The organism is Mesorhizobium sp. M0802 (assembly GCF_040320115.1).
In the GTDB taxonomy this organism is placed as follows: Bacteria; Pseudomonadota; Alphaproteobacteria; order Rhizobiales; family Rhizobiaceae; genus Mesorhizobium.
In genome coordinates this window covers 112706-167814 of the sequence record NZ_JAMYOY010000016.1, presented here as the reverse complement: position 1 = coordinate 167814, position 55109 = coordinate 112706, and the positions used below count along the sequence as shown (strand labels likewise).

The window sequence follows — 55109 nt, the reverse complement described above, 5'->3', positions numbered from 1 at the left end:
CGCCCTGACATTGGCCGGCAGGCCGATATCGGTGCGGATCGTCAGGCCGAGGCCGGCGGCGACCGCCGCCCAGATGCCGCCAAGGCTGGGGCTGGAGAAGGCCATTCGCCATGGCAGGCCGGCGCGGTCGAGTGTTTCCGTCGTCACCGTGCGCAGCAGGCATGGCGCTTCCAGCGCCACCAGCGGCAGCGCCTCGCCCTCGCGCAGGCTGGTCTCGATCAGCTTGGCCGGCCCGATCCAGCGCAACTGCGCATCGCCGACATTCCGGCTGTAGGGCAGCGCCTGGCCGCTGTCCCAGGCCAGCGCAATGTCGAGATTGCCTGATGTGATCCGCTCGGCAAGTTCATAGCTGCGCCCGATCCGCGCCTCGATCTTGACCTTGGGGTGCGCGCGGGCGAAGCGTCCGAGCACCTCCGGCAGCACCGCCTCGCCGAAATCCTCCTGCAGGCCGAGCCTGACCCAGCCTTCCAGCTCGACATCGTGGATGGCCGAGGCCGCCTCGTCGTTCAACTCGAGCAGCCGCCTGGCATAGCCGAGCATGGTTTCGCCGGCTTCGGTCAACGCCAGTCCGCGGCCCGACTTGCGGAAGATCGGCGTCGCCGCCTGGTCCTCCAGCTTCTTCAGTTGCGCGCTCACCGCCGAGGTCGAGCGTCCAAGCCGGTCGGCTGCCTTGGCGAAGCTGCCGAGTTCCATGCCGGTGACGAAGCTTCGGAGGACATCGAGGTCGAAGGCTACGCGGCGCATCACAACGATCCTGTTTTTCGGGAACAATTGTCAAAAACTTCCCGATATCCGGGATGAAGTTATAGCGGTAAAGACGAGGCGTCAAGGTCCCGAAAGGGCATCAACAGGAGTCCCGCCATGTCGATTGCCGACGCAAATTGTGAGCCAGGCCGGGTTGGCCGAGCCGCCGCCGTCACGTCGAAGGCTGAACGATTTCGCGCCAATCATCGCTGGAAGGTGCTTGGCATCGGCGTTGCCGCCAATGCCAGTTTCTCCGCAACCTTCGCCGGCATACCGGCGGCGGCGGTGTTTCTGCGGTCGGGCTATCACTTGAGCAATGGCAATCTCGGCCTGGTCGTCGGCCTTCTCGGACTGGGCGTCGCCTTGAGCGAACTGCCCTGGGGCCTGCTCACCGACCGCTGGGGAGATCGCGGCGTGCTGTTGACCGGCCTTGGTGCGACCGCGGCGTGGCTCGCCTTGATGGCGTTGTTCACTCGTGCCCCCAGTGACCTATGTGCCTGGCGTCGCAATGCTGGCCGCGTGCCTTCTGGTCGCCGGCCTGCTCGGCGGCAGCGTCAACGGTTCCAGCGGCCGCGCCATCATGGCCTGGTTCCACGAAGGCGAACGTGGCTTTGCCATGAGCATCAGGCAGACCGCGGTGCCGCTCGGCGGCGGGCTCGGCGCGCTGGTCCTGCCGTCCCTGGCATCGGTGCACGGTTTCGCGGCGGTCTTCGGGCTGCTGGCCGCCATGAACGCCGTCTCTGCGCTGTTTGCCTGGCGGTGGCTGCACCAGCCGCCGGAACTGGACAATGCCGGCAGCATGGCCATGGCAAAGTCGGGCGGTCCGGCGCCGCTGCGCAATGTCGACGTCTGGCGCATCGCCACCGCCATCGGCCTGCTCTGCTTTCCGCAAGTGGCGGTGCTCACCTTCGCCTCCGTCTTCCTGCACGATTTCGCCGGCATGGCCACGCTCACGATCAGCGCCAGCCTTGCCGCGGTGCAGACCGGCGCGATGGTGATGCGCGTCTGGAGCGGCCGCTACACCGACCGCCACGGCAACCGCCGCTCATTCCTGCGGCTCTGCGGCGTGACGAGCGCGTTTGGCTTCGCGGCCGTCGGCCTGCTGGTCCTGGCGGCAGGAGCCACGCCAGACGCCCATGCCGCGTTGATCCCGGCGATCGCCGTGCTGCTGGTCCTTGCCGGCATTTCGGTCTCCGCCTGGCATGGCGTCGCCTACACCGAACTCGCCACGCTTGCCGGCGCCAGCCGCGCCGGAACCGCGCTCGGTCTTGCCAACAGCTTCGTCTTCATCGCCTTCTTCGTGGTGCCGACCGCCATTCCGGCTTTGCTGCTTGTCTGGTCGTGGCCTGGCGTCTGGCTGGTGGGCGCGCTCTGCGCCATGATTGCATGGCCAATTTTCCTGCGGCCGAACTGACGGGTTGCCGGCCGGCAAGCGGCGTCCCATTTCGGGCCGCTTCGGAAAAACACGATCGACCGCGTTAACCCCGCATCAAGGTTAATGCTTCACTTTGGCTCTCCAGTGGCTCAGTGGCGTTTCTGGAGAGTTCCCCGTGCATCGACGTGTCCTGAAGCGGCTGGCCGCCGCCGCCGGTGAGAAAAAACGTTCCTTCGTATCGCCATTGGTCGTCGGGCTCGGCATCTGGATCGGCTTTCCAACCGTCGTCGCCTACCAGGACATGGGCAGCTTGATTTCCGGCCTCGAAGCCTCGGGCACCCGCTGGAACTCTTATGTCGAGCGCTCCGTCGCCGGCTCGGTTCATGCCGCCGAAATGCCTTTCATCGATTCCGTCACCACCGGTTCGCTCTCGGGCTCGGGCGTGCGCCTGCCCGGCGTCGGCAAGGTCTCGTTTCGCGGCAAGGGCAATGTCGCCGGCATCACGCCCGACGAGGACCGCATCATGCGCGCCGACAAGAAGGGCCGCATCATCCAGGTCTCGCCGGTGGCGCCGCCGAAGAACTTCAATGCCGGCTCGATCTTCCAGCGCACCTCCTCGCTGCTGCGGCCGAGCATGGACAGCGGCCTGAAGCTCGCCTTCGCCAAGCCCGGCATCAAGGGCAAGGAAATCCAGATCGCCCAGGCCTTCCACACCAATGTGGACAAGAAGCCCGATCCCGGGGCGCCGGCCATGCTTGCCGCCCTCGTCAACAATGACAGACCGGACGTGCTGGCCACCGCCTATGCCCAGGCCGAACCCGATTACGCCAAGGCCTCGCCCTTCGAAGCGCTGCTGCAGGACGAGGAGCCGAGCAGCGGGCGCTTCATTCCGCCGATGGCCAAGGGCGATCATTCGTGGATCCAGAACCCGCTGCCGGCCAGCGTCTTCTCCACGAAGGAGCAGGCCTGCCTCGCCAACGGCATCTATTTCGAGGCGCGGGGAGAATCCGTGCGCGGCCAGGCCGCCGTCGCGCAGGTCATTCTCAACCGCGTCCGCAATCCGGCCTATCCGAACTCGATTTGCGGCGTCGTCTACCAGAACGACAACTGGCTGAACCGCTGCCAGTTCTCCTTCGCCTGCGACGGCCGCAAGAAGCGCATCGAGAGCCCCGCCCACTACAAGACCGCGCAGGACGTCGCGATGGCGGTCACCGCCGGCAAGATCTTCATTCCCGAAGTCGGCTCATCGACCCATTACTACGCCAACTATGTCCATCCGGGCTGGGCGCGCACGATGCAGAAGATGACCAAGATCGGCCTGCATATCTTCTACCGCACCTATGGCGGCGGCTGGAGCTGAGTCCTTCGGCTTGCCTGTCCCAAACGGACCGCAAAAGGTCCCGGAAGCCGAAATCGGACAGCGGTCGCCGGACGGATTCGGGGCATGTGCCGACCCGATAGTGCCGGGCACGATGTCGCACCTCGCCAAGTGATTGATTTCAATAGAAAAAATACATGGCTTTGAAGTCCCGCCCGTGGCTTGACGGGCGCAAACCCTCTAACTATGTTGCCGGCGACTTTAGAAGCGGACGGACGGTGACGGTCTGACCGGGCAGGGGGGTTACGATGGCCGACAAGAACGGGCCAGACGGAACCGGAGAAACCGGCCGCGGCAGCAAGCACGTGGCCGACATCCGCGACGAAGATCTCGAACGCCGCCGGCGTGAGCTTGGAGCATCGCTTGCGACAAGACGGCCGGATCAGCTCGAGGGGAATGACGGCGCGAAGGCGACGGCCGGATATGGCCAGGCGCTCAAGCTGTCCAGCGAGTTCATCGCCGGGATAGTGGTGGGTGTGGGCCTTGGCTGGTTTCTGGATCGCGTGGCGGGAACCTCGCCATGGGGTCTGGTCGTCGGCTTGTTGCTGGGCTTTGGCGCCGGCGTGCTCAATGTCCTGCGTTCGTCAGGTGTTGTGGCGGAATTCGGAAAAAGCGAGAAGTCGCGCGATCCGAAAGAATGAAATGGCGCGCCGCCAATGGCGCACAAGGACACTTAAGGCCGCTCGCGGTTTTGACGGGGATGTAAATGGCTGCTGACAAGGTCGATCCGATCCACCAGTTCCATATCGTCAAGCTGATTCCGATCAATATCGGCGGCTATGACCTGTCCTTCACCAATTCGGCTCTGTTCATGGTCGCGACCGTGGCCATTGCATCGGCGTTTCTTTACCTCTCGACCGCAAGCCGCAGCCTTGTTCCCGGCCGCCTGCAGTCGGTTTCGGAAATGGCCTACGAGTTCGTCGCGAACATGTTGCGCGATGCAGCCGGAACCCAAGGTATGAAGTTCTTTCCCTTGGTGTTCTCGCTGTTCATGTTCGTGCTTGTTGCCAACCTGCTTGGCCTTTTTCCTTATTTCTTCACCATCACCAGCCACATCATCGTCACCTTCGGCCTGGCCGCGCTGGTGATCGGAACCGTCATCGTCTATGGCTTCATGAAGCACGGTCTGGGCTTCCTCAAGCTTTTCGTGCCGAAGGGCGTGCCCATCCTGATGATGGTGCTTGTCGTTCCGATCGAGGTGATTTCCTTTGTCTCGCGTCCGGTCAGCCTATCGGTTCGTCTGTTCGCCAATATGCTCGCCGGCCACATTACCCTGAAGGTGTTTTCCGGGTTTGTGGTCAGCCTGAGTGCGCTCGGCGCGCTCGGCATTGCGGGATCGATCCTGCCGCTGGCGATGGCTGTGGCGCTGACCGCGCTGGAGTTGCTCGTGGCGCTCTTGCAGGCATATGTGTTCGCCGTGCTCACCTGCATGTACCTGAATGATGCGCTGCATCCTTCGCACTAGATAGAATTTCCGGCATCTTTCGCCGGATGGAATTGCAACGAATTACAGATCCAAAGGAGTTTAAAATGGACGCAGAAGCAGCAAAGTACATCGGCGCCGGTATCGCTTGCCTGGGCATGGGCGGCGCGGGCATTGGCCTCGGCAACATCTTCGGCAGCTACCTGGCGGGCGCCCTGCGCAATCCGTCGGCCGCCGATGGCCAGTTCGGCCGCCTGATTTTCGGCTTCGCCGTGACCGAAGCTCTGGGCATTTTCTCGCTTCTCATCGCGCTTCTCGCCCTGTTCGGCTGAGCCCCTGTTCGGCCAATTATCGGTCGGACGAGCATTGGGAAGAATTGGCTGGCCGCATTCCTGCGGCCATGCCTGATATCAGGGGATAGTCCATGTTCGTGACATCTGCGTTTGCGCAAGAGTCCGCACCCGCCGCTGAAGGCGCCCATACCGGTACGGAAGGCGGCACGCATTCCGGCGCCGGCGTGCCTGCCGAGGCGCACGGCACGTTCCCGCCATTCGATCCGGCGACGTTTCCGTCCCAGCTTCTGTGGCTGGCGATCACGTTCGGGCTGTTCTATCTGTTCCTGAAGAAGGTGGTGATGCCGCGCCTTGGCGGCATCATCGACGTCCGCAGCGATCGCATCACGCAGGACCTCGACCAGGCCGCCAGGCTGAAGGGCGAGGCCGACGCCGCCGTTGCCGCTTACGAGCAGGAACTTGCGGAAGCCAAGGCCAAGGCCAACGCGATAGGCCAGCAGGCCAACGACGCTGCCAAGGCTGAAGCCGAGGCTGCCCGCAAGAAGGTCGAGGCCGCCCTCGACAAGAAGCTCGGCGAGGCCGAGGCCAGCATTGCTTCCATCAAGGCCAACGCCATGAAGGAAGTCGGCACGATTGCCGAGGACACCGCTTCAGCCATCGTCGATGCGCTTGTCGGCGGCAAGACGAGCAAGGCCGAGATCTCGGCTGCGGTCAAATCCGTGGCCCGGTGAGGAGCACATCATGGACGCCACATCTCTCGCAACGCTTTGGGCAACAGTTGCCCTCGTCATTTTCCTCGGCGTTGCCGTTTACATCAAGGTGCCAGGCCTGATCGCCAAGTCGCTCGACGCCCGTGCGACCAAGATCAGCGACGAGCTTGCGGAAGCCCGCCGGTTGCGCGAAGAGGCCCAGCAACTGCTCGGCCAATACCAGAAGAAGCGCAAGGAAGCCGAGCAGGAGGCCGCAGCCATCGTCGCTGCCGCCAAGCGCGAGGCCGACATGCTTGCCGCCGAGGCGCACAAGAAGACCGAAGACTATGTCACCCGTCGCACTGCGCTTGCCGAGCAGAAGATCGGCCAGGCAGAGCGCGAAGCCGTCGCCGAAGTGCGCGCCAGCGCCGTCGACATCGCCGTCGAGGCGGCCCGCACGCTGCTCGCCGGCAAGATCGACGCCAAGGCCGGCGCGGATCTTTTCAAGTCCGCGCTGCAGGACGTGAAGGCCAGGCTGAACTGAGCGGGGTTAACTCGCTGACATCAAGCCGCCCGGGCAACCTGGCGGCTTTTTTGTTGAGCGGCGACGGAGATTGGCGAAGGCGGTGGTGCGCCTGATCTCCCCCCTCGAGGGGGAGATGTCGCCAAAGGCGACAGAGGGGGTCGGTTCGACCAGGCGCGACGCTCTTTCTGCGACCAAGAAGGGCTAGCGCTTCACGCGCGGTGACCCCCTCTGGCCTGCCGGCCATCTCCCCCTCAAGGGGGGAGATTTAGCTGTCCAACCCGACAAACCCTTCTTCCTCAACCACCTCAACCCCACCCAGCCTGAACGGCGCGAATGACGCCCGGTGCAGCCTTGCCACCGGCCCATGCGCTTCGATCGCGGTGCGGTGCCGCACGGTGGCGTAGCCCATATGGACCTCGAACCCGTAGCGCTCGTGATGGCTGCCGCAGCCGCACATCATGCGGTCGCGCATCACCTTGGCGACGATCGAGGCGGCGGCGATCGATTGCGAGCGCTGGTCGCCCTTGATCAGCGCGCGGCCTTCGCAGAGGAGACCCGGCGGCACATCGCGGCCATCGGCCAGCGCCAGCTTTGCCTGGATCGGCAGGCCGGCAAGGGCGCGGCGCATGGCTTCCAGGCTGGCCTTGAGGATATTGCTGCCGTCAATGCCTTCGGCGCTGACCGAGGCCATCGACACGCCGAGCGCTGACCCCAGGATTTTCAGGAACAGCGCCTCGCGCTGCAAATGGTTGAGCCGTTTGGAATCGTCTAGCCCGTCGGGAATGTTGGCGGGATCGAGGATCACCGCCGCCGCCACCACCGGCCCCGCCAGCGGACCGCGGCCGGCCTCGTCCATGCCTGCCACCGGCCAAAGGCCTTCAGCCATCGCCTTCGTCTCGAAGGAGAAGTCGGGCTTTTCGACGATTTCGAAAAGAAGCGGAGAATCGGAACGCGCGCGAGCCATGTTGCGGCGAGGTTCGCATCGGCTCCGATTCTCCGCAAGTCCCTCCAGGGTCGAGTGGGGCAAGACCGGGAGGGCACCGTCTGCAGGCCGGGGGACAGGCCGGACGGGATTCTTGGGTCGCCTGCCAACCACGAGGGCAGGGCAGGCGCTACTTTCAGAGCAGCATCAGCTGCTCGGTCGCCTTGGCGGCGGCTACAAACTGGTCGGTTCGGAGCGTGCGCCGCTCGGCGTTGAGGCCGAGCCGCTTGGCCGTGATCTCGAAGCGCCGGCCGATCTGCCAGGCATAGGGGCCGGCGCCTTTCATCCGCTTGCCCCATTCCGAATCATAGTCCTTGCCGTCGCGCATCGAACGGATCAGCGACATCACGTGCCGGTAGCGGTCGGGATAATGGCGCAGCAGCCAGTCCTTGAAGATCGGCGCCACCTCGAGCGGCAGGCGCAGGATCACATAGCCGGCCTCGCGGGCGCCTGCGGCGCGTGCCGAATCGAGGATACGCTCCATCTCCTGGTCGGTCAGGCCGGGGATGATCGGCGCCACCATGACAGAGGCCGGGATGCCGGCATCGGAAAGCTGCCGGATCGCCTCGAGGCGCTTGGTCGGCGTCGACGCGCGTGGCTCCATGGTGCGCGCCAGCATGCGGTCCATCGTCGTCACCGACAGCGCCACCTTGGCCAGCCCGCGTTCGGCCATGCGCGACAAGATGTCGATGTCGCGCGTCACCAGATGGGATTTGGTGACGATGCCGACCGGATGGCCGCGCGCCTCCAGCACTTCGAGGATCTCGCGCATAATCCGGTATTGTTTCTCGATCGGCTGGTAGGGATCGGTGTTGGTGCCGATGGCGATGGTGCGCGGCTGATAGCCATCCTTCGACAGTTCCTTGTCGAGCAGCCGCGCCGCATCCGGCTTGGCAAACAGCTTCGCTTCGAAATCCAGCCCCGGCGACAGGCCCATGAAGGAATGCGTCGGCCGGGCGAAACAATAGACGCAGCCATGCTCGCAGCCGCGATAGGGGTTGATCGAGCGGTCGAAGGAAATGTCGGGCGATTCGTTGCGGGTGATGATGGTGCGCGGCTTCTCGACCTGCACTTCGGTCTTGAACGGCGGCAATTCCTCCAGCGAATTCCAGCCGTCGTCGAACACATGCCGGCTGACCGGCTCGAACCGGCCGGACGGGTTGATGCCCGCGGAACGGCCGCGGTTGCGATCCGGACGGACGCGCATGCCGCTCTGTTCGATCATCGCATTGGCCATCTCGGCTCGCCCTGCTCCGAAAGCAGCAATGTCCGCACGCACGATATGTTCCATTTTGGCCCTTTCCCAAGGACTGTCGGCTGGCTGTCGAATCGCTCTGTTCATGAAAATAATCCTATTTCGCTGATGAGAACAAAGCAAGAACTTTTTCGTTGGGCCATGCAAAACTGGCGCTGCGCCGGGCTTTCCGCTATTCGGCTAAAAATGCTCAGCGTTCTCATCGAAACCCGGGATGACGAAGAAGGCCTTGCCCGCACGCTCGCCTCGTTGATCGGCGGCGCGGTCGAGGGCGTGGTGCGCGATGTCATCGTCTGCGACACCGGCTCGACCGACCAGACGCATCGGGTTGCCGATCATGCCGGCTGCCACTTCGTGGCCGGCGGCATTGCCGCGGGAATCAGGCAGGCGAAGGGTGACTGGCTGCTGTTTCTGGAACCCGGCGCAAGGCTGGCGGAGGGCTGGATCGACGACGTTGTCGCTCACACGGCGCGCCAAACCATGCCGGCGCGCTTTTGCCGTGCGCGCGGCAGCCGCACGCCGTTCCTGTCACGGGTGTTTTCGGGCAACCGGGCGCTGGCCGAAGGGCTGGTCATCAGCAAGCGCCAGGCCGCTGCCCTGTCGAAGAACGCGCACAGCGCCGAAGCCCTTGCGCGCGGTCTCGCCACCAGGCGGCTCGACGCCGAAATTTGGCTGGCGCCGAAGAAGTGATGTTTCTCCCTTTTCCCGTTCCCAGGGAGAAGGGTGCCCGAAGGGCGGATGAGGGGCAGCGTCGGCGTCTCATCCGCATTGGCACGGTCGCAGCACCATCCCTCTTTTTCGCCGCAAAAAGCTATTGTGCATTGCACAAAAGCTGACGCGGGATTAGCATTCCGTTGATGCGGGATATCGGGGTTTGGGTAGTGCCGGAGCGGTAAGCAAGCGCCGCGTCGTCGTTGCTGCCGTTCATATCTGAGGACCCCGATGAACCTTTCGTCCCCTGACAAATCCGGCGCCCCCAGCCTGGAAGCCATTGCCCGCAACGGCAGCCTGCTCCGCCGCGTTGCGGTGCGTATTCCGACCTATCTCTCCGACCTGCGCGAAAATCCCGCATGGCTGCCGATGTTCGTGCTTGCCCGCACCATGCCGGCGCGCAAGCTGCACTGGCTTGGCGCCAAAGCCGCGCGCCCCGCGCAGAGTGCCGGAGCTACGATGTTCAGGGGCGTCGACCTCAAGTCGATCCTCGCGGCGCTGCGCACCGATGGCCTGTTCTCCGGACTGGTCCTTCCGCAGGCAATCCACGAAGAGATCGCCAGCTTTGCTCAGAGCACGCCGTGCTTCGGCAATTTCGACCGCCGGCTCGAATTCATGCCCGGAGAACACGCAGAAGCCGAGAAGCGGTTCGGCCGCTCTTTGCTCAGCGGACACTATTTCGAGCGCATCCTCGGCTGCAAGGCGGCACTCGCCATCCAGAACGACCCGCTGCTGCTCGACATCGCCCAGCACTATCTGGGCGGGCAGGCGAAGCTGATCACCACGCGTGTCTGGTGGAGCTTTCCGACAGGCGAGGCTTCCGACGCCGACAAGAACCTTGCCTCGCTAGGCAAATATCATTTCGATCTCGACGACTGGCGGATGCTGAAATTCTTCTTCTATCTCAAGCCCTGCGATGCCGGCACCGGCCCGCACGTCTATGTCAAAGGCAGCCACAACAGGCGCAGCCTCAAGCACCAGTTGACGCTGCTGGTCGGCCATCCGGCGCAAGACGTGCTCAAGGTCTATGGCGACGACAGCCCGGTCACGCTGACCGGCGAGGCCGGCCTCGGCTTCGTCGAGGACCCGTTCGGCTTCCACATGGGCACCGTGCCGTCCACCACGCCACGGCTGATGATGGAGGTCGGCTTCGGCGTCTCGCCGCCCTCGCGCCGCCGCTTCCACGGCGAACCGGTCATCCGCTGAGGCCGGAGCGGATCTCGACCGGCATCCAGCGCGCTTGCCGCCGGGCAATGCGACCCTCTTTTTTCTCGGCAGCATAGTCCATCGGGACCGGCTCGCGGTTGAACCGCGGCCGGTCATCCAGCGCATTGACGATGACGATCGCTCTCGGGTCGCCGTCTGTGGTCACAGCAGCGACATAGACGCCGCAGTCGCGGCAGATGAGATAGTCGGCGGTGCGCAATCCGAACCGGTATCGGTGCAGCCGCGCCTCGTCCTCGACCGATACGATCAATCGGCCCTGCGGATCGGCGGCGGCGCGCGAACCATGCTTGACGCAGAACGCGCACTGGCAGGCGCGGATCTCCATCTCGGCCGGCTCAATTCCGGTTTCGAAGGTCAGGTGGATGTTGCCGCAATGGCAGCCGCCGCGATACGCAGTCATGGCATCTTTCCGCCTCAAGGACCTAGTGGCAGATTACCCGCCTGGCGGCCTTCAGGAAATGATCCTTTCGCAGGCGCAACGGCCATTCTGCCTGACGAGGCAGCGCTTGGCCGGAACTTTGCCTTGGTTTACGAGGCGGCCTTGCCGCGCCGCAAATGCTCGTCCAGGCGCGGCATGATCTCGACGAAGTTGCAGGGCATGTGGCGGTAGTCGAACTGCGGCTTCAGGATGCCGTCCCAGGCGTCCTTGCAGGCGCCGGGCGAGCCCGGCAGCACGAAGACGAAGGTGGCGTTGACGACGCCGCCCGTCGCCCGGCTCTGCACTGTCGAGGTGCCGATCTTGTCGTAGGAAATGCGGTGGAACACTTCGGAAAAGCCGTCCATGCGCTTCTCGAAGATCGGCTCCAGCGCCTCCGGCGTCACGTCGCGGCCGGTGAAGCCGGTGCCGCCGGTGGTGATGACGACGTCGATCTCCTTGTCGCGCGACCAGCCCAGCACTTTGTCGCGGATTTTCTCCCGGTCGTCAGTGACGATGTCGCGCGCGGCCAGGACATGGCCGGCCTCGACGATGCGATCGGCCAGCGTCCGCCCTGATTTGTCGTCGGCAAGGCTGCGCGTATCGGACACCGTCAGCACCGCGATGCGCACCGGGATGAACGGGCGGCTCTCGTCAATTTTGGCCATCGGCCCCCTCCGAAGCGATGCTTCGTGTCGCGGCGACAAACCACTCCGGTTCGCGGCTGCGAATCTCGGCGGCGGCGCGCTTGGCGACATTGCCGGTCTCGAACAGCCCGAAGCATGTGGCGCCGGAGCCCGACATGCGCGAAAATCCCGATCCGGCCCGGTTCAGCAGGGAAACCGCTCGGCCGATGGGCGGCTGGATCGCCTGCGCCGCCGATTCGAGATCGTTGCGGGTGATCTCCAGCCAGTTGCGGACGCTGTGGAAGTCAAATGCACGCGGCAGCGGCGGCAATCCCTCATTGTCGCGTTTCTCAAGTGCGTTGAACACATCAGGCGTCGAGACGGCGACGCCGGGATTGACCAGCACCAAAGCGAGCGCCGGAAAATCCGGCACCAGCGACAGCTCGTCGCCGACGCCACGCGCAACCAGCGGTTTTGCCGCAAGACACATCGGCACGTCGGCGCCGAGCGTGAGACCGATCCGCGCCAGTTCGGCCTCGCCGATGTCGAGACCCCAGGTCCGGACAAGACCCTGCAATACCGCCGCCGCGTCGCTCGAGCCGCCGCCGACACCGGATGCGACCGGCAGGTTCTTTTCCAGCCGGATGGCAACCGGCGGCGTGCTCTGCTGGCCGGCCTGCCTGCGCAGCGCCTCGCGCGCCTTCACCACCAGATTGCTGTCGTCGATCGGCACGGAAGTCGCGTAACGGCCCGATACGGAGAACCGGTCGGCGTCGGCAGGCTCGATCTCGACCCTGTCGCCGAAGCGGGTGAAAACGACCAGGCTCTCGAGCAGATGGTAGCCGTCGGCGCGCTTGCCGGTGACGTGCAGCGCCAGATTTATCTTGGCGGGCGCAAGCCACGTCCGGGCTGCGGCATCCAAACTGTCGGCTGCTGACGGGATGATGCTCAGTCCTTGGCCAGGCGGTATTCGCCGGTCTTGGGATCCTGGACCAGCGTGCCGTTGGTGCCGTTGGCTGCCTGCTTTTCGGTGCGCCGCACCTTGGCGGTCACACGTTCGGCCTCGCGGACGAAGGTGCGGTAGCCGAAATAAGCGGCTGCGCCGACAACTGCGAAGAAAATGATCTGTGGCATTTCAAAGCTCCTCCCTCGCAAGACGGCAAGGCAGACTGTCAAGCCCTTATGCTAGACGCTTTCCCCGCTTTTTCAAAGCCCGAAGCGCGCCCACAATGCGCGCTCTTCCGCCGCATCGATCACGCCGCTTGCGGCGGCGGCGGCAATATCGGGCGCTGAAAAGTTCGAGCCGAACAGGCCGATGCGGCCAAACAGGCCACGCGGCGCGGTGACCAGCCTGAGCTGGGTTTTCGCGCCGAAGCGGGTTTTCAGTACCGTGCGCATGTCGCTCAACGCATCGACGAGGCCAAGCTCCAGCCCTTTCTTGCCGGTCCAGAACAGGCCGGTGAACAGGTCCGGATCGTCCTTCAGCTTGGTGCCACGGCGTTCCCTGACCAGGTCGATGAAGGTCTCGTGCACTTCCAGCTGCAGCGCCTTCAGGCGCTCGACGTCTTCCCTCTTCTCCGGCTTGAACGGGTCGAGCACCGCCTTGTTCTGGCCGGCGGTGTGGACACGGCGCTCGACACCGATCTTCTTCATCAACTCGGGAAAGCCGAACGAGGCCGAGACGACGCCGATCGAACCGACGATGGAGGACGGATCGGCAAAGATCTCGTCGCCTGCGACCGCGATCATGTAGCCGCCCGAGGCCGCCACATCCTCGACGAAGACCAGCACCTTCTTGTTCTTCTCGACCGCGAGGTCACGGATGCGCTTGAAGATCAGCCGCGACTGCACCGGCGAGCCGCCAGGCGAATTGATCGAAATGGCGACGGCGGGCGCATCGAACAGGAACGCCTTTTCGATGAGGGCGGCGGTGGACGCCAAGGACAGGCTCGGCCGGAACGGGCCGCCGCCGGCCATGATGGTGCCATGCAGCCTGATGACGGGAATGGTGACGACGCTAGATCGCCAGGATTTCGGCAGCAGGCGGTTGAAAAGGCGGTTCACGAGGTGGCTGTCTCCAAATGGCTTCAACGCATGTAGGGATTTGCCGGTCAACGGCAATGCTGCAATCCATCTCAGCCAACTGTGTGCCGGTTTTGCGGCAACGACACTGACGGGCCTAAATCAATCGCCAAACAGCGACGCCAGTCCGTTGTTGATCATCTCGGTTCGTTCCGACGGGCCGTCGCCCGTTTGCCCATGCAGCATCAAAGGCGGGCGGATCGACAGCTTGCCGCGCGCGCCGAGCGCTGCCCTGACGACAATGCGGATTGCGGCTGCTTCCGGGCGCGGATGCACGGCCAGCATCTCGGCGTCGCCGAAGCGGCCCGACAGCGCATGGAGGAGGTCGCCAAGCTGTTCCGGCCGCGCAATGACGGCCAGGCCCCCGCGCGGCTTGGCGACGGCAGCCGCACTCCGGATCCAGCTTTCGAACAGCCCGTCGTCCATGACATGCGCCTGCCGCCGCAGCGGATCTGGCGTGGCGCGGTCTTGCGCCGCGTTGAAGGGCGGGTTCATGATGACGAAATCGAAGGAATTGTCGGCGAGGCCGGCTTGCGTCCGCGCCCGGCCCGACAGCGTGACGTCGGCGGTCAGCACCGAGGCGCGATTGCCGAGATGCGCATTGCCGGGATGGGCGAGCGTGGTTGTGGCGAAGCCTGCCATCTCGGCCGACCGTTCGACGAGCACGACCTGCGCCTCTGGGCAGCGCGACAGCACGGCGAGACCCGCCGCACCGGCGCCGGCGCCGAAATCAGCGAGGCGTCCAGAAAAGCCGGATGAAACTGCTGCCGCCAGCATCATGGCATCCATCCCGGCGCGATGCCCTGTCCTGGGCTGGACAAGCCAGAAGCGGCCGCGATGGAAGGCATCGACCGTATGGGCCGGCGTATCGGTGGTAAGCGCGCTCGCTTCAGCCATTATGTCTGGCGGATTTCGTTCTCGATGCCGGCGTCTTTCAAGATGCGCCGCGCCTGATCGGCCTGGTCGGCATCGACCATCACGCGCTTCTGGAAAAGACCGATCGACCCTTCGAGAATGCTCATGTTCTGGTCGGCGACGAAGCAGGCAATCCCGGCATCGCGCATCAGCGATTCGACGAAGGAGATGATCACGGCATCGTTGGTGCGCACGAGTTCTATCATCGGACGAAGTTCGCAGGTTGCAGCGTTGATGTAAACGCCGGAGCATGGCGCCGAAAAGTGTGGAGCGGTTTTCGGGCAACGGCATGCGGTCGCTAAGGTTGACACGCCGTCACCGCATCCGCGCCAATTCGCCTCTTGCCGTGCCCGTATGTGCCGCCCTAGAGTCCCAGGCGGGACCAGGGTGCCGTCGCACGCGTGATCAAAGACGGGAGTGTTTGTTGGTGGGTGTCGTTCTCAACATCGAAAACGGGAAGCGGGAACCCGCCTCCATCAAGGATCTCATCGACCTGACAGCAGCCGATATGGGGCGCGTCAACAAACTGATCCTGTCCAAGGCCGGCTCCGACGTCGAGATGATCCCGGAGGTCGCCAATCATCTGATCTCGTCGGGCGGCAAAAGGCTGCGTCCCATGCTGACGCTCGCGGCGGCCCAGATGTTCGGCTATTCCGGCGAGGGCCACGTCAAGCTCGCCACCGCGGTCGAGTTCATGCACACCGCCACGCTGCTCCATGACGACGTCGTCGACGAGAGCGGCATGCGGCGCGGCAAAAAGACTGCCCGCATGATCTGGGGCAACCAGGCGAGCGTGCTGGTCGGCGATTTCCTGCTCGGCCAGGCTTTTCGCATGATGGTCGATGTCGGTTCGCTGGAAGCGCTCGACATCCTGTCCAGCGCCGCCTCGATCATCGCCGAGGGCGAGGTGATGCAGCTGGCGGCAGCCAAGAACCTGGATACCACCGAGGACGAGCATTTCGCCGTCATCAAGGCCAAGACCGCGGCGCTGTTCTCGGCTGCCGCCGAGGTCGGTCCGGTCATCGCATCGGCGACGCGCAACGATCGCGCCGCATTGCGCTCCTACGGCATGAATCTCGGCCTTGCCTTCCAGCTCATCGACGATGCGCTGGATTATGGCGGCTCCAGCCAGGAGCTGGGCAAGAATGTCGGCGACGATTTCCGCGAAGGCAAGGTTACGCTGCCGGTCATCCTCGCCTACCGGCGCGGCACCAAGGCCGAGCGCACCTTCTGGAAGCGCGCCATCGAGGACAATGTCACCGACGATGCCGGCCTGGAAAAGGCGATCGGCCTGATGACCCGCCATGGCGCCATTGCCGACACCATCGGCCGCGCCCGCCATTTCGGCGAGATCGCCCGCGACGCGCTGGCGCCGCTGGAAGCGACGCCGCAGAAATCGGCGCTGATCGACGTCATCGACTTCTGCATCAGCCGGGTGAACTGACCCGCGCCTGGCGCCAAAGCAAGTTTGCATGCAAAATCGGGCAATCACCGCTCGACAATCGGCAGCAGTGCAAATTATCTATAAAACATGGCAAAGACCGCAGACGACACCATCGCCGTGCGCATCAGCAAGGTGCTGGCGGATCGCATCATATCGGGCGCGATCGAACCGGGCGCCCGGCTGCGGCAGGATCACATCGCCGAGGAATTCCAGACCAGCCATGTCCCGGTGCGCGAAGCCTTCCGGCGCCTGGAGGCGCAAGGGCTGGCGGCCAGTGAGCCCAGGCGGGGCGTGCGCGTCGCCGCTTTCGATCTCGGCGAGGTAAGGGAAGTCGCCGAAATGCGGGCAGCCCTCGAAGTGCTGGCGCTGCGCCATGCCGCGCCGCATCTGACGGCTTCCATTCTCGACCGTGCCGAGGAAGCCACCAAGGCCGGCGACAAATCCCGCGATGTCCGCTCTTGGGAAGAAGCCAACCGCACCTTCCACCGGCTGATCCTGGCGCCCTGCGGCATGCCGCGGCTCATCGCCACCATCGACGATTTGCACGCCGCAAGCGCCCGCTTCCTGTTCGCCGCATGGCGCTCGGAATGGGAAATCCGCACCGACCAGGATCATCGCGCGATCCTGAGCGCGCTGCGGCAGGGCAATACCGAATCGGCCGCCGCCACGCTTGGCCGGCACGTGCAGTGGATCGGCCAGAAACCGGTCAAGACCGCGTCGGGCAAGATGCGCGAAGCGTTTGCCATCGTCGGGTAGGGACGAAGGGACAAGTCGTCGGATTCCGCGCGTAGCGATCCTTCACACCCCCCTCTGTCCTGCCGGACATCTCCCCCGCAAGGGGGGAGATCAACAGCTTTGCCGTTGCGTTAGTCCTGCAACGTCGGCCATTGGCGAAAGCAAAGGTGACATCCGATCTCCCCACTTGCGGGGGAGATGGCCGGCAGGCCAGAGGGGGGTGCTGTCCCGCCAGCCTTTCCAAATGTCCTTTATTCGACACGCAAGCCCAAGCCTTTTTAGGGGTGAGGGTTGCCATTCCCGCGCAAATATGGATTCGATAATAGATCGAACAACAAAATTATCTATAATTTCAAACCAGCTAGGAAGCACCATGACCTACATCGCCTTTTCGCCGTCCAAGCCGTCCTTCAGCCCGTTGCGCCTGCAAACCCGCTCGCATAGCTGGCAGGCCGCGGCCGTCGCCCTCGGTACGCTGTTTCTGGCGCTGTTGTCCCAGATCGAGGTGCCGATGGTGCCGGTGCCGGTCACCATGCAGACCTTCGCCGTGACGCTGGTCGGCGCACTTTATGGCTGGCGGCTTGGCGCCATGACCATCATCGCCTGGCTCGCCGAGGGCGCCGTGGGCTTTCCTGTCCTGTCCGGAGGGGCAGCGGGCGCGTCGTATTTCGTCGGGGCAACGGGCGGTTATCTCTTCGCCTTCCCGGTCGTCGGCGCGCTGGTCGGCTGGCTGGCCGAACGCGGCTGGAACGGCAACCGCGTGCTGCTCGCCTTCGCCGGCATGGTCCTCGGCAACCTCGCCTGCCTGGTTCTCGGCACGGCCTGGCTCGCCGTCATGATCGGCCTCGAACAGGCCATCACCTTCGGCTTCTTGCCCTTCCTCGTCGGCGGCCTGCTGAAATCGGCGCTCGGCGCCGCGACGCTCAAGCTGTTTTCCGGTAAGGCGGACCCGGCAGGAGCATGATCCCGAAAAGTGGAGTCCGGCTTTCGGAAGAGATCATGCTCAAACAAAAAGATGGAGCCCCATCCCGATATCTTCGGGATGGAACAGGCTCCGCAACCGCGTCCTAAGACCGATGACCGTCAGGCTGCGCTCCCACCATCTGCTTTGCCTGCTGACCTATGTCGGCAAGGGCTACAGCGCAGCCTTCGTCGCCAACTATGACGTGATCGCGAAACGTCTGGGCCGGGGCGAGGATATTCTGATCGTCTCCGGCCCCGACGACATCTGTCGGCCGCTGCTCGGCGAGGCCGAGCCCCACTGCTTGCGCGAAAGCGCCGCAGGCCGGGACGAGCTGGCAGCACGCGATGTCGGCAAGCTGCTGGCCCGGCCCATCGAGGCGGGCGTCCGTCTCAGCCTCGACGCGGCAACGCTTGCCGCCTTGCGCGCGGCCTTTTCAGCCGGCGTGACGCGTGAGGCCTGCCAGGGTTGCGAGTGGGCCGGCCTGTGCAGCACGATAGCGGCAGGCGGATATCGCGATGTCAGGCTGTAGCTCCCAACCCCGATCTGCTATTGTCGGAACCGACAGTGTCTGCGTCGCCATGGTTTGTTAATCGGGTGACCCGATTGTGAATTCGGCCCGGATTGAAGCCTGACCCCAAAAAGGCCATGCTTTGTCAGGAAACATCGAGTCTATGGCTTCTCCGCGCCGACGCGGGATGGCGCTTGGCTGAAAGGGATACGATGCGGCAAGGACGTGCGCGCTGGCTCGCGGGGCTGGCAATTGTGGCAGGAATGGCGATTTCTCCGCTGCCTGCCTACGCCAAGGAATCGACCGGCCCGGTCAAGATCACCTCCTTCTCGGGCGCCTATCTCGCCGCCCGCATCGCCGAAGGCGACAACGACCTCGACAATGCCATCGCTTATTACAAGCAGGCGCTCGCCTTCAATCCCGGCGACACCTCGCTGCAGCAAAGCCTGATGCTGTCGCTGATCGCGCAAGGCCGCTTCGAGGAATCGCTGGTCTATGCCGACAAGCTCAAGGCAGTTCCCGACGTCGAGCGCTTCTCGCGTCTGGCTCTGGCGGTCGATTCCTTCCACAAGAAGGATTTCACCAAGGCGCAGTACTGGCTCAAGCTGTCGCTCGAATCCGATCTCGACCGGCTGATTTCCGGCGTCATGTCCGGCTGGGCACAAGAGGGCGCCGGCGACCCCACCGGGGCGATGGCCTCGATCGACAAACTGCAGGGGCCTGACTGGTTCGGCCTGTTCAAGTCCTTCCACCGCGCGCTGATCGCCGATGCCGCAGGCCTGTCGGACAAGGCCGACGCGCTTTATGACGCGACCCTGACCGACGTCACGGCCGGCGGTGCCGCGCCCGAGACATGGATGCGCAACGCCCAGGCCTACGCGTCTTTCCTGGCGCGCAAGGGAAACAAGAACAAGGCGCTCTACGTGCTCGACAAGGCCGAGGCGTTCGCGCCCGGCAAGCTCGACATCCAGGCGCTTCGCGACAGGATCAGCAAGGGCGACAAGATCGAGCCCTTCGTCGCCAGTCCCTCCGAAGGCGCCGCTGAAATCCTGCTCGACCTCGCCATCGCGCTCAATCGCGGCGGCGGCGAGCCGTTCGTGCGCCTCTATCTGCAATATGCGCTCGCGCTCAAGCCCGACAGCGACGCCGCTTTGGTGCAGCTTGCCGCCGTTGCGGAGCAGCTGAAGGACGGCGAAGGCGCCATTGCGCTCTATAGCCGCATTCCAGCCTCCTCGCCGCTGAAGGAGCTTTCCGACCTGCAGCTCGGCCTCAACCTTGCCGATCTCAACCGTCACGACGAGGCTATCGCCCATCTCAAGGCATTCGTCGAAGCTCACCCCGATGACATGCGCGCCTATCTGGCGCTGGGCGGGGTCTATGCCTCGAAGGAGGATTTCCGCTCCGCCGCCACTCTCTACGACAAGGCGGTCGCGGTGCTGAAGACGCCGACCAATGCCAACTGGAACATCTACTATCAGCGCGGCATCGCCTATGAGCGGCTGAAGGAATGGCCCAAGGCCGAACCGAACTTCCTCAAGGCGCTGGAACTGTTCCCCGACCAGCCGCAGGTGCTGAACTATCTCGGCTATTCCTGGGTCGACATGAACATGAACCTCAAGGAAGGCCTGGCGATGATCCAGAAGGCCGTCGACCTCAGGCCGAGCGACGGCTACATCGTCGATTCGCTGGGCTGGGCCTATTTCCGCATGGGCCGGTTCGACGACGCCGTGCGCGAAATGGAGCGCGCCGTGTCGCTCAAGCCGGAAGATCCGGTGCTCAACGACCATCTCGGCGATGCCTATTGGCGCGTCGGCCGCAAGCTCGAAGCCACATTCCAGTGGAACCAGGCGCGCGACCTGAAGCCGGATCCCGATGTGCTTGCCATTTTGCAGCAGAAGCTGATGAAGGGCCTGCCGCCGATCGAATCCAACACGGCGCAGGAAACCCCGAAAGTCAAGCCGGCCACCCCGCCAGCGCCGAAGGGGTGATCGGGCCATACTTCTGATGAAACGGGGCTCGCTGAGCCCCGTTTTTGTTTCGGCTTGGCGTCTTAGAGCAATTCCAGGAAAAGTGTGCGCGGTTTTCCGCTCGGAATTGCGACAGAAACAAAGAGATAGAGACGCCCTATCGCGATCGTCATCCTATGGCGGAGCAAGGAGCGAAGCGACGCGGCGCAGACCCAGCGTTGGCGCTCATTCTAGAACAGCTTTCGGTAGACGACGAACCCCGAGAGATCGCCGATCTTGTCGTAGAGCTTCATCGCCGTGTGGTTGGTTTCGTGTGTCAGCCAGTAGACGCGGCTGGAGCCTGCGGTTTGCGCCCTGGTATAGACGTCTTCGATCAGTGCCCGGCCGACGCCCTTGCCGCGCGACGCCTCATTGGTGAAGAGATCCTGCAGATAGCAGTTCGGCGAAATCGCCGTCGTGGTGCGGTGGTAGAGATAGTGGACAAGGCCGAGAAGCTTGCCTTCGCTCTCGGCGACCAGCGCATGCATCGGCTCATAGGCATCGAAGAAGCGCGACCATGTCATTGCAGTGATGTCACCGGGCAGGGCGGTCTCGCCCGAGCGGCCGTAAAACGCATTGTAGCCGTCCCACAGCGGCAGCCATTGCTCGTAATCCTCTCGGGTGACGGGGCGTACGGTGAGCTGGCCTTGCATGGCTGAACCTCTGTCGTTGAAGCTGGGCGAGCAAACGGCAACCGGCACCGTCCGGCAATGGGCCAGTCCGAAGCAAAGCGTTCAACCTCTCATCAAGGCGGCGATAGGCGCTGCCTTGACGCTAGCCGGCCCGGCAACTAGGGAATGGCATCATTTCAGCGCTTTCCGAGGCCGCCGTGACGTCAGACAGTCCAGCCCATATACATCCCAGCCGCTCGTTCCAGGGGCTGATCCTGACCCTGCACAATTACTGGGCCGCCTATGGCTGCGTCATCCTGCAGCCTTACGACATGGAAGTCGGCGCCGGCACCTTCCATCCGGCCACCACGCTGCGCGCGCTCGGGCCCAAGGGCTGGAACGCCGCCTACGTCCAGCCCTCGCGCCGGCCGAAAGACGGCCGCTATGGCGAAAACCCCAACCGGCTGCAGCATTATTACCAGTACCAGGTGATCCTGAAGCCCAATCCGCCGAACCTGCAGGAGCTCTATCTCGGCTCGCTCAAGGCGATCGGCGTCGATCCGCTGCTGCACGACATCCGCTTCGTCGAGGACGACTGGGCAAGCCCGACGCTGGGCGCCTGGGGGCTTGGCTGGGAGTGCTGGTGCGACGGCATGGAAGTCTCGCAGTTCACCTATTTCCAGCAGGTCTGCGGCATCGAATGCGCGCCGGTGGCGGGAGAACTGACCTACGGCCTGGAGCGGCTGGCCATGTATGTGCAGCGCGTCGACAATGTCTACGACCTCAACTTCAACGGGCGCGAAGGTGCTGAAAAAGTCACCTATGGCGAGGTCTTCCTCCAGGCCGAGCAGGAATATTCCAGGCACAATTTCGAATATGCCAACACCGCCATGCTGCTCAGGCATTTCGAGGACGCCGAAGCCGAATGCAAGGCGCTGCTCGCGGCCGGCGCCCCGGCTTCGAACGACAATCTGCCGATGCACCGCATGGTCTTCCCGGCCTATGACCAGTGCATCAAGGCCAGCCACGTCTTCAACCTGCTCGATGCGCGCGGCGTGATTTCGGTGACTGAGCGGCAGAGCTACATCCTGCGGGTGCGCAATCTGGCGAAAGCCTGCGGCGAGGCATTTTTGCAGACCCGGGCCGGCGGGCTCGCCGCCTGAGGCTCACTTCATCATTTCGAGGGAAATGTTGATTGGGGCCAACATCGGGCCAGTCGACCCCGCCATGGTCCGCATAGCCTGCCGTACGCCCGGCATCGAGAAGGCGCCATGCACCTGCGCGGCGAAACAGGCGCTAAGCGCGATGATCTGGAGAAGTCTCGATGCCGTTTTCATGGTCGTTCAGCCAATAGGTCCCTGCCTGAGCGTTGGTCGCTTCAGCGCTGCGTTTGGTTCATGGAAATCTTTGATCCAAGGACGGGCGGGCTGGTTGCGGCCCGACAGGGGCGGTCAAATTTCTGGAAACAGCGGTCAGCCGAGTTGCTATGCCCTCTTACCTCCCCCTAGATGGGGGAGGTCGCCGCGAAGCGGCGGGTGGGGGTGACAGCGCGACGTTCCATGCCAAAACTCGATCGATTCAAGCTGCAGTCTGCGCAAAGGCTTCGCGCGGCGATGACCGACGAGGAACGCATCCTGTGGCGGCATCTGTGGCGCATTCCAGTAGAAGGCACTCATTTTCGCAGGCAGGCGTCGGTAGGCGTTTACTTCCCTGATTTCATCTCCCACCGGCTGAAGCTGATCATTGAGGTGGACGGTGTCCATCACAGCTTCGATGGCCAACAGCACCATGACGAACGTCGAACGAAATGGTTTGAGAGCCAGGGTTATCGAGTCATCCGCTTCTGGAACCATGAAATCAAAAACGAACTGGATTCCGTGCTCGATACGATCTATGCGGCGGTGGAAGAACGAAAATCACACCTGCGTTTGCGCGATGGTGCCGAAGGTATCGGCGGCTGAGAGGTCGCCACCCCACCCCGGCGCTGCGCGCCGACCCTCCCCATCGAGGGGAGGGTGGGAGCCTAACTATGCCTGATCTGCTTCTAGAACTCCGCTCGGAAGAGATTCCGGCCCAGCCGCGCAACCGCAGCGCCGGAGGCGCGAGGACGCGCAAGCAGGAAGAAGGCATGCGGGTGGAGAAACTCTGATGCCTGATCTTTTGCTAGAACTTCGCTCCGAGGAAATCCCCGCCCGGCCGCGCAACCGCAGCGCCGGAGGCGCGAGGACGCGCAATCAGGGAGAAGGCATGCGGGTGGAGAAACTCTGATGCCGGATTTGTTGCTGGAACTCCGCTCCGAGGAAATCCCCGCCCGTATGCAGCGCAAGGCGGCGGGCGATCTCAGGAAGATGCTGACCGACGGTCTGGTCGAGGCGGGTCTGACCTATGACGCCGCGCGCGAATACTGGACGCCGCGGCGCCTGGCGCTCGATGTCAGGGGCCTGACCGCGCGCTCGAAGGATATCCACGAGGAGATCAAGGGGCCGTCGACGACGGCGCCGGAACAGGCGGTGCAGGGCTTTCTGCGCAAGGCAGGTCTTGCCTCGGCTGCCGAGGCGCATGTCCATTCCGATCCGAAGAAGGGCGATTTCTACGTCGCCCATATTTCGAAGCCGGGCAGGGCGGCGGAAGAAATCATCGCCGAACTGGTGCCGGCCATCATTCGCGGCTTCCCCTGGCCGACATCGATGCGATGGGGGCCGGCTTCGGCGAAGCCCGGTTCGCTGCGCTGGGTGCGGCCGCTGCAGACGATTCTGTGCACCTTCGGGCCGGAGACCGAGGAGCCGGTGGTGGTCGATTTCGAGATCGATGGCATCCGCTCGGGCAATATCACCTACGGCCATCGTTTCATGGCGCCGGGTGAAATCACCGTGCGTCGCTTCGACGATTACGTGACCAAGCTGGAAGCAGCCAAGGTCGTGCTCGACGGCGACCGGCGCAAGGAGATCATCCTTGCCGACGCCCGCAACCTCGCCTTCGCCAACGGGCTCGATCTGGTCGAGGACGAAGGGCTGCTGGAGGAAGTGTCGGGCCTGGTCGAATGGCCGGTGGTGCTGATGGGCGAATTCGAGCAGGCCTTTCTTGCCATTCCGCCCGAGGTGGTGCGGCTGACCATTCGCGCCAATCAGAAATGCTTTGTCACCCGTCCGCAAGGCGACGGCGAAAACCTTTCCAACCGCTTCATCCTCACCGCCAACATCGAGGCGAAGGATGGCGGCAAGGAGATCGCGCACGGCAACGGCAAGGTGGTGCGCGCGCGCCTGTCGGATGCGCTGTACTTCTGGCGGACCGACCAGGGCGATCTGCCCGATCTGGGAGAGCTCGAGGCATCGGCAAAAAAGTTCGGGCTCGATCTGAAAAAGCCGCTTGACCAGCGCATGGCCCGCCTCGACCATCTCAACGTCACCTTCCACGCCAAGCTCGGCACGCAAGGCGAGCGGGTAGAGCGGATCAAGCGGCTGGCGCAAGAGATCGCGCCGACAGTGGCGCAGTCCATCTCCCCCCTCGAGGGGGAGATGGCCGGCAGGCCAGAGGGGGTCGCTCCGGCCGCCGCGACGCCGTCCGGTCTCTCGAAGAAAGAGGGAGTTGGCGCTCCACGCGAGACGACCCCCTCTGTCGCCTTCGGCGACATCTCCCCCTCAAGGGGGGAGATTGCCGCGCTCGCCGGGCGTTCGTCGGTGCTCGCCAAGGCCGATCTCATCACCGAAGTGGTCGGAGAATTCCCCGAACTGCAAGGCGCCATGGGCCGCAAATACGCGCTGCTGCAGGGCGAGCATCCGTCCGTGGCCGCGGCGATCGAGGAACATTACAAGCCGCAAGGGCCGTCGGATAGCGTGCCGACCGATCCGGTGTCGATTGCCGTCGCACTCGCCGACAAAATCGATACGCTGGTCGGGTTCTGGGCGATCGATGAAAAGCCGACGGGGTCTAAGGACCCTTACGCGCTGAGAAGGGCCGCACTGGGTGTAGTCAGGATATTGGTCGAGAATGGCATCAAGCTGGCAATGTTGAGTTTGCTAAGAGCTGCTCATACCGCCCAATACGACCGGCTGCACAGCCGCAAGCTAGTGGTAACGGAGATAGATCCGACGGACTTTGAATTGCCAGAGGACCATCCGGACACCCTTTGGGGGCAGTATGATTTTTCGGACGAAGGTCGGGAGATTTACCTAACAGACGGCTGTAACTATGCACGTTTTGAAAGCGGTCAGATCGCGGAGGTGTATACGTTTCGAGGCTCGTTAGAAGTTCTCTCCGACCTCATCGCCTTCTTCCACGACCGCCTGAAAGTCTATCTCCGCGACCAGGGCGCCCGCCACGATCTCATCGATGCGGTCATCACGCCGCACTCGGATGACCTCCTGCAGATCGTGCGCCGCGTCGAAGCGCTCGGCTACTTCCTCGACACCGAGGACGGCAAGAACCTGCTCGCCGGCACCAAGCGCGCGGCCAACATTCTGGCTGCCGAGGAGAAGAAGAAAACGCGTGTCGCCGCGACTGTTGAGCCGGCGCTGTTTCGCGAGGAGGCCGAGAAATCGCTGTTTGCGGCGGTGAATCAGGCGGAGAGAGAAGCCGGCGAAGCGATTCAAAACGAAGACTTTTCCGCCGCCATGCTGGCGCTTAGCGTGTTGCGTGAACCGGTTGATTCATTCTTTGAACGCGTTCTCGTGAATGATGAGGACCAGGCCGTGCGCGCCAACCGCCTGGCGCTGCTGGCTCGCATCCGCACGGCCACCGATCAGGTCGCGGATTTTTCCAGAATAGCTGGCTAAGGGACGGACAAGCCCGAACACGGGCGGCGTTCACACGCCGCCCGTCTTGTTTTCAGTCCTCCCGAGGCTGACCCCGTCAGTCCTCCAAAATGCTGACATGCACGCTGTCTGAATAGACGTCGACCTGGATCAGCGGCTCGCCATTGACGATGGCGTTCCGTGTCGAGGAGCTCATCGCGCCACCGCGCTTCAGCATGCGTTCCAGATACGTGCGATCATCGTTGCTGCGGAACCAGTCATCGCCCTGGTCGTCGGCATCGCGCCGGTGGAACTTGTGCCAGTTGGCACGGTCCTGCCGCACCATCTGTGCTGCGCTGCTCAGCTCATAGCCGTCGCTGGCATGGTGGTCGCGATCGGAAATGCGCGCGACGTAGGACCCTAGCTCGTCACCGGCCTGCGCGCCGCCGACACCTATAGGTGACGCCAGCAACAGGCCGGCAATAGTCAAAGATTTCGTCATGTTCATGATAACCCCTCGCTCTCCTAGAACCCGGCGCGCTCATGCCAAACCCGATTGGCGAAATTGGGGCCGCCGCCGCCAAGCCGATCGTGCGCCGGGGCGTCGATCGGCGTCAAGCGGAATGGATCGGCCGACTGTCTTGGCCGACTGTCTTGGCTGAATGGCCTACTCGGCTTTGCCGACGCCCTCGATCGGCTGCTGCGGTGTTGCTGCCGGCTGCGGCGCTGCCGGTTGCGACTCGGGCTTGCCGTTCGATGCCGTTGCAGTTCCGGCTGGTGCGGTCTCTGCCGTCGTCTCCGCTGCCGGCGCTGAAGTGCTCGCACTGGCCGGAGCCGGCGCGGCGAAGGCACCGCCGACGACGCCGCCGCGAATGATCATCGGATCCTGCCTGGGCTTTTCGGGGATCGCCGCGACCTTTTCATAAGTCACATCGGGCTGGGCATCGCCGAGCGCGACGATCGATGGCGACGAAGCGATCCTGACCGGTTCGGATCCGCCAACCTTGATGACCGATGGCGTCGAGGTCGAGACGCCGAGAAAGACGATTGACGAGGCGTGCGCCCCACCGGTCATCGCCGCCAGGGTGAAACCAAGCGCTCCAAGCACACGCATCGACATCGAAACCGTCCCCTTGCCCGACAAGCCGCCAGCCCTAACCGCAAATAGCCTTAACCCCAGTGGATTGATGCCGGCTTGCAGGGAAACGTAGCATTTTAGGCATTGATAATTCGCCAACGCCGGCTTGCCCGAAAACCACTGCCGTATTAGAGCAATTCCAGGAAAAGTGAGTAGCGGCTTTCCGTCCGGAATTGCGCAAAAACAAATACTTAGAGCGTTTCAGCGAACCGCTGAACCGCTCTAATGCATGTCGCTCAAAAGTGGCCCCGGTTTTGAGAGAACGACATGCATCAAAACAAAGACCTAAAGCGCGTCGCATGAATCCGGTTCAGCGCGACGCGCTTTAGGTCCGGTGCCTGTGAGGTGAAGCGAGTGGCTGAGATACTATCCGTCGGCGAAGCGATGGAGCAGGCGTTGGCGCTGCTCGAGGGCGGCGACGTCGTCGCTATCCCGACGGAGACCGTCTATGGACTGGCCAGCGACGCGACCAATGGCGTCGGCGTCGCCCGCATCTTCGAAGCCAAGGGCCGGCCGCGCTTCAACCCGCTGATCGCCCATGTCGCCGATCTCGCGATGGCCGAGCGCATTGCGATCTTCGACCCGCTTTCGAAGCGGCTGGCCGAGGCGTTCTGGCCGGGGCCGCTGACGCTGGTGCTGCCGCTCCGACCCGGCAACGGCATCCATCCGCTGGTCACCGCCGGGCTCGATACGATCGCGCTGCGCATGCCGAGGGGCTTCGGCGGCGAGCTGATCGCCAGGCTCGGCCGGCCGCTGGCCGCGCCCAGCGCGAACTCTTCGGGCAAGATAAGCGCGACGACAGCGCAAGCCGTGGCGGCCGATCTCGGCGCCAAAATCCGGCTGGTGGTCGATGGCGGCGCCACCCCGGTCGGGCTGGAATCGACCATCGTCAAGGTCGAAGGCAACAGCGTGCGGCTGCTGAGGCCAGGCGGCATCGCTGCCGCCGATATCGAGGCCGTCACCGGCATCAAGCTGCAGCGCGGCGCGACAGCCGGCATCGAGGCGCCCGGCATGCTGGCGTCGCATTATGCGCCGCGCGCATCGGTGCGGCTCGATGCACAGAGTGTGGCTGAAGGCGAGGCCTTGCTGGCCTTTGGTGGCGACCGCGCCGAAGGCTGGCAAGCGGCGGCCGCCTTGCGCAACCTGTCCGCGTCAGGCGATTTGCGCGAAGCCGCAAGCAATCTGTTCGCGTATTTGCAGGAACTCGACCGCAGCGGTGCGGCGACGATCGCCGTCGAGCCGATCCCGTTAGATGGGCTCGGCGAGGCGATCAACGATCGGCTGTTTCGTGCCGCTGCCCCCCGTGACAAGCTCGATTGAGCGCCATAGTTTGCGCCCATGAACGACGCACCCTTCGACCTCGATCCCGCTCTCATCGCCCGCTTCGCGGCAATCGTCGGCGACAAATATGCGCTGCGCGACCAGGCCGATATTGCGCCGTATCTGACCGAGCGGCGCGGCCTATGGCACGGCAGGACCGCCTTGGTGCTGCGTCCCGGCAGCGTCGACGAGATCTGCCGGATCATGCGCCTGGCGAGCGAGACGGGAACGCCGGTCGTGCCGCAAAGCGGCAACACCGGGCTGGTCGGCGCCCAGGTGCCGGATGCCTCCGGCCGCGAGATCGTGCTTTCTTTGTCGCGGCTGAACCGCATTCGCGAGATCGACGTCTTCTCGAACACGGTGACCGTCGAAGCCGGCGTCATCCTGCAGACGCTGCAGGAAGCCGCCGACGCCGCCGACCGGCTGTTTCCGCTGTCGCTTGCCGCGCAGGGCTCCTGCCAAATCGGCGGCAACCTCTCGTCCAATGCCGGCGGCACCGGCGTGCTCGCCTATGGCAATGCGCGCGAACTCTGCCTCGGCGTCGAAGTGGTGCTGCCGACCGGCGAAGTCTTCGACGATCTGCGCAAACTGAAGAAGGACAACACCGGTTACGATCTGAAGAACCTGTTCGTCGGCGCCGAAGGCACGCTCGGCATCATCACCGCGGCGGTGCTGAAACTGTTTCCCAAGCCCAAGGGGCGCGAAGTGGCCTTTGCCGGCCTGTCGTCGCCGGAAGCAGCGCTTTCGCTGTTCAGCCTGGCGATGGACCGGGCAGGGGCGGCACTCACCGCCTTCGAGCTGATCGGCCAGCGTCCTTATGATTTCACGCTGCGCCATGCGCAGGGCGTCACGCGGCCGCTGGCGCAGGTTTGGCCATGGTATGTGTTGATGCAGGTGTCGTCGGGCCGTTCGGCCGAGGACGCCAGGGGGCTGATCGAAGAAGTGCTGTCGGCAGGCCTCCAGCAAGGCATCGTCGGCGACGCGGTGATCGCGGCCAGCCTGGCGCAGGGCGACGCGTTCTGGAACTTCCGCGAGGTGCTGCCGGATTCGCAAAAGCCCGAAGGCGCTTCGATCAAGCATGATATTTCGGTACCGGTGGCATCCATCCCGGCGTTTATCGAAAAGGCGGCCGGTGCAGTGGCTTCGGTCAGTCCGCAGGCGCGCGTGGTCTGCTTCGGCCATATGGGCGACGGCAATCTCCACTACAACATCTCCCGGCCGGAGGGCGGTGACGACGAAGCGTTTCTCGGCCTCTACCACGCCATGAACCATGCCGTGCACGATGTCGTGCGCTCCTTCCACGGCTCGATCTCGGCCGAGCACGGCATCGGCCAGTTGAAGCGCGACGAGCTGATCGCCACCGCGCCGCCAATGGCGATCGAGCTGATGCGCCGGGTGAAGGCCGTCTTCGATCCGGCCGGCATCATGAATCCCGGTAAGGTTATCTGATCCTTTCAACATTTTGTGGCTGGTCTCATTCCGATAACCATCGCCTGAGATCAGCAAAATTTAACTGACTTTCTTAAGCCGGGCGGCAGAAGCTCGCGCTAATGTTTCACACAACGAGGCCGGGAAAACCGGCCCGGAGAGACCCGCAAAACGGCTCTCAGGAGAAACACAGGAAGGCAGCAGATGAACAGTGTATTGAAGCCCGTCTGGGCCGGGCGCAACATGCGCCTCGACCCATTCCGCCTGCCGCAAGTGGTGAGCTATGCCACGCGCGACGACTATGGCGACGTTACCTTCACCATCGACCAGCGCGGCGCCGTCATCCGCCGCACGCTCGAGATGAGCGGCGTGCCGGCGATCATCGCGCTGCCCGCCAACGCGTTTCGCGGCGTCGCCGCCCGCGCGATGGAGGATGCGCAAGGCAATGTCACGGTAACCCTCGAACTCCTGCACAACGACCCGATGCTGTCGGTGCCGCTGCTGGTGGCCGACGATCTCGACGACGTCGCCGCCGACTGGCGCGCCTGGGCCGATGCTTACCGGCTGCAGATGCTGCTGATCGAATCCGACGGCATTGCCCGCACGCTTGAGGAATCGCTCGGCGCCGCCATCAAGGCGCTGCCGGCCAAGGATCGCCGCAAGGGCCGGGTCTCGACCACGCGCCGCCCGCGCTTCCTCGCCCGCCGCAGGGCCGGCAATCTCGGGCTGAGACTGGTGATCGACGGCCAGGAGATTATTTCGAGAGAGTAGCTTGACCGGCGATTGGCGAAACCGCCGACGACAGCCTTCTTCTCCCCGTCACTATACGGGGGTTGAGGAGCGGTCCGCGTAGCGGACGAAAAGCCAATTGCTTGGCTTTTCGAGTGACGAACGCCCGGCAGGGCGATGAGGGGCGGCGCTGACCGAGGCATTTCTCGCAATATCGCCGCTGTGCATCTCACCTCAACTGCAAAGATGGGCGCTGCCCTCATCCGGCTGCCGCCACCTTCTCCCCGTGTAGTGACGGGGAGAAGGTGATTAAACCAGCGGCTTTAGCGCTACCCACAGCGCACCGCCGATCAGGCCGATGAAGATCAACCAGCCGACCTGGTTGTTGGATTTGAACAGCCGCAGGCACTGATCGGGATCGTCGATATCCAGAACCGCTATCTGCCGCGCCATATGGGCGCCGGCGGCGATCAGCCCGGCCAGCGCCACCACAGGCGCCTGCGCCGAGGCGAAGGCGATGGCGAAGCAGACCAGCGTGCCGCCATAAAGCCCGACCAGCCAGGTCTTGGTGTTGTCGCCGAACAGCCGCGCCGTCGAGCGCACGCCGACAATGGCGTCGTCTTCCTTGTCCTGATGCGCGTAGATAGTGTCGTAGCCGATCACCCACAGGATTGAGCCGATATAGAGCATGACGGCCGGGCCATCGAGATCGCCGAACTCCACCGCCCAGCCCATCAGCGCACCCCAGGAGAAGGCGAGCCCGAGCACCAATTGCGGCCAGTTGGTGAAGCGCTTCATGAAGGGATAGACGGCAACGATGACCAGCGAGACGATGCCGAGCGGAATGGCGAAGTCGTTGAACTGCAACAGCACGACCAGGCCCAGCAACGCCTGGATGACCAGGAATATCCAGGCCTGGCGGCGCGTCACCTTGCCGGCCGGCAATGGCCGCGAGCGCGTGCGCTCGACCTTGTTGTCGATGTCCTGGTCGACAATGTCGTTATAGGTGCAGCCGGCGCCACGCATGGCGACGGCGCCGACAAAGAACAGGAACAGGAACCACGGCGACGGCAGCAATGTGAGCAACGGGTCTGCCGGGCGGGGATAGGCGCTGGCCGCAAGCGCTGCCGACCACCAGCAGGGCCACAGCAGCAATTGCCAGCCGATCGGCCGGTCCCAGCGCGCAAGCTGCGCGTAAGGCCACAGCCAGCGCGGCAATATCTTGTAGACCCAATGGCCGCTCGGCGCGTCGGCGACGCGGCCCTGTGCGGCTTTCGACTGGATGGTTTCCATCGTGCTGGAGTGGCAGCAGCGGCGTGCGCCGTCAAGCGGCCGCATTGTCGCTCAGGCGGTGAAAACATCGTGGCTGGCAAACCATGCCTTCGCCACCTCCGTGAAGGCCAGCGCCGCCTTCGACAGCCTTTGCCTTGTGTCATGGGTGAGGATGATGCGCTGCATCGGCAGCGGATCGGACAGCGGCTTGCAGACCAGCGGCAGCCCGTCATAACTCCTGTCGCCATAGGGCCTGGTGTAGCTCACTGCGACGCCGAAGCCGTTGGCGACCATGCTGCGCTGCAGTTCGAACGAACTCGCCGTCGATTGCGAGACCGGCGACAGGCCGCGGCTGAGGAACAGGTCCAGCATATGCTGCCAGCTATGCGGCTGGTCGGTGGTGATCAAGGGATGGGTCGCCAGCTCCGCCAGGCTGACGCTCGCCTGGCTGGCCAGTGCGTGGCCTTGCGGCAGAAGCGCGTGTGGCCGCAGCTCATGCAGCAGGATGCGGGCGAAGTGCGAGGGCAGGCCGAGATCGTAGGTCAGGCCGAGATCGATTGCCGCATCGCCGAGCCGCCGGCCCAGCGTCTCGAAGGTCTCGTCGCGGACCACCACGGTGACCGCCGGGCAGCGTTGCGAAAAAGCGCGGATCAGCGCCGGCGCGAAATAGGGCGCCAGATCCTCGAAACAGCCGAGCACAAGTTCGCCCCCGACATCGGCGTCGCGCGTCCCGAGCCCAACCAGTTCGTCCGCTTCGGCCAGCACCTGCTTTGCCTTCGCCACCGCGCTGCGGCCGAACGAGGTCAGCGCGATGCCGCTGCCGCGCTGGCGCACGAACAGTTTCTGGCCGAGCGTCGCTTCGACATTGTCGATCGCCACCGAGATCGACGGCTGTGAGACGTTCAGCATCCGCGCGGCCGCGGTGACGCTGCCATGCCGTGCGACGGCGACGAGGTAACGCAGCTGGGTGAGGGTCAGATTCATAGTCTAAAACTATAAGAGAGATGAGAAGTTATTATTTTACGCGATGTGCGGCGGCTGCGATAGTCGGTCATCGAAACAGGGAAGACATGAGATGGCCGCCAGACATATTGATGCCGCAGCGATTGCCGACTACCAGCGCGACGGCGCGGTCTGCATACGCGGCGCCTTCAAGGACTGGGTCGGCACCATCGCCGCCGGCATCGAGCGCAACATGCAAAACCGCAGCGCCACGGCTTCGGACATCGCCAACGGCAAGGGCAGCTTCTTCGACGATTACTGCAATTGGGAGCGCATTCCCGAATTCGTCGACGTGGTGCGCAATTCCCCGGCCGCGGAACTCGCGGCAGCGGCGATGCAGTCGCGCAGCGCCCAGTTCTTCCACGACCATGTGCTGGTCAAGGAACCGGGCACGCAAAAGCCGACGCCTTGGCACCAGGACATCCCGTATTACTTCGTCGATGGCACCCAGACCGTCAGCTTCTGGATTCCGATCGATCCGGTCAAGGAAGCGACGCTGCGGCTGATCGCCGGCTCGCACAAATGGGACAAGATGATCCTGCCGGTGCGCTGGCTAGATGACAGCAATTTCTATGCCGGCGAGGGCGACTACCTCCCCGTGCCGGATCCAGACAAGGACCCGTCGCTGAAGGTGCTCGAATGGGAGATGGAACCGGGGGACGCCATCCTGTTCGACTTCCGCACCGCGCATGGTGCGCGCGGCAATCCGACCGCGGCGCGGCGCCGGGCGCTGTCGCTGCGCTGGGTCGGCGACGATGCGCGCTATGTCGAGCGCCCCGGCCGTACCTCGCCGCCCTATCCCGGCCATGACATGAAGCCCGGCCAGAAACTGCGCGAGGACTGGTTTCCAGTGGTCTTCCAGAGCTGAGCCGCGAGAGCCGCGCTTCTGCTTCGGCTCGCCGATGCGTGCGACGTTGCCGTGCGCAACCGGCAAGCAGCGGACCAAAAGTCTTGACCCGCGCTGCGCAGCGCAATAGCGCAGTCCCTGTCGTGAAATGACAAGGGACATCGGCATGCGCGTTTTGTTGATCGGCTCCGGCGGCCGCGAACATGCCTTGGCCTGGAAGATCGCGGCCTCGCCGCTTTTGACCAAGCTCTATGCCGCGCCCGGCAATCCGGGCATCGCCCACGAGGCCGAACTGGTCAAGCTCGACATCGCCGACCATGCCGCTGTTGCCAGCTTCTGCCAGGACAACGCGATCGATCTCGTCGTCGTCGGGCCGGAAGGGCCGCTGGTCGCCGGCATTGCCGACGACCTGCGCGGCGAGGGCATCCGCGTCTTCGGCCCGTCGAAGCGGGCAGCGCGGCTCGAAGGCTCGAAAGGTTTTACCAAGGACCTTTGCGCCAAATACGGCATCCCGACCGCCGCCTATGGCCGCTTCACCGAACTGGCTGCGGCCAAGGCTTACGTCGAAAAGGTGGGAGCGCCGATCGTCATCAAGGCCGACGGGCTCGCTGCCGGCAAGGGCGTCACCATCGCCATGACGCTGGACGAGGCGCGCGCCGCCCTCGATGCTTGTTTCGACGGCGCATTCGGTGACGCCGGTGCCGAGGTCGTGGTCGAGGAATTCATGACCGGCGAGGAGGCAAGCTTCTTCTGCCTGTGCGACGGCACGACCGCACTGCCCTTCGGCACCGCGCAGGACCACAAGCGCGTCGGCGATGGCGATACCGGCCCCAATACCGGCGGCATGGGCGCCTATTCGCCGGCGCCGGTGATGAGCCCCGAAATGGTAGAGCGCACCATGCGCGAGATCGTCGAGCCGACCATGCGCGGCATGGCCGAGCTTGGCGCGCCGTTCGCCGGTATTCTGTTTGCCGGGCTGATGATTACCGACAAGGGGCCGAAGCTGATCGAATACAATACCCGCTTCGGCGATCCCGAGTGCCAGGTGCTGATGATGCGGCTGAAGGACGATCTGCTGGTGCTGCTCAACGCCGCCGTCGACGGCCAGTTGGCGCACAGTTCGATCCGCTGGCGCGACGATGCCGCGCTGACCGTGGTGATGGCGGCACAGGGCTATCCCGGGACGCCGGAAAAAGGCTCGGTCATCCGCGGGCTGGAAGAGGCGGCCGGCGATGGTGTTGAGATTTTCCACGCCGGCACCGCCATCAATGGCGGCGCGCTGGTCGCCAATGGCGGCCGCGTGCTCAACGTCACCGCGTCAGGCAAGACGGTCGGCGAAGCGCAGAGCCGCGCCTACGCCGCGCTCGACCGCATCGACTGGCCGCAAGGCTTCTGCCGCCGCGACATAGGCTGGCAGGCGGTGGCGCGGGAGAAAGCCAGCGCCACCTGAGCCTCAGCGCTCGCGAACCAGTTCCGTCGAAGCGGTGCTGACCGGGTCGGCGGCCTGCGAGAAGGCGGCCTCGAGCAGAGCCTCCGAACGATACGCAGTCCGCTTCCAGGCGACATACTCGGCAATGCCGAAGCGCGCGCGGCGCGGCACCGTCTTGACCACCGGCATGCGGAAGGCAGCGCGGAATGTCTGCCAGCGCGCGCCGAGCACCGCCACCATCTCCTCGACCGTCGGTGGCGTCGCCACATCGGCATAGGTGATGGTGACTTTTCCGGCGAGCCCCGCTGCGCGCGAGACTGGCACCGGTATCGAGGCGAGGTAGTCGGGCGGCACGTCGATCAGGCCGCCGAAGGGCCATTGCTGGCGCAGTGCCGCCGCGTCCATCGGCGCGACGTTGACGTCGATATCGTTGGGCGTGCCGGCGACCCGGTAGGGGCAGCGCAGGCGTCCGCAATTGGCCTGCGCCGAGAACTGCCACAGCGCATAGCCCTGCCAGTTGCCCATCGGAAAATGCACGTCGATGTCGGGCTTGTAGCGCGCATACCAGAGCGGCAGCCGCGACAGCAGACGGTATTGGTAGCGGTTGCCGGCGATGTACTGGGCGGTCTTGCCGTTGGTGTAGAGGATCGGGAAACGGCCGAGCCGCCGGTGCACCTGGCGCACGAATTCCTCGGCATCCTCGAGCGACATCCATTGCGAGGGGTCGTTGCCTTCGAGATCGAGGGCGAGCAGATCGTCCGCCGCCGGTTCGGCGAAGTCGATGAAGCTGTTGGCCTGCTCGAGCGGATTGCCGGGCCGGGCAAGATGATAGGCGCCCCATTTCAGCCCGAGCGCCTTGGCCACCACCTTGCGCGTCTGGAACAGCTCGCGCGTCACCGCAAAGCGTTTCCACAGCGTCTTGCAGAGTTTGACGGCGATCTCGTCGCCATAGCAGAAATAGGGCGGCGGCAGCCCGTCGGAGGCCTTGTTGATGAAGCCGACAATGCGCTTGTCGGTGGCAAGCTGCGCCCACTCGATGGAATTGTATTCATAGGCGTCGACTACCAGCGCGCGGTCGCCATCCCGCCAAGGCTCGGAAAAGTCCGAGGCTGTAGCCGCTGACGTCAGCGCCATCATCGCCGCGAGAGCGATCGCTGAGCGGCGAAGGAGATGCGCCGGCGTTTTCAAACAGGGGATCCCCGCTGACCAAACACCGATGGTGGACCGGTATGGTTAAGGAAGTGCTTTCGGGCAGGAGTCCTGTCGCTCTCGCGATTTCGTCATTCTATGGCGAAGCAAGGAGCGAAGCGACGCGGCGCGGACCATAGTATGCATTCCGCGACTTCGAAGCGTTGCCACGGCGCGGAATTCTGCACCGTTGCGCCCCTAGCGCGAGGTCGCGACATGGTACTCGGCATCCGCTACGCTCCCGCTCCACCTGTGGACGACGAAGTTCGATGAAAATCCGCGTGACAAAGTTTGACGTTTACGTAAAAAGAAGGTCGGAGGCCGCCCAGAGGCGGATGGTTGCATCGGCCCGGGTCCTAGGATCGAGCGGTCGGAGCAGCGGAGGAGAAAGCGGCATGTACAAGGCCCCGGTCGACGACATTTCGTTCACGCTCAAGCATGTCGCCGGGCTCAAACCGGCGCTCGACAGCGGCGCGTTCGGCGACCTCGGCGAAGACCTTGTCGACGCCATCCTGTCCGAGGCCTGCCGCTTCGCCAGCGAGGAAGTGGCGCCGCTCTACAAGATCGGCGACGAGCACGGCGCGGTGCTGAAGGATGCAGCCGTGACCACGCCGCCCGGCTGGAGGGCGCTTTACCGCAGCTGGATCGACGGTGGCTGGAACGCGCTGTCCGGACCGGAAGAATTCGGTGGCCAGGGCCTGCCGACCATGCTCGGCGTTGCCGCGCTCGAAATGTGGAACTCCGCCGCCATGGCCTTCGGCATCGGCCCGACGCTGACCATGGGCGCGGTCGAGGCGCTCGACAAGCATGCTTCCCAGGCGCTCAAAGCAAGGTATCTGGCGAAGCTCGTTTCCGGCGATTGGATGGGGACGATGAACCTGACCGAGCCGCAGGCCGGTTCCGATCTCGCCGCTCTGCGCACCCGCGCCGAGCCTGCCGGCGACGGCACCTACCGCATCTTCGGCCAGAAGATCTTCATCACCTATGGCGAGCATGATTTCACCGACAACATCATCCATCTGGTGCTGGCGCGGCTGCCCGACGCACCGGCCGGCACGCGCGGCATCTCGCTGTTTTTGGTGCCGAAATTCCTGGTCAATGATGACGGCTCGCTCGGTGCCCGCAACGACGTCTTCTGTTCGGGCCTCGAGCACAAGCTCGGCATCCATGCCTCGCCAACCTGCACCATGATCTATGGCGACGGTTTTCAAGACGCGACCCCCGGCGCCATCGGCTGGCTGATCGGCGAGGAAAACAAGGGGCTCGCCTGCATGTTCACCATGATGAACAACGCGAGGCTTTGCGTCGGCATGCAGGGCGTGGCGGTGGCGGAAGCCGCGACACAGAAGGCGATCGCCTATGCCAATGAGCGCCGCCAGGGCAAGGCATCCGACTTTTCAGGCGCCGGGATGGCGCCGATCGTCCATCACCCCGACGTGCAGCGCAATCTCTTGACCATGAAGGCTTTGACCCAGATCGCCCGCGCCATCTCGTATTCCTGCGCCTATGCCATCGACTTCGCGCGTGTGTCGACAGGCGAGGAGGCCGCGCATTGGCGCGATCGCGCCAATCTGCTGACGCCGCTGGCCAAGGCCTTTTCCACCGATATCGGCGTCGACGTTGCGTCGCTGGGTGTCCAGGTCCACGGCGGCATGGGCTTCATCGAGGAGACGGGCGCGGCCGCGCTCTATCGCGACGCCCGCATTGCGCCGATCTATGAAGGCACCAACGGCATCCAGGCGATCGACCTTGTAGCCCGCAAATTGCCGCTTGGCGGCGGCGAGCATGTGCACGGCTATATCGCCGAACTGAAGGCCATCGCCGACGAGGTGCGGACCTCGAACCTGCAGGGCTTCGGCCGCACCGCCGAAGCGCTTGACCAGGCGTTCGACGATCTCACCGAGGCGACGCGCTTCCTGCAGAAGCTGCTGGCCGACGGCCGTCTGGACGAAGCGCAAGCCGGTGCGACCCCCTATCTCAGGCTGATCTCGCTTGCTGCCGGCGGCGCTTATCTGGCGCGTGGCGGACTTGCCCAGCAGAGCCGCATCGCCCTTTGCCGCTTTTTCGCCGAAAACCTGCTCGGCGAAGTCAGCGCCTTGAAGGAACGCGTAATCGATGGCGCCGAGAGCCTCGCTACCGCCGGCAAGGCGCTGATAACGGCCTGAATACCAGAGCGCTCACCAGGGAAGAATGACCGTGACAGACCATATTCTCGTCGAGCGCCAGGGCGCCATCCAGATCATCCGCATGAACCGTCCCGACAAGAAGAACGCACTGACGCGCGCCATGTACGCGACAATGTCCAAGGCGCTGGCCGAGGGCGATGCCGACCCGGCGGTTCGCGTCCATGTCTTCCTCGGTGTTTCTGGCGCCTTCTCTTCCGGCAACGATCTCGCCGATTTCCTGGTCATCGCCACCGGCGGTGAGGGCGGCAACGAGGTCTGGGACTTCCTGATGGCGCTGGCCAAAACGGAGAAGCCGATGGTCTCCGGCGTCGACGGCATTGCGGTCGGTATCGGCACCACGCTCAATTTGCATTGCGACCTGACTTTCGCCACGCCGCGCACGGTGTTCCGCACACCCTTCGTCGACCTCGGCCTGGTGCCGGAGGCGGGCTCCAGCCTGCTGGCGCCGCTCATCCTCGGCAGGCAGGGCGCCTTCGCCCTGCTTGGGCTCGGCGAAGGTTTTTCCGCCGAGCGCGCCAAGGCCGCCGGCCTGATCTATGAGGTGGTCGAGGAGGACGGGCTAGAAGCCGCGGTACTCGCAGCGGCCGGCGAGATCGCCGCCAAGCCGCCGCAGGCGCTGAAGATCGCGCGTGACCTGATGCGCGCCCCGCGCCACGAGCTTGTCGCCCGCATCAAGGTGGAGAGCGAGCATTTCTCCGAGCGGCTGAAGTCCGACGAAGCGCGCGCCGCGTTGACGGCCTTCATGACGCGCAAGAAGGCCTGAACCTCTCCTCAGGGGTAAAGCCGTGTCTTGTCCCAGCCGCCCTCGGCGTTGCGCGAAAAGACCAGCCGATCGTGCAGCCGGAATGGCCTGTCGTGCCAGAACTCGATCGCCTGCGGCACGATGCGGAAGCCCGACCAGTGCTTTGGCCGCGGGATTTCGCCGATAGGGTAGCGCGCCGTGTATTCGGCCACCGCCTTCTCCAGGGCAAAGCGGCTTTCCAGCGGCCGCGACTGTTTCGAAGCCCATGCGCCGATCCGGCTGCCGCGCGGCCGCGTCGCGTAATAGGCATCGGCTTCAGCGTCGCTGACGATTTCCACCGGTCCGCGTATGCGCACCTGGCGGCGCAGCGATTTCCAGTGGAAGCACATCGCCGCCTTCATGTTGCCAAGAATCTCGCGGCCCTTGGCGCTCTCGAAATTCGTGTAGAAGACAAAGCCGCTTTCATCGAACCCCTTGAGCAGCACCATCCGCACATCCGGCATGCCATCGGCATCGACGGTTGCAAGTGCGACGCCGTTGGCGTCATTGATTTCGCTTTTCTTGGCGTCCTCCAGCCACTCGGCAAAGAGCCGGAACGGCTCGGCGGCTTCGGTAAAGTCACTACTTGTTAACTCAGTGTCACTCATAGTTTTTCTCAAATTGTCTCGAGCTTCAGGAGGTTGCCGATTGTCGCGTATCGCGCAAGCTTTTGACAGCGGGCAATGGAGCGTTATCGCTTCGGCCAGTTCGAAAGCCGTGATCGTGATTATCGCCCTGCCGCTTGCCGCCTGCGGCGCCGGCGGCTTCAGCCTGGAAAAGGCCGAGGTCGACCGTTCCATCGTCACCTCAAGCGCGCCGGCGAGGGTGACATCGACGGACGCCGACAGCGCTTCCGACCAGACCACGATCGGCAATGCGGTGTCTTCGGCCGACATCGAGGAGCTTCGCGGCCAGGCCGTGCCCTGGGCGAATGCCGACACCGGCTCGCGGGGCTCCATCACTGAACTCGCCGAAGTGCAGGACAACGGCCAGGCCTGCCGCAGCTTTACCGCCTCGCGCGAAAGCTTCGACGGCATCGCTTTGTTCAAGGGGCAATTGTGCATCGCCGCGGCCGGCGGCTGGCACATGCAGGACTTCAAACCGCTCTGATTTTCGAGGTTTGCGGGCATCGCAATTTCAACCCTCGATAAGCCTGCGCGCCACTGGAATTTCTTCCTATGGGAGCGCATATAAGGGCCAACGTGGATTTAACTCATTTTCCAGGGCAGGACGCATGCGCGACCCCTATGAGGTGCTGGGCGTTGCCAAGAACGCATCGGCCAAGGACATAAAATCGGCCTACCGCAAGCTCGCGAAGAAGTATCATCCGGACCAGAATCCGAATGATCCCAAGGCCAAGGACCGGTTTGCCGCCGCCAACCAGGCCTATGAGGTCGTCGGCGACGAGAAGAACCGTGCGGCCTTCGACCGCGGCGAGATCGACGCCGACGGCAAGCCGAAATTCCAGGGCTTCGAGGGCGCAGCCGGCGGCGGTGATCCGTTCGGTGGCTTCCGCCGCCAGCAGGGCGCCGGCGGCTCGCGCTTCGAATTCCGATCCGGGCGTCCGGGCGGCGATCCGTTCGACGGCAACAGCGATATCTTCAGCCAGATTTTCGGCGACGCCTTTTCAGGCGCGCGTGGCGCCGGAACAGGCGACCGCCGCCAGCAGGCGGCCGCCGCCGATCTCAACGTCACGCTCGACGTCACCATCGAGGAGATAGCGACCGCCGAAAAGGTGACGGCGATGTTCCCCGACGGCCGCAAGATTGCGGTCAAGCTGCCGGTCTATGTCGAGGACGGACAGACCATCCGGCTGAAGGGCCAGGGCGAGCAGGGGCCGGGACAGCCGGGCGATGCGCTGGTCAAGATCCGTATCCGCAGGCACCCGCGCTACCGCATCGAGGGCCGTGACCTGCATGCCGATCTGGAGGTAGCGTTGGCCGTCGCGGTGCTGGGCGCCAAGGTGCCGGTCGACACGCCGACCGGCAGGCTGGCGGTCAACATTCCGGCTTGGTCGAGCTCCGATAAGGTGCTGCGCCTGAAGGGCAGGGGCTTGCCGGAAAAGGCGGGTGGCCATGGCGATCTCTACGCCCATGTCCGCATCATGCTGCCGGAAGGCGGCGACAGCGAACTCGAAGCGCTGATGCGCAGCCGCAAAGGCTGACGCGGCCCGACTTGGCTGGCTAGCTGCCGGGCGCTGCTTCCTCCATCCGCCGGATGGTTTCGCCGAAGCGGCGCAACGCCTGCCGCACCGGGACATGCGGGCTCTCGATCTCAAGCAGGATCATCGTCTCGCTGCCGAGGAATGCGGCGCTGACCAGGCTGGTTACTTCGGCGGCGGAGAATGGCCCGAGGCCGCCGAACCGACGCTCCGCCTCTTGCGCCAGTCCGTCCAGCAGTTCGAACCAGCCGCGCAGGTCGCGGCGCACCGCCTTGGCGATCTCGGGGCTCGACAGGCTTGCCGCGATCATCTCGTGCAGGATCCGGACATAGCCGGACGCCAGATCATCGTCGAGGAAATCGCAAGCGCGCTCCCAGCGTTGCCACAGCGGCATCGGTGCCGCAAAGGTCTCCGCCTGGCGCTTCAGCAGGCCCTCGTTTAGATGGTCCAGCAGGGCCAGGAACAGCCGTTCCTTGGAGCCGAAATGGTAATGGATCTGGCTGAGCGGAACGCCGGCGATCTCGGCAACGCGGCGCGTCGACAGATCGGCATAACCGCCTCGATGGAGGCATAACTCGGCGGCCGAAATCAGTTCGGCGCGCGTGTCGCGCTTTTGCTTGTTCTGCGGCGGGGTAACGGCTTCGGCAGCGTCCGTCATGCGGCGTGGCTGCCGCTGTTAGCGGTGCAATCTGGGCGGATCATAGCTTCTCCTGTCCGGGGCTGGACGTCCCTCCACTCTATCTCGGTCGAGCGACCGATCAAGTTGACTCGCTAGAAAATTTATGGTTTTTGACGTTGAATTCGGTCGACCGACCGAATCCTGATGCTTGCATGGAGGGCAGTCATGGCGGGCGTAATCACCCTTATCTACGGCGTTGCCGCATACCTGATTTTTCTCGGTTCGTTTCTCTATGCGGTCGGTTTCGTCGGCAACATGGTCGTGCCGAAATCGATCGATTCCGGAGTCGCTGGAAGTCCGGTCGAAGCCGTCATCGGCAATGCGCTGCTGCTCGGCCTTTTCGCCGCCCAGCACAGCATCATGGCGCGGCCGGTTTTCAAGCGCTGGTGGACACGGATTGTCCCGCACGCGGCCGAACGCAGCACCTATGTGCTTTTGGCCAGCCTCATCCTGCTGCTGCTCTACTGGCAATGGCGGCCGATTCCCGGTCTCGTCTGGACGGTCGAGAACCCGGTCTGGGTCGCCGTCATGCATGGCGTGTTCTGGCTCGGCTGGGCGGTATTGTTGACCAGCACCTTTCTGATCAACCATTTCGAACTGTTCGGCCTGCGCCAGGTTCTCGCCGCTTTGCGCAAGAGCGAACCGGCGCCGCCCGTGTTCAGGACGCCGCTGTTCTACAAATGGGTCCGGCACCCGCTCTATGTCGGCTTCCTCCTGGCCTTCTGGGCGACGCCGTCCATGACATGGGGCCATCTTCTGTTCGCGGCGGGCAGCACCGGCTACATCCTGCTCGGCATCTTCCTCGAGGAACGCGATCTCGTCGCGATGTTCGGTGACCAGTACCGCCTCTACCGCAAGCAGGTGGGAATGCTCATTCCCTGGCGCAAAATGGCTGGATAGGGCCCATGCGTTGCCCCCCCCCCCCTTAGGCGGGGGGCCCGGGCCTGGGCCATCAAGGCGCGCTGGCCGCAATGAGGCGTTCAAATCTCACAACAACGTTATTATCCCCCATTCGTTGTCACGCCGAGTGTCTGAATTGAACGCGCGCCCCGTCTGCGCTTGATGCGCCTTTCTGCCTGTGCGATAGGCACTCCAAAGCAGAAAATCTTTCGGAGAGCGCTGACATGGCGGGTGGACAGGGCCTTATGGCCGGCAAGCGCGGCCTTATACTGGGCGTCGCCAACAACAGATCGATTGCCTACGGCATCGCCAAGGCCTGCGTCGACCATGGCGCCGAGATCGCGCTGACCTATCAGGGCGAGGCGTTCAAGAAGCGCGTCGAGCCGCTGGCTACGGAATTGGGCGCCTTTGTCGCCGGTCATTGCGATGTCACCGATCCGGCGAGCCTCGACGAGGTGTTTGCCAATGTCGCCAAGCATTGGGGCGGCAAGCTCGACTTCCTCGTCCATGCCATCGCTTTTTCCGACAAGGACGAGCTGACCGGACGCTATGTCGAGACGACGCGCGACAATTTCCTGCGCACCATGGACATTTCGGTCTATTCCTTCACCACCATCGCCAAGCGCGCCGAAGCGCTGATGACCGATGGCGGCTCGCTGCTGACGCTGACCTATTATGGCGCCGAAAAGGTTATGCCGCATTACAACGTCATGGGTGTCGCCAAGGCAGCGCTCGAAGCCAGCGTGCGCTATCTCGCCGTCGACCTCGGCGGCAAGAAGATCCGCGTCAACGCTATCTCGGCCGGGCCGATCAAGACCTTGGCTGCTTCGGGCATCGGCGACTTCCGCTACATCCTGAAGTGGAACGAATACAATTCGCCGCTCAAGCAGACCGTCACCCAGGAAGAAGTCGGCGATTCCGCCGTCTATTTCCTGTCGGACCTGTCTCGTGGCGTCACCGGCGAGGTGCACCATGTCGATTCCGGCTATCACGTCGTCGGCATGAAGGCGGTCGACGCGCCGGATATTTCGACCGTCAAGGAATAGTTCTGCCGCGGTTTCCGCCTGCCTGTCCTGATTTCCGGAAGACCTGATGGTTCCGCTCGTCTACATCGTGCGCCATGGCCAGACGCAGTGGAATGCCGAGTCGCGGCTGCAGGGCCAGGCCGACACCGATCTCAACGCACTCGGCCGCGAGCAGGCGACCCGCAATGGGCGGCGGCTGGCCGAGCTGATCCAGAACCCTGAGGATTTCGACTTTGTCGCCAGTCCGATGAAGCGGACGCGCGAGACGATGCAGCGGCTACGCTTGGCGATGCAACTCGATCCCGATGCCTACCGCACCGACCCGCGTCTGGTCGAGGTGCACTTTGGCGACTGGCAGGGCTTTACCTATGCCGAACTCGATACGCGAATGCCGGGCTCGGCGAAGGCGCGACGGCGCAACAAATGGAATTTCCAGCCGCCGGGCGAGGGCGCCGAAAGCTACCAGATGCTGCTCGAACGGGTGAAGCCGTGGTTCGACGCGCTCGACCGCCAGACGGTCTGCGTCACGCATGGTGGCGTCGTGCGGACCCTGTTTCGGATGGTCGAAGGTGTTTCCGAACACGAAGCGGCAAACCTGGAAGTGCGGCAGGACCGGGTGCTCAGGCTGCAGGACGGGCGTCTGGATTGGCTTTAGGTTGGAGCGGATAAACAGGACGACCGTCCTGTTTATCCGGGCAGGGCTCCGCCGAGCGGCAAGACCCTGTTCGGCGTCGGTGTTACTCGGTGTCGGGCAGTTCCATGTCGGTGACGACGTTCTCGCCATTCGTCACGTCATAGGCAATGACGATATCCATGCCCGGCTTCAGCGAATCGAGATCGGTCTCGGCGTTGAGCTTGAAGGACTTGCCGTCCTCCAGCGTCAGCGTCAGCGCGTCCTTGTCGACCTTCTTGATCAGGCCTTCGGTCTGGCCGGCATAGGCGGCGGTGGAAATCAGCAACATGGCGGCAGCAGCGCCAATCAGGGTACGCATCGTCGTCCTCTTTGTCATTGCGCCTGCACGGATGGCGGCGAGCTTTCAACGGGCGGATGGAAGAGAGCAGAAACCAACCGAATGTGTCAAAACTAAAACCGCCGGATCACAGTTTGACCGCTGTGGAAAACGCCAATAGAACGCACCTTTGATCCGGTCCGCTGCCGGGCAGGGCTAAAATTCATGTCTCACAACACGTTCGGCCATCTCTTCCGCGTCACCACCTGGGGCGAAAGCCATGGCCCGTCGCTCGGCTGCGTGGTCGATGGCTGCCCGCCCGGCATCCGCTTCACGCGGCAAGAGATACAGGCCGAACTCGACAAGCGCCGTCCCGGCCAGTCACGTTTTGTGACGCAGCGCCGCGAGCCGGACGAGGTGAAGGTGCTGTCCGGCTTCATCCTCGACGAGGACGGCGAGACGATGATCACCACCGGCACGCCGGTTTCGATGCTGATCGAGAATGTCGACCAGCGCTCCAAGGACTATGGCGACATTGCCCGCCAGTACCGTCCCGGCCACGCCGACTACACCTATGAAGTCAAATACGGCGTGCGCGACCATCGCGGCGGCGGCCGTTCTTCGGCCCGCGAGACCGCCGCTCGCGTGGCGGCCGGCGCCTTGGCGCGCAAGGTGGTGCCCGGAATGGTGGTGCGCGGCGCACTGGTCTCGATGGGCGAGAAATCCATCGACCGCGCCAACTGGAACTGGAATTTCATCGGTGACGCCGAAAACCCGTTCTTCACCCCCGATCCGGCCTCGGTTCCGGTCTTCACGCAATATCTCGACGGCATCCGCAAATCCGGCTCCTCGGTCGGCGCGGTGATCGAGATCGTCGCCGACGGCGTGCCCGCCGGACTTGGCGCGCCGATCTACGCCAAGCTCGACCAGGATATCGCGTCCGGCCTGATGTCGATCAACGCCGTCAAGGGCGTCGAGATCGGCAACGGTTTCGAAGCCGCCCGCATCACCGGCGAACAGAATGCCGACGAGATGCGCATCGGCAATGACGGCAAGCCGGTCTTCCTGTCCAACAATGCCGGCGGCATTCTGGGCGGCATCTCGACCGGCCAGGCGATCGTCGCCCGCTTCGCCGTCAAGCCGACCTCGTCGATCCTGACGCCGCGAAAATCCATCGACAAGGACGGCAACGACGTCGACGTCATGACCAAGGGCCGCCACGATCCCTGCGTCGGCATCCGTGCCGTGCCGATCGGCGAAGCCATGGTTGCCTGCGCCGTCGCGGACCATTATCTGCGGCACCGGGGACAGACAGGCCAGGGATTAGGCAGTAGGGATTAGGCAATAGGCCAGCCCGTCCTTCCTTCCCTAACTCCTACTGCCCAACCCTATTCCCTGCGAGCGAAGCGAGCCAATGCCATACGATCAGAAGAAAATCGTCGAAGCCATCCGCGCCTTCGAACGCGGCGAGATCGTCGTCGTCATGGACGATGACGGGCGTGAGAACGAGGGCGACCTGATCGTTGCCGCCGTGCATTGCAGCCCGGAGAAAATGGCCTTCATCATCCGTCACACCTCCGGCATCGTCTGCACGCCGATGCCGCGCGAGGAGGCCAAGCGGCTCAATCTGCAGCCGATGGTCGCCGACAATGATTCCGCCCACACCACGGCCTTTACCGTCAGCGTCGATTTCAAGCATGGCACCACCACCGGCATTTCGGCCGAGGACCGCACGCTGACCGTGCGCAACCTGGCCAACGGCAATGTCGGCGGTTCGGATTTCGTCCGGCCCGGCCACATCTTCCCGCTGATCGCTAGGGAAGGCGGCGTGCTGATGCGCTCGGGCCATACCGAAGCCGCGGTCGATCTCTGCAAGCTTGCCGGCCTGCCGCCGGTTGGCGTGATCTCGGAGCTGGTCAATGACGACGGCACCGTCAAGCGCGGCCCGCAGGTTGCGAGCTTTGCCGAGGAACACGGCCTCAAGCAGGTCTCGGTCGCCGACCTCATCGCCTACCGGCAGCGCAAGGAAACGCTGGTCGAACGCGTCGCCTGCTCCGAAATCGACACACTCGGCGGCAAGGCACAGGTCTTCACCTACACGCTGCCCTGGGATTCCATGCACCATGTCGCGGTCGTTTTCGGCGACATCCGTGACGGCGAGGACGTGCCGGTGCGGCTGCATTCCGAGGATGTGGTGACCGACGTGTTCGGCACCAGCCACCGGCTCGACGCCATCATGAAGGCGATGGGCGAACGCAAGCGCGGCGTCATCGTTTACCTCCGAGAGGGTTCGGTCGGCGTCGCCCATCAGGAGCGCAACCGGCCGATGAGTGCCGACCGTGAGGACCACGAAGAGGCCCGCCGCCGTGAGAACGAGTGGCGAGAAATCGGCCTCGGCGCGCAGATTCTCAAGGATCTCGGCATCTCCTCGATCAATTTGATCGCCTCGCGCGAACGCCACTATGTCGGGCTTGAGGGCTTTGGCATTCATATCGCCAAGACCGAGATTTTCTAGGGGACAGGGGGCGGTCGGATGAGCTTCGAGGCCTATCTCAATTGCTTTGAAGATGGCGAAGAGAGCTACTTCCCCACATCGATCGTCGAGGATGCCTTCGCGCCGTTCGTCACCAGGCGTGAACCTGAATTCACCTGCTGGGTCGTCGCCTATGACGATGCGTCGTCGGCCGACCTCTATCTCAATTTCGACCCCGGCGATGCCTCGCGATGTTCAGGCTTCACCGTCGCGCGGCCGCCCGACGATCCGCGCCTCTACGAAGCGCTGTGGAAAATCCTGCGTGTCACCAGCTCGGTCGTGTATTGCGCCGGAGAATGTCCGCCGATGGTCGGGCGCGCTGAAACCATACCCCATCTGAACCCGGATATGGTTGAGACACTGGGAAGTCCTGTTGTCGTTCTCGATGGAAACGAGATCCGCAAGAGGCTTGAACAGTCGTAGGGAGCCGCGCTCCTTTGGAGAAGCTGCGTCCGATCCGCGTTCCCGACCGGACGCTTGTGCGTTTATTCCGCGGGAACGGCGGCTGCACCGCAGCCGTCCAGCTCGCAGGCGCGGGTGGCCAGGCTGCGCTGGCCCACCAACACCGTGACCAGTGCGATAGTGCCTGAAACCACCGAGACCCAGAACCCGTTCCTGGCGCCGAACTCATCCACCACCGCGCCGGCGGCAAACGAACCCAGCGCCATGCCGATGCCGATGCCGGTCATCACCCAGGTGATGCCTTCGGTCAGCATCGCTTCCGGCACGTGGCGTTCGATCAGGCCGAAGGCGGTGATGAAGGTTGGCGAGATCGCCACGCCGCTGATGAAAACGGTCAGCGCCAGCAGCGGCACCGTGTCGGCGGTGAGCGGCAGCAATGTGCCGAGCGCAACGAGGGCGACCGCGAGGGCCAACTGGCGCTGCAGCGGCGCTTTCAGGTTGAGCGCACCGACGACGAGGCCGAGCACGAACGATCCCAGCGCATAGACGCCGATGACGAGGCTGGCGGCGCCCGGCTGGCCGAGTTCCTTGGTGATCGCCACCGTGCTCACTTCCGTCGTCGCGAAGGTGGCGCCGACGAAGATCAGGGCGAAGGTGATGATCTGCACCGGCCTGAGCCGGATTGCCGAGCCGCTCGAGACATGATTCACCGGCCGCACTTGTGGTTCGGTCGAACGCTGCAGGATGAAGGCTGCCGAGCCAAGGGCGAGGAATAGCGTGCTGACCAGGACACCGGCTTCCGGGAACAGAGCGGCACTCAAGCCCACCGACAGCGATGCGCCTGCAATGTAGACGAGTTCGTCCGCCGCCGATTCGAAGGCGAATGCGGTGTTCATCTGCGGCCGGCCGCGAAAAATCTCGGTCCAGCGCGCGCGCACCATCGCCGGCATGCTGGGCATGGCGGCGGCCGCCAGTGCCGACACAAACAGCGTCCACACCGGCCAGTCCTGATTGGCTGCGGCAATCAGCACCGCGAAGGCGAGCACGGTGAGGATGGTGGTCGGAACCACGATCCGCGTCTGGCCGAGGCGATCGACCAGCCGTGATATCTGCGGCGCCACGAAAGCGTTGCTCAGCGCGAACGTCGCCGAGACAGCTCCCGCCAGCCAGTATTCGCCACGTGTCTGCGACAGCATGGCCACGATGCCGATCGGCGCCATGGCGATCGGCAGCCGCGCGAGGAAGCCCGCGACGGCAAACCCCTTGGCTCCAGGGGCACGAAAGATTTCCGAGTATGGGTTTTGCATGGCTGGTTCCTCGACAAAGGCCAATTCGACAATTACATACGGTGCGTATGAATATAGGTAGTCGATACGCCGCGTATGTCAATTGGCATACGAAGCGTATGTGAATAAGGCCAGAACCATGCACAGACCCCGCAAGGAGATGATTGCCGAAACGCGCGCCAAGCTGATCACGGCGGCCCGCCACGCTTTCGGCACGATCGGCTATGCCGACGCGTCGATGGACGACTTCACCGCCTCGGCCGGGCTGACGCGCGGTGCGCTCTATCATCATTTCGGCGACAAGAAGGGCCTGCTGCAGGCCGTCATCGCCGAAATCGATGGCGAGATGGCCGTCCGCATCCATGAGATTGCGTCGCGGGCGCCAAGCCGCTGGCAGCGTTTCGTCGACGAATGCACGACCTATATCGAGATGGCGCTGGAGCCGGAAATCCAGCGCATCATGTTTCGCGACGGTCCGGCTGTGCTCGGCGATCCGGCGCAATGGCCGAACGCCAATGCCTGCGTCGGCTCGATGACCGATCATCTGACGGCTCTGCAGCAGGAGGGGGTGGTCGTCCCCGGCGTCGACCCCGAAACCGCCGCCCGGCTGATCAACGGCGCCAGCAGCCAGGCGGCGCAGCGCATCGCCAATTCGAACGACCCCGAAGCGACGTCGAAGACCGTGGTGGCAGCCTTCCAGCAACTGCTTGAAGGGCTTCTCAAAAAACAGGGTTCGCAGCCGGCCTGAAATCTGGTCGGCCCAGACCCGGCATTTGCCGAGATTGACAATTCCCGGCCCGGGTTCATCCTCGCCGTCCATCTCTGAGGGGAGATTCGGGCGCATGTGGGATTTCGAAATCGGCAGGTCGGTGTTCATCATGATCAGGACATGGCCATTCATCGTCTTTCGCATGATCGTCTATTTCGGCATTACGCTCGCCTATATCGTGGCGACCGGCAGCGGCGCCTCCGTCGGCTATGGCGTCGGCCATATCTCCACCGATCCCGACGGGCCGCTTTCCTTTGCACTGTGGGGCGGCATCGTCGGCATCGGCATCGTTTCGATCGCGCTCTACTGGATCCGCGAATACATCCTCTACGTCGTCAAGGCCGGCCATATCGCCGTCATGGTCCATTTGATCGATGGCCGGGACGTTCCCAATGGGCAGGACCAGATCGCCTACGCCAAGGACGTGGTGAAGGAGCGTTTCGCCGAGGCCAACATCCTTTTCGTGGTCGACCAGCTGGTCAAGGGCGCCATCCGCGCCATCACCGGCCTGATCGGCGGCATCGCCGCCTTCCTGCCCATTCCGGGTCTCGGCGGCCTGATCGCTTTCATCAATACGGTCATCCGCCTGTCGCTGACCTATGTCGACGAGATCATCCTCGGCTACAACATCCGCATCAATTCATCATCGCCCTTCGAGACAGCCCGGCAAGGCGTCGTGCTCTACGCCCAGAACGGCAAGACCATGGTCAAGAACGCCATCTGGCTGGCGGTCATCATGTGGGGTGTGTCCTTCGTCATCTTCCTTTTGATGCTGGCGCCGGCCGCCGCCATCATGTGGTTCATTCCGGGGCAGCTCGGCGGCTGGGCCTTCGTGCTCGCCATCCTCCTTGCCTGGGCCTTCAAGGCGGCCTTCATCGAACCCTTCGCCATAGCCTGCCTGATGCAGGTCTATTTCAAGACCATCGAAGGCCAGGTGCCGAACGCCGAATGGGACCAGCGGCTGGCCGAGGGGTCGTCCAAGTTCAGGGAACTCAGGGATAAGGCGCTGGCCTCCTTCGGCGGCTCGCGCTGGACGCAGCCGGCGCCCGGGGTGTAATCCCTGTTGAACGTCGGGGCGGTGCGGCGTCAAACCATGGTCAAAGCGGCCGGGCGCGCCTATATCGGGTCATGGTCACCAGGCTCTACACCCATCCGATCTTCCTCGAACATCTGACGCCCCCCGGTCATCCGGAGCGGCCGGACCGCTTGCGCGCTATCGAGCGCGTGCTCGACGACGAGGCCTTCACCGCACTCGATCGGGTAACGGCGCCGCAAGGCGACGAGGCCACAATCCTCTACGCCCACCCCGAGGATTTCGTCGCCCGCGTCCGCGCCGCGATCCCTGAAAGCGGCATTGCCTCGATCGACGCCGACACGAGCGCCAGCCCGAAAAGCTGGCAGGCGGTGGTCACTGCCATCGGTGCGGCCAACGCTGCCGTCGACGATGTTTTCGAGGGCAGCGTTGCCAATGCCTTCGTCGCCGCGCGTCCGCCCGGCCATCATGCCGAAAAGACCACGGCCATGGGCTTTTGCCTGTTCAACACCGCGGCGATCGCGGCCCGCTACGCGCAGAAGAAACACGGCGCCGAGCGTGTCGCCATCGTCGACTGGGACGTGCATCACGGCAATGGCACGCAGGACATTTTCTGGGACGATCCCTCGGTGCTCTATTGTTCGACGCACCAGATGCCGCTCTATCCCGGCACCGGGGCTAAAAACGAAACCGGCGCCGGCAACATCGTCAACGCGCCGCTGGCGCCGCAGACCGGCTCGGACATGTTTCGCGATGCCTTGCTGTCGCGCGTCCTTCCGGCACTCGACAATTTCGCGCCCGATCTGATCATCATTTCCGCAGGCTTCGACGCTCACCATCGCGACCCGCTGGCCGAGATCAACCTCAGCGAGGACGATTTCGACTGGGCGACAGGCCAGTTGCTGGAACGCGCCGGGCGCCACAGCGGCAACCGGCTCGTCAGCCTGCTTGAGGGCGGCTACGATCTGCAGGGACTGGCATTTTCGGTCGCCGCCCATGTCGGGCGGCTGATGAAGGGGTAAAGTATGGCTGGCGAAGCAAATGAAGACGTGAAGGCGATGAGCTTCGAGCAGGCACTCGACGCGCTGGAAAAGATCGTCGATGATCTGGAACGCGGCGACGTGCCGCTCGACCAATCGATCAAGATCTATGAGCGCGGCGAGGCGCTGAAGGCCCATTGCGACCGGCTGCTGAAGGCGGCCGAAGACAAGGTCGAGAAGATCAGGCTGTCGCGTGATGGCAAACCGGTGGGAACGGAGCCGCTCGACGCGGAGTAGTGGAATGGGGCGGGCATAAAGCAGATAGGAGTTCAAGCATGTGCAGAAACATCAAGACCCTGTTCAATTTCGAGCCGCCGGCGACCCATGACGAGATCCGCGACGCCGCCCTTCAATTCGTGCGCAAACTGAGCGGAACGACGCGCCCCTCGCAGCGCAACCAGGCAGCCTTCGACCGTGCCGTCGAGGCGATCGCCGAATCGGCGCATGAATTGCTGCATTCGCTGGAAACCACGCATCATCCGCGCAATCGTGAAGAGGTGGCGGCCAAGGCAAAAGCCAAATCGGCGCTCCGCTTCGCCTGAGGACATCCAGATGAGTTTCTTCCCCGGCAAGGACCCTGAGCCTGGCGATGCCTTCGCCAGCGACCAGATCGAGCTCATGGTCATTCCAAACGCCAAGGACATTGGCGGCTTCCAGGTTCGTCGCGCTCTGCCGACGGCAAAGCGGCGGCTGGTCGGTCCCTTCATCTTCTTCGACCGCATGGGGCCGGCGATCTTGCGCGCCGGCCAGGCGATGGATGTGCGCCCGCACCCGCATATCGGGCTTTCCACCGTCACCTATCTGTTCGACGGCAATATCAGGCACCGCGATTCGCTCGGCACCGAGATGGTCATCCAGCCCGGCGACGTGAATTTGATGACCGCCGGCCGCGGCATTGTCCATTCCGAGCGCACGCCCGAAGAACTGCGCGGCGCGCCGATGTCGGTCTCCGGCCTGCAGACATGGCTGGCTTTGCCCGACGGCAAGGAGGAAGTGGCGCCGGTGTTCGAGAACACGGCCGCGCTCCTTCTGCCCGAGATCGACGCCGAAGGTGTTTCCGGCCGCGTGGTGATCGGCGATTTCCAGGGACTGCGCTCGCCGGTAAGAGCCGACACCGAGACGCTCTACGCCGATCTGAGGCTGGCGCCCGGCGCCAGCGTCAAAATTCCCGCCGACGCCGAGGAACGCGCCATCTACACGCTGGACGGCGATGTCTCGGTTTCGGGCGACCGTTTTCCGGCCGAACGGCTGCTGGTGTTCCGGCCTGGTGACGAGATCGTCGTGTCGTCCGAGCGCGGCGCCCATTTCATGCTCTTCGGGGGCGCTTCGCTCGGCTCTCCGCGCCACATCTGGTGGAACTTCGTCTCGTCGTCGAAGGAACGCATCGAACAGGCCAAGCAGGAATGGAAGACGGGCCGCTTCGATATCGTTCCTGGAGATGAGGAAGAGTTCATTCCGTTACCGGACAATTAACGTCAGCATCACCCGCGTCACTGACACGCATTTACATTCCGGCGACGCAGGCATATTTCGCCATGATCGACGCGCATTATAGCTGAGCAGGCCCTTTAACAGTGAACGCAACGCTGCATACGCCGCTTCTCGACAAGGTCCGCATTCCAGCCGACCTGAAGAAGCTTGACGAAAGCGAGCTGCCGCAGCTGGCCTCGGAGCTGCGCGCCGAGCTGATCGATGCCGTCTCGCATACGGGCGGGCATCTCGGCGCCGGCCTCGGTGTCGTCGAACTGACGGTGGCGCTGCACTATGTCTTCAACACGCCGGAAGACCGCGTGATCTGGGATGTCGGCCACCAGGCCTATCCACACAAGATCCTGACCGGCCGCCGCGACCGCATCCGAACGCTCAGGCAAGAAGGCGGCCTGTCCGGCTTCACCCGTCGCGCCGAGAGCGAATACGACCCGTTCGGCGCCGCGCACTCTTCGACCTCCATTTCCGCCGGCCTCGGCATGGCCATGGCGCGCGACCTCTCGGGCGGCCACAACAATGTCATTGCCGTCATCGGCGACGGCGCCATGTCCGCCGGCATGGCCTATGAAGCCATGAACAATGCCGGCGCGCTTGATGCCCGGCTGATCGTCATCCTCAACGACAACGACATGTCTATCGCGCCGCCGACCGGCGCCATGAGCGCCTATCTGGCGCGGCTCGCGTCGGGCAAGACCTATCTTGGCCTGCGCGATTTCGGCAAGAAGCTGACCTCCTATCTCGGCAAGCGCGCCGACCGCGCCATCAAGCGGGCGGTCGAGCATGCGCGCGGCTACGTCACCGGCGGCACGCTGTTCGAGGAGCTTGGCTTCTACCATATCGGCCCGATCGACGGCCACAATCTCGAGCATCTGATCCCGGTGCTGAAGAACGTCCGCGACCATGCCGACGGCCCGGTGCTGATCCATGTCGTGACCCAGAAGGGCAAGGGCTACGCGCCGGCCGAGGCCGCGGCCGACAAATATCACGGCGTCAACAAGTTCGACGTCATCACCGGCGCGCAGACCAAGGCCCCGGCCAATGCGCCGGCCTACACCAAGGTGTTCGCCGAGAGCCTGGTCCAGGAGGCCCGCCTGGACGACCGCATCGTCGCCGTCACCGCCGCCATGCCGAACGGCACCGGCCTCGATTTGTTCGGCGAAGCGTTTCCGACCCGGACCTTCGATGTCGGCATTGCCGAGCAACATGCCGTGACCTTCGCCGCCGGCCTCGCCAGCGAGGGCTACAAGCCCTTCGCCGCCATCTATTCGACCTTCCTGCAGCGCGCCTACGATCAGGTCGTCCATGATGTGGCGATCCAGAAACTGCCGGTGCGTTTCCCGATCGACCGCGCCGGTTTCGTCGGCGCCGACGGCGCCACTCATTGCGGCGCCTTCGACACCACCTTCCTGGCGACGCTGCCGGGCTTCGTGGTGATGGCGGCCGCCGACGAGGCGGAGCTTCGCCACATGGTGCGCACCGCCGGCTATTATGACGAAGGCCCGATCGCCTTCCGCTATCCGCGCGGCAATGGCGTCGGCGTCGACATGCCGGAGCGCGGCTCGGTGCTCGAAATTGGCAAGGGCCGCATCGTCAGGGAAGGCACCAAGGTGGCGCTTCTGTCCTTTGGCACCCGGCTGCAGGATTGCCTGCTGGCGGCCGAGGAACTCGGCGCGGCCGGATTGTCGACAACGGTTGCGGACGCCCGTTTCGCCAAGCCGCTCGACGAGGATTTGATCCGCCGTCTTGCCCGCTCGCACGAAGTGCTGGTGACGGTGGAAGAGGGCGCTGTCGGCGGTTTCGCCAGCCACGTGCTGCAGTTCCTCGCCCATGAAGGCTTGCTGGAAAGCGGTCTGAAAGTTCGGCCGCTGGTGCTGCCAGACGAGT

Annotated in this window: 59 protein-coding genes and 1 pseudogene (2 of these 60 running past the window's edge); 40 read left to right on the top strand and 20 right to left on the bottom strand. The window is 64.0% G+C overall.

Translation table 11 applies throughout. The annotated features are described in order from the left end of the window. Window positions 1-744: the 5' portion of a LysR substrate-binding domain-containing protein gene (locus tag NKI10_RS22040; protein ID WP_352861921.1), read on the bottom strand. The gene continues 165 nt to the left of window position 1, outside the view; only the first 744 of its 909 coding nucleotides appear in the window; it begins with the start codon at window positions 742-744; the stop codon falls past the left edge of the window. A gap of 117 nt (window positions 745-861) precedes the next feature. Between NKI10_RS22040 and NKI10_RS22035 the strand changes: the two are divergent. The 8 genes and pseudogenes from NKI10_RS22035 to NKI10_RS22000 all read left to right on the top strand — a co-directional run. Beyond that, window positions 862-1158 (top strand): annotated as a pseudogene (locus NKI10_RS22035) (MFS transporter); the annotation flags it as partial. A 70-nt stretch (window positions 1159-1228) separates the two neighbouring features. Next, the gene (locus tag NKI10_RS22030; RefSeq protein WP_352861919.1) at window positions 1229-2158 is read left to right on the top strand and encodes an MFS transporter; all 930 of its coding nucleotides are present in this window, start codon (window positions 1229-1231) and stop codon (window positions 2156-2158) included. Window positions 2159-2294: 136 nt separating this feature from the next. After that, window positions 2295-3479, top strand: coding sequence for a cell wall hydrolase (locus tag NKI10_RS22025; RefSeq protein ID WP_352861917.1), 1185 nt, complete (start codon window positions 2295-2297; stop codon window positions 3477-3479). Window positions 3480-3745: 266 nt separating this feature from the next. Beyond that, window positions 3746-4138, top strand: a complete 393-nt coding sequence (locus tag NKI10_RS22020; protein ID WP_352861915.1) for an AtpZ/AtpI family protein — start codon at window positions 3746-3748, stop codon at window positions 4136-4138. Window positions 4139-4203: 65 nt separating this feature from the next. Further along, on the top strand, window positions 4204-4962 hold the full coding sequence (locus tag NKI10_RS22015; protein WP_352861913.1) for a F0F1 ATP synthase subunit A: 759 nt from the start codon (window positions 4204-4206) through the stop codon (window positions 4960-4962). Window positions 4963-5027: 65 nt separating this feature from the next. Next, window positions 5028-5252, top strand: coding sequence for a F0F1 ATP synthase subunit C (locus NKI10_RS22010; RefSeq protein WP_006206606.1), 225 nt, complete (start codon window positions 5028-5030; stop codon window positions 5250-5252). 92 nt (window positions 5253-5344) lie between these two features. Then, complete coding sequence (locus tag NKI10_RS22005; protein WP_023668484.1) at window positions 5345-5944, top strand: F0F1 ATP synthase subunit B; 600 nt, start codon at window positions 5345-5347, stop codon at window positions 5942-5944. Window positions 5945-5954: 10 nt separating this feature from the next. Then, window positions 5955-6446 (top strand): F0F1 ATP synthase subunit B, encoded by a 492-nt coding sequence (locus NKI10_RS22000; RefSeq protein ID WP_023668483.1) that lies wholly within the window; start codon window positions 5955-5957, stop codon window positions 6444-6446. Between the two features lie 247 nt (window positions 6447-6693). On the opposite strand, the gene rnhB is transcribed toward NKI10_RS22000, so the two are convergent. Both rnhB and NKI10_RS21990 read right to left on the bottom strand, forming a co-directional pair. Then, window positions 6694-7392, bottom strand: coding sequence for a ribonuclease HII (gene rnhB, locus NKI10_RS21995; RefSeq protein ID WP_023726390.1), 699 nt, complete (start codon window positions 7390-7392; stop codon window positions 6694-6696). Window positions 7393-7546: 154 nt separating this feature from the next. Then, window positions 7547-8701, bottom strand: coding sequence for a PA0069 family radical SAM protein (locus tag NKI10_RS21990; RefSeq protein ID WP_023684378.1), 1155 nt, complete (start codon window positions 8699-8701; stop codon window positions 7547-7549). Window positions 8702-8851: 150 nt separating this feature from the next. Between NKI10_RS21990 and NKI10_RS21985 the strand changes: the two genes are divergently transcribed. Beyond that, on the top strand, window positions 8852-9355 hold the full coding sequence (locus NKI10_RS21985) for a glycosyltransferase (protein WP_023687105.1): 504 nt from the start codon (window positions 8852-8854) through the stop codon (window positions 9353-9355). A gap of 252 nt (window positions 9356-9607) precedes the next feature. Next, the gene (locus NKI10_RS21980; RefSeq protein WP_352861911.1) at window positions 9608-10582 is read left to right on the top strand and encodes a hypothetical protein; all 975 of its coding nucleotides are present in this window, start codon (window positions 9608-9610) and stop codon (window positions 10580-10582) included. On the opposite strand, the gene NKI10_RS21975 is transcribed toward NKI10_RS21980, so the two are convergent. The 7 genes from NKI10_RS21975 to NKI10_RS21945 all read right to left on the bottom strand — a co-directional run bounded on the left by NKI10_RS21975 (window position 10572) and on the right by NKI10_RS21945 (window position 14847). Then, a complete protein-coding gene (locus NKI10_RS21975) occupies window positions 10572-11003 on the bottom strand; it encodes a GFA family protein (protein WP_352861909.1) in 432 nt (143 codons plus the stop codon). The genes NKI10_RS21980 and NKI10_RS21975 overlap by 11 nt on opposite strands. 128 nt (window positions 11004-11131) lie before the next feature. Continuing rightward, complete coding sequence (gene moaB / locus NKI10_RS21970) at window positions 11132-11686, bottom strand: molybdenum cofactor biosynthesis protein B (RefSeq protein WP_352861907.1); 555 nt, start codon at window positions 11684-11686, stop codon at window positions 11132-11134. After that, window positions 11673-12566, bottom strand: coding sequence for a 4-(cytidine 5'-diphospho)-2-C-methyl-D-erythritol kinase (locus NKI10_RS21965; RefSeq protein WP_352861905.1), 894 nt, complete (start codon window positions 12564-12566; stop codon window positions 11673-11675). Before NKI10_RS21965 ends, moaB begins: the two co-directional genes overlap by 14 nt. A 26-nt stretch (window positions 12567-12592) precedes the next feature. Next, window positions 12593-12778, bottom strand: a complete 186-nt coding sequence (locus tag NKI10_RS21960; RefSeq protein ID WP_023668475.1) for a membrane protein — start codon at window positions 12776-12778, stop codon at window positions 12593-12595. Window positions 12779-12850: 72 nt separating this feature from the next. After that, window positions 12851-13708: a S49 family peptidase gene (locus NKI10_RS21955; protein ID WP_023702057.1), complete on the bottom strand. Its 858-nt coding sequence runs from the start codon at window positions 13706-13708 to the stop codon at window positions 12851-12853. Window positions 13709-13828: 120 nt separating this feature from the next. After that, window positions 13829-14623 carry a tRNA1(Val) (adenine(37)-N6)-methyltransferase gene (locus NKI10_RS21950; protein WP_352861903.1) on the bottom strand — a complete coding sequence of 265 codons (795 nt, stop codon included), beginning with the start codon at window positions 14621-14623 and terminating at the stop codon, window positions 13829-13831. Continuing rightward, window positions 14623-14847 (bottom strand): putative signal transducing protein, encoded by a 225-nt coding sequence (locus NKI10_RS21945; protein ID WP_352498417.1) that lies wholly within the window; start codon window positions 14845-14847, stop codon window positions 14623-14625. Before NKI10_RS21945 ends, NKI10_RS21950 begins: the two co-directional genes overlap by 1 nt. 221 nt (window positions 14848-15068) lie before the next feature. Between NKI10_RS21945 and NKI10_RS21940 the strand changes: the two genes are divergently transcribed. The 5 genes from NKI10_RS21940 to NKI10_RS21920 all read left to right on the top strand — a co-directional run bounded on the left by NKI10_RS21940 (window position 15069) and on the right by NKI10_RS21920 (window position 20280). Continuing rightward, window positions 15069-16085, top strand: a complete 1017-nt coding sequence (locus NKI10_RS21940; RefSeq protein ID WP_023668471.1) for a polyprenyl synthetase family protein — start codon at window positions 15069-15071, stop codon at window positions 16083-16085. Window positions 16086-16172: 87 nt separating this feature from the next. Beyond that, complete coding sequence (locus NKI10_RS21935; protein WP_352861901.1) at window positions 16173-16841, top strand: GntR family transcriptional regulator; 669 nt, start codon at window positions 16173-16175, stop codon at window positions 16839-16841. A gap of 352 nt (window positions 16842-17193) precedes the next feature. Continuing rightward, on the top strand, window positions 17194-17784 hold the full coding sequence (locus NKI10_RS21930; protein ID WP_023668469.1) for a biotin transporter BioY: 591 nt from the start codon (window positions 17194-17196) through the stop codon (window positions 17782-17784). Between the two features lie 112 nt (window positions 17785-17896). Beyond that, the gene (locus NKI10_RS21925; RefSeq protein ID WP_023823453.1) at window positions 17897-18313 is read left to right on the top strand and encodes a DUF1284 domain-containing protein; all 417 of its coding nucleotides are present in this window, start codon (window positions 17897-17899) and stop codon (window positions 18311-18313) included. A gap of 191 nt (window positions 18314-18504) precedes the next feature. Then, window positions 18505-20280 (top strand): tetratricopeptide repeat protein, encoded by a 1776-nt coding sequence (locus NKI10_RS21920; RefSeq protein WP_023709893.1) that lies wholly within the window; start codon window positions 18505-18507, stop codon window positions 20278-20280. A 209-nt stretch (window positions 20281-20489) separates the two neighbouring features. Here NKI10_RS21920 and NKI10_RS21915 read toward each other — a convergent pair whose 3' ends face one another. Beyond that, complete coding sequence (locus NKI10_RS21915; RefSeq protein ID WP_023684366.1) at window positions 20490-20951, bottom strand: GNAT family N-acetyltransferase; 462 nt, start codon at window positions 20949-20951, stop codon at window positions 20490-20492. 176 nt (window positions 20952-21127) lie between these two features. Here NKI10_RS21915 and NKI10_RS21910 point away from each other — a divergent pair, with 176 nt between their 5' ends. From NKI10_RS21910 to glyS, 3 genes are all read left to right on the top strand, one after another. Beyond that, window positions 21128-22072 (top strand): glycine--tRNA ligase subunit alpha, encoded by a 945-nt coding sequence (locus NKI10_RS21910; protein ID WP_352861898.1) that lies wholly within the window; start codon window positions 21128-21130, stop codon window positions 22070-22072. A gap of 396 nt (window positions 22073-22468) precedes the next feature. Continuing rightward, a complete protein-coding gene (locus NKI10_RS21905) occupies window positions 22469-22870 on the top strand; it encodes an endonuclease domain-containing protein (RefSeq protein WP_352861896.1) in 402 nt (133 codons plus the stop codon). A 306-nt stretch (window positions 22871-23176) separates the two neighbouring features. Continuing rightward, entirely contained in the window at window positions 23177-25681 is a 2505-nt protein-coding gene (glyS, locus tag NKI10_RS21900; protein ID WP_352861894.1) for a glycine--tRNA ligase subunit beta, read from the top strand. Between the two features lie 76 nt (window positions 25682-25757). On the opposite strand, the gene NKI10_RS21895 is transcribed toward glyS, so the two are convergent. Continuing rightward, complete coding sequence (locus NKI10_RS21895) at window positions 25758-26141, bottom strand: hypothetical protein (RefSeq protein WP_352861892.1); 384 nt, start codon at window positions 26139-26141, stop codon at window positions 25758-25760. A gap of 165 nt (window positions 26142-26306) precedes the next feature. After that, the gene (locus NKI10_RS21890; protein WP_023732113.1) at window positions 26307-26759 is read right to left on the bottom strand and encodes a hypothetical protein; all 453 of its coding nucleotides are present in this window, start codon (window positions 26757-26759) and stop codon (window positions 26307-26309) included. Window positions 26760-27131: 372 nt separating this feature from the next. Here NKI10_RS21890 and NKI10_RS21885 point away from each other — a divergent pair, with 372 nt between their 5' ends. The 3 genes from NKI10_RS21885 (at window position 27132) to NKI10_RS21875 (ending at window position 30296) form a co-directional block, all read left to right on the top strand. Beyond that, window positions 27132-28097, top strand: a complete 966-nt coding sequence (locus tag NKI10_RS21885) for an L-threonylcarbamoyladenylate synthase (protein ID WP_352861890.1) — start codon at window positions 27132-27134, stop codon at window positions 28095-28097. An 18-nt stretch (window positions 28098-28115) separates the two neighbouring features. Further along, the gene (locus NKI10_RS21880; RefSeq protein ID WP_352861889.1) at window positions 28116-29546 is read left to right on the top strand and encodes an FAD-binding oxidoreductase; all 1431 of its coding nucleotides are present in this window, start codon (window positions 28116-28118) and stop codon (window positions 29544-29546) included. A gap of 183 nt (window positions 29547-29729) precedes the next feature. After that, the gene (locus NKI10_RS21875; RefSeq protein WP_023668457.1) at window positions 29730-30296 is read left to right on the top strand and encodes a DUF6101 family protein; all 567 of its coding nucleotides are present in this window, start codon (window positions 29730-29732) and stop codon (window positions 30294-30296) included. A 267-nt stretch (window positions 30297-30563) separates the two neighbouring features. Here the strand turns inward: NKI10_RS21875 and ubiA are convergent, their stop codons facing one another. Together ubiA and NKI10_RS21865 are read right to left on the bottom strand one after the other, a co-directional pair. After that, on the bottom strand, window positions 30564-31547 hold the full coding sequence (ubiA, locus tag NKI10_RS21870; protein WP_023692096.1) for a 4-hydroxybenzoate octaprenyltransferase: 984 nt from the start codon (window positions 31545-31547) through the stop codon (window positions 30564-30566). A gap of 51 nt (window positions 31548-31598) precedes the next feature. Beyond that, window positions 31599-32510 carry a LysR family transcriptional regulator gene (locus NKI10_RS21865; RefSeq protein ID WP_023706641.1) on the bottom strand — a complete coding sequence of 304 codons (912 nt, stop codon included), beginning with the start codon at window positions 32508-32510 and terminating at the stop codon, window positions 31599-31601. Window positions 32511-32601: 91 nt separating this feature from the next. Between NKI10_RS21865 and NKI10_RS21860 the strand changes: the two genes are divergently transcribed. Both NKI10_RS21860 and purD read left to right on the top strand, forming a co-directional pair. Beyond that, window positions 32602-33396: a phytanoyl-CoA dioxygenase family protein gene (locus NKI10_RS21860; RefSeq protein WP_023706642.1), complete on the top strand. Its 795-nt coding sequence runs from the start codon at window positions 32602-32604 to the stop codon at window positions 33394-33396. 145 nt (window positions 33397-33541) lie between these two features. Further along, a complete protein-coding gene (gene purD, locus NKI10_RS21855; protein ID WP_352861887.1) occupies window positions 33542-34825 on the top strand; it encodes a phosphoribosylamine--glycine ligase in 1284 nt (427 codons plus the stop codon). Between the two features lie 3 nt (window positions 34826-34828). On the opposite strand, the gene NKI10_RS21850 is transcribed toward purD, so the two are convergent. After that, window positions 34829-35941, bottom strand: a complete 1113-nt coding sequence (locus NKI10_RS21850; protein ID WP_352861931.1) for a glycoside hydrolase family 25 protein — start codon at window positions 35939-35941, stop codon at window positions 34829-34831. Between the two features lie 446 nt (window positions 35942-36387). Between NKI10_RS21850 and NKI10_RS21845 the strand changes: the two genes are divergently transcribed. Together NKI10_RS21845 and NKI10_RS21840 are read left to right on the top strand one after the other, a co-directional pair. After that, a complete protein-coding gene (locus NKI10_RS21845) occupies window positions 36388-38157 on the top strand; it encodes an acyl-CoA dehydrogenase family protein (protein ID WP_352861885.1) in 1770 nt (589 codons plus the stop codon). 31 nt (window positions 38158-38188) lie between these two features. Next, window positions 38189-38941, top strand: a complete 753-nt coding sequence (locus tag NKI10_RS21840; RefSeq protein ID WP_352861883.1) for a crotonase/enoyl-CoA hydratase family protein — start codon at window positions 38189-38191, stop codon at window positions 38939-38941. 8 nt (window positions 38942-38949) lie between these two features. On the opposite strand, the gene pdxH is transcribed toward NKI10_RS21840, so the two are convergent. Then, complete coding sequence (gene pdxH, locus NKI10_RS21835; protein ID WP_352861881.1) at window positions 38950-39579, bottom strand: pyridoxamine 5'-phosphate oxidase; 630 nt, start codon at window positions 39577-39579, stop codon at window positions 38950-38952. 28 nt (window positions 39580-39607) lie between these two features. Here pdxH and NKI10_RS21830 point away from each other — a divergent pair, with 28 nt between their 5' ends. Both NKI10_RS21830 and NKI10_RS21825 read left to right on the top strand, forming a co-directional pair. Next, the gene (locus NKI10_RS21830) at window positions 39608-40069 is read left to right on the top strand and encodes an RT0821/Lpp0805 family surface protein (RefSeq protein ID WP_352861879.1); all 462 of its coding nucleotides are present in this window, start codon (window positions 39608-39610) and stop codon (window positions 40067-40069) included. Between the two features lie 124 nt (window positions 40070-40193). Further along, window positions 40194-41123, top strand: a complete 930-nt coding sequence (locus NKI10_RS21825) for a DnaJ C-terminal domain-containing protein (RefSeq protein WP_352861877.1) — start codon at window positions 40194-40196, stop codon at window positions 41121-41123. 19 nt (window positions 41124-41142) lie between these two features. Here the strand turns inward: NKI10_RS21825 and NKI10_RS21820 are convergent, their stop codons facing one another. After that, window positions 41143-41778 (bottom strand): TetR/AcrR family transcriptional regulator, encoded by a 636-nt coding sequence (locus NKI10_RS21820; protein WP_023692089.1) that lies wholly within the window; start codon window positions 41776-41778, stop codon window positions 41143-41145. A 186-nt stretch (window positions 41779-41964) separates the two neighbouring features. On the opposite strand from NKI10_RS21820, the gene mddA reads away from it, so the two are divergent. The 3 genes from mddA to NKI10_RS21805 all read left to right on the top strand — a co-directional run bounded on the left by mddA (window position 41965) and on the right by NKI10_RS21805 (window position 44379). Then, a complete protein-coding gene (gene mddA, locus NKI10_RS21815; protein WP_352861875.1) occupies window positions 41965-42699 on the top strand; it encodes a methanethiol S-methyltransferase in 735 nt (244 codons plus the stop codon). A 224-nt stretch (window positions 42700-42923) separates the two neighbouring features. Then, the gene (gene fabI, locus NKI10_RS21810) at window positions 42924-43745 is read left to right on the top strand and encodes an enoyl-ACP reductase FabI (RefSeq protein WP_027050057.1); all 822 of its coding nucleotides are present in this window, start codon (window positions 42924-42926) and stop codon (window positions 43743-43745) included. A 46-nt stretch (window positions 43746-43791) separates the two neighbouring features. Continuing rightward, the gene (locus NKI10_RS21805) at window positions 43792-44379 is read left to right on the top strand and encodes a histidine phosphatase family protein (RefSeq protein WP_023747553.1); all 588 of its coding nucleotides are present in this window, start codon (window positions 43792-43794) and stop codon (window positions 44377-44379) included. A gap of 82 nt (window positions 44380-44461) precedes the next feature. Here the strand turns inward: NKI10_RS21805 and NKI10_RS21800 are convergent, their stop codons facing one another. Then, window positions 44462-44716 (bottom strand): DUF1344 domain-containing protein, encoded by a 255-nt coding sequence (locus NKI10_RS21800; protein ID WP_023685405.1) that lies wholly within the window; start codon window positions 44714-44716, stop codon window positions 44462-44464. A gap of 183 nt (window positions 44717-44899) precedes the next feature. Here NKI10_RS21800 and aroC point away from each other — a divergent pair, with 183 nt between their 5' ends. The 3 genes from aroC to NKI10_RS21785 all read left to right on the top strand — a co-directional run bounded on the left by aroC (window position 44900) and on the right by NKI10_RS21785 (window position 47630). Further along, the gene (gene aroC, locus NKI10_RS21795; RefSeq protein ID WP_352861872.1) at window positions 44900-46015 is read left to right on the top strand and encodes a chorismate synthase; all 1116 of its coding nucleotides are present in this window, start codon (window positions 44900-44902) and stop codon (window positions 46013-46015) included. Window positions 46016-46088: 73 nt separating this feature from the next. Further along, window positions 46089-47189 (top strand): 3,4-dihydroxy-2-butanone-4-phosphate synthase, encoded by a 1101-nt coding sequence (gene ribB, locus NKI10_RS21790; protein ID WP_023685407.1) that lies wholly within the window; start codon window positions 46089-46091, stop codon window positions 47187-47189. 18 nt (window positions 47190-47207) lie between these two features. After that, window positions 47208-47630 (top strand): hypothetical protein, encoded by a 423-nt coding sequence (locus NKI10_RS21785; protein WP_023685408.1) that lies wholly within the window; start codon window positions 47208-47210, stop codon window positions 47628-47630. Between the two features lie 62 nt (window positions 47631-47692). Here the strand turns inward: NKI10_RS21785 and NKI10_RS21780 are convergent, their stop codons facing one another. Next, window positions 47693-48916, bottom strand: coding sequence for an MFS transporter (locus NKI10_RS21780; protein ID WP_352861870.1), 1224 nt, complete (start codon window positions 48914-48916; stop codon window positions 47693-47695). Window positions 48917-49034: 118 nt separating this feature from the next. On the opposite strand from NKI10_RS21780, the gene NKI10_RS21775 reads away from it, so the two are divergent. The 7 genes from NKI10_RS21775 to dxs all read left to right on the top strand — a co-directional run. Continuing rightward, complete coding sequence (locus NKI10_RS21775; RefSeq protein WP_023708733.1) at window positions 49035-49643, top strand: TetR/AcrR family transcriptional regulator; 609 nt, start codon at window positions 49035-49037, stop codon at window positions 49641-49643. Between the two features lie 94 nt (window positions 49644-49737). Further along, window positions 49738-50721, top strand: coding sequence for a hypothetical protein (locus NKI10_RS21770; protein ID WP_352861869.1), 984 nt, complete (start codon window positions 49738-49740; stop codon window positions 50719-50721). 71 nt (window positions 50722-50792) lie between these two features. After that, window positions 50793-51719 carry a histone deacetylase family protein gene (locus NKI10_RS21765; RefSeq protein ID WP_023685412.1) on the top strand — a complete coding sequence of 309 codons (927 nt, stop codon included), beginning with the start codon at window positions 50793-50795 and terminating at the stop codon, window positions 51717-51719. A 3-nt stretch (window positions 51720-51722) separates the two neighbouring features. After that, a complete protein-coding gene (locus NKI10_RS21760) occupies window positions 51723-51974 on the top strand; it encodes an exodeoxyribonuclease VII small subunit (protein WP_023668433.1) in 252 nt (83 codons plus the stop codon). 38 nt (window positions 51975-52012) lie between these two features. Then, a complete protein-coding gene (locus tag NKI10_RS21755) occupies window positions 52013-52279 on the top strand; it encodes a DUF2277 domain-containing protein (protein ID WP_023668432.1) in 267 nt (88 codons plus the stop codon). A 10-nt stretch (window positions 52280-52289) separates the two neighbouring features. Continuing rightward, complete coding sequence (locus NKI10_RS21750) at window positions 52290-53210, top strand: pirin family protein (protein WP_023687141.1); 921 nt, start codon at window positions 52290-52292, stop codon at window positions 53208-53210. 101 nt (window positions 53211-53311) lie between these two features. After that, window positions 53312-55109 carry the 5' portion of a 1-deoxy-D-xylulose-5-phosphate synthase gene (gene dxs, locus NKI10_RS21745; protein ID WP_023702019.1) on the top strand. 116 nt of this gene lie beyond the right edge of the window, so only the first 1798 of its 1914 coding nucleotides appear in the window; it begins with the start codon at window positions 53312-53314; the stop codon falls past the right edge of the window.

Bases quoted from the DNA above. Each gene is read 5' to 3' on its own strand.
- NKI10_RS21990 (WP_023684378.1), bottom strand. From the start codon at position 8,701: ATGGAACATATCGTGCGTGCGGACATTGCTGCTTTCGGAGCAGGGCGA.
- NKI10_RS21780 (WP_352861870.1), bottom strand. From the start codon at position 48,916: ATGCAAAACCCATACTCGGAAATCTTTCGTGCCCCTGGAGCCAAGGGG.
- NKI10_RS21880 (WP_352861889.1), top strand. From the start codon at position 28,116: ATGAACGACGCACCCTTCGACCTCGATCCCGCTCTCATCGCCCGCTTC.
- NKI10_RS21915 (WP_023684366.1), bottom strand. From the start codon at position 20,951: ATGCAAGGCCAGCTCACCGTACGCCCCGTCACCCGAGAGGATTACGAG.
- NKI10_RS21890 (WP_023732113.1), bottom strand. From the start codon at position 26,759: ATGTCGATGCGTGTGCTTGGAGCGCTTGGTTTCACCCTGGCGGCGATG.
- NKI10_RS21945 (WP_352498417.1), bottom strand. From the start codon at position 14,847: ATGATAGAACTCGTGCGCACCAACGATGCCGTGATCATCTCCTTCGTC.
- ribB (WP_023685407.1), top strand. From the start codon at position 46,089: ATGCCATACGATCAGAAGAAAATCGTCGAAGCCATCCGCGCCTTCGAA.
- NKI10_RS21960 (WP_023668475.1), bottom strand. From the start codon at position 12,778: ATGCCACAGATCATTTTCTTCGCAGTTGTCGGCGCAGCCGCTTATTTC.
- NKI10_RS21825 (WP_352861877.1), top strand. From the start codon at position 40,194: ATGCGCGACCCCTATGAGGTGCTGGGCGTTGCCAAGAACGCATCGGCC.
- moaB (WP_352861907.1), bottom strand. From the start codon at position 11,686: ATGGCCAAAATTGACGAGAGCCGCCCGTTCATCCCGGTGCGCATCGCG.
- NKI10_RS21750 (WP_023687141.1), top strand. From the start codon at position 52,290: ATGAGTTTCTTCCCCGGCAAGGACCCTGAGCCTGGCGATGCCTTCGCC.
- NKI10_RS22010 (WP_006206606.1), top strand. From the start codon at position 5,028: ATGGACGCAGAAGCAGCAAAGTACATCGGCGCCGGTATCGCTTGCCTG.
- NKI10_RS21755 (WP_023668432.1), top strand. From the start codon at position 52,013: ATGTGCAGAAACATCAAGACCCTGTTCAATTTCGAGCCGCCGGCGACC.
- NKI10_RS21980 (WP_352861911.1), top strand. From the start codon at position 9,608: ATGAACCTTTCGTCCCCTGACAAATCCGGCGCCCCCAGCCTGGAAGCC.
- NKI10_RS21770 (WP_352861869.1), top strand. From the start codon at position 49,738: ATGTGGGATTTCGAAATCGGCAGGTCGGTGTTCATCATGATCAGGACA.
- glyS (WP_352861894.1), top strand. From the start codon at position 23,177: ATGCCGGATTTGTTGCTGGAACTCCGCTCCGAGGAAATCCCCGCCCGT.
- NKI10_RS21845 (WP_352861885.1), top strand. From the start codon at position 36,388: ATGTACAAGGCCCCGGTCGACGACATTTCGTTCACGCTCAAGCATGTC.
- NKI10_RS22005 (WP_023668484.1), top strand. From the start codon at position 5,345: ATGTTCGTGACATCTGCGTTTGCGCAAGAGTCCGCACCCGCCGCTGAA.
- NKI10_RS21875 (WP_023668457.1), top strand. From the start codon at position 29,730: ATGAACAGTGTATTGAAGCCCGTCTGGGCCGGGCGCAACATGCGCCTC.
- NKI10_RS22020 (WP_352861915.1), top strand. From the start codon at position 3,746: ATGGCCGACAAGAACGGGCCAGACGGAACCGGAGAAACCGGCCGCGGC.
- NKI10_RS21785 (WP_023685408.1), top strand. From the start codon at position 47,208: ATGAGCTTCGAGGCCTATCTCAATTGCTTTGAAGATGGCGAAGAGAGC.
- NKI10_RS21985 (WP_023687105.1), top strand. From the start codon at position 8,852: ATGCTCAGCGTTCTCATCGAAACCCGGGATGACGAAGAAGGCCTTGCC.
- NKI10_RS21820 (WP_023692089.1), bottom strand. From the start codon at position 41,778: ATGACGGACGCTGCCGAAGCCGTTACCCCGCCGCAGAACAAGCAAAAG.
- NKI10_RS21760 (WP_023668433.1), top strand. From the start codon at position 51,723: ATGGCTGGCGAAGCAAATGAAGACGTGAAGGCGATGAGCTTCGAGCAG.
- NKI10_RS22015 (WP_352861913.1), top strand. From the start codon at position 4,204: ATGGCTGCTGACAAGGTCGATCCGATCCACCAGTTCCATATCGTCAAG.
- NKI10_RS21925 (WP_023823453.1), top strand. From the start codon at position 17,897: ATGACCGTCAGGCTGCGCTCCCACCATCTGCTTTGCCTGCTGACCTAT.
- NKI10_RS21975 (WP_352861909.1), bottom strand. From the start codon at position 11,003: ATGACTGCGTATCGCGGCGGCTGCCATTGCGGCAACATCCACCTGACC.
- NKI10_RS21935 (WP_352861901.1), top strand. From the start codon at position 16,173: ATGGCAAAGACCGCAGACGACACCATCGCCGTGCGCATCAGCAAGGTG.
- purD (WP_352861887.1), top strand. From the start codon at position 33,542: ATGCGCGTTTTGTTGATCGGCTCCGGCGGCCGCGAACATGCCTTGGCC.
- NKI10_RS21805 (WP_023747553.1), top strand. From the start codon at position 43,792: ATGGTTCCGCTCGTCTACATCGTGCGCCATGGCCAGACGCAGTGGAAT.
- NKI10_RS21775 (WP_023708733.1), top strand. From the start codon at position 49,035: ATGCACAGACCCCGCAAGGAGATGATTGCCGAAACGCGCGCCAAGCTG.
- mddA (WP_352861875.1), top strand. From the start codon at position 41,965: ATGGCGGGCGTAATCACCCTTATCTACGGCGTTGCCGCATACCTGATT.
- NKI10_RS21920 (WP_023709893.1), top strand. From the start codon at position 18,505: ATGCGGCAAGGACGTGCGCGCTGGCTCGCGGGGCTGGCAATTGTGGCA.
- NKI10_RS21765 (WP_023685412.1), top strand. From the start codon at position 50,793: ATGGTCACCAGGCTCTACACCCATCCGATCTTCCTCGAACATCTGACG.
- NKI10_RS21905 (WP_352861896.1), top strand. From the start codon at position 22,469: ATGCCAAAACTCGATCGATTCAAGCTGCAGTCTGCGCAAAGGCTTCGC.
- NKI10_RS21850 (WP_352861931.1), bottom strand. From the start codon at position 35,941: ATGATGGCGCTGACGTCAGCGGCTACAGCCTCGGACTTTTCCGAGCCT.
- NKI10_RS21895 (WP_352861892.1), bottom strand. From the start codon at position 26,141: ATGACGAAATCTTTGACTATTGCCGGCCTGTTGCTGGCGTCACCTATA.
- rnhB (WP_023726390.1), bottom strand. From the start codon at position 7,392: ATGGCTCGCGCGCGTTCCGATTCTCCGCTTCTTTTCGAAATCGTCGAA.
- NKI10_RS21860 (WP_023706642.1), top strand. From the start codon at position 32,602: ATGGCCGCCAGACATATTGATGCCGCAGCGATTGCCGACTACCAGCGC.
- NKI10_RS21930 (WP_023668469.1), top strand. From the start codon at position 17,194: ATGACCTACATCGCCTTTTCGCCGTCCAAGCCGTCCTTCAGCCCGTTG.
- fabI (WP_027050057.1), top strand. From the start codon at position 42,924: ATGGCGGGTGGACAGGGCCTTATGGCCGGCAAGCGCGGCCTTATACTG.
- NKI10_RS22000 (WP_023668483.1), top strand. From the start codon at position 5,955: ATGGACGCCACATCTCTCGCAACGCTTTGGGCAACAGTTGCCCTCGTC.
- ubiA (WP_023692096.1), bottom strand. From the start codon at position 31,547: ATGGAAACCATCCAGTCGAAAGCCGCACAGGGCCGCGTCGCCGACGCG.
- NKI10_RS21800 (WP_023685405.1), bottom strand. From the start codon at position 44,716: ATGCGTACCCTGATTGGCGCTGCTGCCGCCATGTTGCTGATTTCCACC.
- aroC (WP_352861872.1), top strand. From the start codon at position 44,900: ATGTCTCACAACACGTTCGGCCATCTCTTCCGCGTCACCACCTGGGGC.
- NKI10_RS21950 (WP_352861903.1), bottom strand. From the start codon at position 14,623: ATGGCTGAAGCGAGCGCGCTTACCACCGATACGCCGGCCCATACGGTC.
- NKI10_RS21865 (WP_023706641.1), bottom strand. From the start codon at position 32,510: ATGAATCTGACCCTCACCCAGCTGCGTTACCTCGTCGCCGTCGCACGG.